This window comes from Motilimonas sp. E26, assembly GCF_021278025.1.
GTDB lineage: Bacteria > Pseudomonadota > Gammaproteobacteria > Enterobacterales > CBDFNC01 > Motilimonas.
This window is the reverse complement of the sequence record NZ_JAIBHJ010000011.1, coordinates 57,672-115,342: the sequence shown is the minus strand read 5'-3', so window position 1 is coordinate 115,342 and position 57,671 is coordinate 57,672. Positions and strand designations below refer to the sequence as shown.

General features: G+C 43.2%; 48 protein-coding genes (1 of these 48 only partly in view). 36 read left to right on the top strand and 12 right to left on the bottom strand.

All coding sequences use genetic code 11. The features are described 5' to 3' along the window. Nucleotides 1-203: 203 nt before the first annotated feature. Nucleotides 204-929, bottom strand: a complete 726-nt coding sequence (locus K1M91_RS11405) for a methyltransferase (protein ID WP_232801886.1) — start codon at nucleotides 927-929, stop codon at nucleotides 204-206. Between the two features lie 130 nt (nucleotides 930-1,059). Here K1M91_RS11405 and srmB point away from each other — a divergent pair, with 130 nt between their 5' ends. The 4 genes from srmB (at nucleotide 1,060) to K1M91_RS11385 (ending at nucleotide 7,684) form a co-directional block, all read left to right on the top strand. Continuing rightward, nucleotides 1,060-2,337, top strand: a complete 1,278-nt coding sequence (gene srmB, locus K1M91_RS11400) for an ATP-dependent RNA helicase SrmB (RefSeq protein WP_232801885.1) — start codon at nucleotides 1,060-1,062, stop codon at nucleotides 2,335-2,337. 165 nt (nucleotides 2,338-2,502) lie between these two features. After that, nucleotides 2,503-5,631: a bifunctional proline dehydrogenase/L-glutamate gamma-semialdehyde dehydrogenase PutA gene (putA, locus tag K1M91_RS11395; RefSeq protein ID WP_232801884.1), complete on the top strand. Its 3,129-nt coding sequence runs from the start codon at nucleotides 2,503-2,505 to the stop codon at nucleotides 5,629-5,631. Then, complete coding sequence (locus tag K1M91_RS11390; protein WP_232801883.1) at nucleotides 5,631-6,362, top strand: hypothetical protein; 732 nt, start codon at nucleotides 5,631-5,633, stop codon at nucleotides 6,360-6,362. The genes putA and K1M91_RS11390 overlap by 1 nt, the downstream gene beginning before the upstream one ends. A 305-nt stretch (nucleotides 6,363-6,667) precedes the next feature. Beyond that, entirely contained in the window at nucleotides 6,668-7,684 is a 1,017-nt protein-coding gene (locus K1M91_RS11385; RefSeq protein WP_232801882.1) for a DUF2860 domain-containing protein, read from the top strand. A 39-nt stretch (nucleotides 7,685-7,723) separates the two neighbouring features. On the opposite strand, the gene K1M91_RS11380 is transcribed toward K1M91_RS11385, so the two are convergent. The 4 genes from K1M91_RS11380 to K1M91_RS11365 are packed head-to-tail and all read right to left on the bottom strand — an operon-like array spanning nucleotide 7,724 to nucleotide 11,010. Next, the gene (locus tag K1M91_RS11380) at nucleotides 7,724-9,019 is read right to left on the bottom strand and encodes an ATP-binding protein (RefSeq protein ID WP_232801881.1); all 1,296 of its coding nucleotides are present in this window, start codon (nucleotides 9,017-9,019) and stop codon (nucleotides 7,724-7,726) included. A gap of 2 nt (nucleotides 9,020-9,021) precedes the next feature. Continuing rightward, nucleotides 9,022-9,735, bottom strand: a complete 714-nt coding sequence (locus tag K1M91_RS11375) for a response regulator (RefSeq protein WP_232801880.1) — start codon at nucleotides 9,733-9,735, stop codon at nucleotides 9,022-9,024. A 35-nt stretch (nucleotides 9,736-9,770) separates the two neighbouring features. After that, on the bottom strand, nucleotides 9,771-10,175 hold the full coding sequence (locus K1M91_RS11370; protein WP_232801879.1) for a DUF3019 domain-containing protein: 405 nt from the start codon (nucleotides 10,173-10,175) through the stop codon (nucleotides 9,771-9,773). Beyond that, entirely contained in the window at nucleotides 10,165-11,010 is an 846-nt protein-coding gene (locus K1M91_RS11365) for a MipA/OmpV family protein (protein ID WP_232801878.1), read from the bottom strand. The genes K1M91_RS11370 and K1M91_RS11365 overlap by 11 nt, the downstream gene beginning before the upstream one ends. Before the next feature lie 251 nt (nucleotides 11,011-11,261). Between K1M91_RS11365 and K1M91_RS11360 the strand changes: the two genes are divergently transcribed. Then, nucleotides 11,262-12,269: a DUF2860 family protein gene (locus tag K1M91_RS11360; protein ID WP_232801877.1), complete on the top strand. Its 1,008-nt coding sequence runs from the start codon at nucleotides 11,262-11,264 to the stop codon at nucleotides 12,267-12,269. Between the two features lie 3 nt (nucleotides 12,270-12,272). On the opposite strand, the gene K1M91_RS11355 is transcribed toward K1M91_RS11360, so the two are convergent. Continuing rightward, nucleotides 12,273-13,829 (bottom strand): hypothetical protein, encoded by a 1,557-nt coding sequence (locus tag K1M91_RS11355; protein ID WP_232801876.1) that lies wholly within the window; start codon nucleotides 13,827-13,829, stop codon nucleotides 12,273-12,275. Between the two features lie 493 nt (nucleotides 13,830-14,322). Here K1M91_RS11355 and tssI point away from each other — a divergent pair, with 493 nt between their 5' ends. The 26 genes from tssI (at nucleotide 14,323) to K1M91_RS11225 (ending at nucleotide 47,560) form a co-directional block, all read left to right on the top strand. Then, a complete protein-coding gene (tssI, locus tag K1M91_RS11350; protein WP_232801875.1) occupies nucleotides 14,323-16,305 on the top strand; it encodes a type VI secretion system tip protein TssI/VgrG in 1,983 nt (660 codons plus the stop codon). Between the two features lie 47 nt (nucleotides 16,306-16,352). Continuing rightward, the gene (locus tag K1M91_RS11345) at nucleotides 16,353-16,928 is read left to right on the top strand and encodes a Twin-arginine translocation pathway signal (protein WP_232801874.1); all 576 of its coding nucleotides are present in this window, start codon (nucleotides 16,353-16,355) and stop codon (nucleotides 16,926-16,928) included. Between the two features lie 16 nt (nucleotides 16,929-16,944). Continuing rightward, entirely contained in the window at nucleotides 16,945-17,247 is a 303-nt protein-coding gene (locus tag K1M91_RS11340; protein ID WP_232801873.1) for a PAAR domain-containing protein, read from the top strand. Nucleotides 17,248-17,491: 244 nt separating this feature from the next. Beyond that, a complete protein-coding gene (locus K1M91_RS11335) occupies nucleotides 17,492-18,943 on the top strand; it encodes a type VI secretion system ImpA family N-terminal domain-containing protein (RefSeq protein WP_232801872.1) in 1,452 nt (483 codons plus the stop codon). 43 nt (nucleotides 18,944-18,986) lie between these two features. Next, a complete protein-coding gene (locus tag K1M91_RS11330) occupies nucleotides 18,987-19,508 on the top strand; it encodes a type VI secretion system tube protein Hcp (protein WP_232801871.1) in 522 nt (173 codons plus the stop codon). Nucleotides 19,509-19,523: 15 nt separating this feature from the next. Beyond that, nucleotides 19,524-20,024: a type VI secretion system contractile sheath small subunit gene (tssB, locus tag K1M91_RS11325; protein ID WP_232801870.1), complete on the top strand. Its 501-nt coding sequence runs from the start codon at nucleotides 19,524-19,526 to the stop codon at nucleotides 20,022-20,024. A gap of 2 nt (nucleotides 20,025-20,026) precedes the next feature. After that, entirely contained in the window at nucleotides 20,027-21,505 is a 1,479-nt protein-coding gene (tssC, locus tag K1M91_RS11320) for a type VI secretion system contractile sheath large subunit (RefSeq protein ID WP_232801869.1), read from the top strand. A gap of 36 nt (nucleotides 21,506-21,541) precedes the next feature. Next, the gene (locus tag K1M91_RS11315) at nucleotides 21,542-22,936 is read left to right on the top strand and encodes a type VI secretion system contractile sheath large subunit (protein ID WP_232801868.1); all 1,395 of its coding nucleotides are present in this window, start codon (nucleotides 21,542-21,544) and stop codon (nucleotides 22,934-22,936) included. Continuing rightward, a complete protein-coding gene (tssE, locus tag K1M91_RS11310; RefSeq protein WP_232801867.1) occupies nucleotides 22,936-23,364 on the top strand; it encodes a type VI secretion system baseplate subunit TssE in 429 nt (142 codons plus the stop codon). Before K1M91_RS11315 ends, tssE begins: the two co-directional genes overlap by 1 nt. After that, the gene (gene tssF, locus K1M91_RS11305; RefSeq protein WP_232801866.1) at nucleotides 23,357-25,111 is read left to right on the top strand and encodes a type VI secretion system baseplate subunit TssF; all 1,755 of its coding nucleotides are present in this window, start codon (nucleotides 23,357-23,359) and stop codon (nucleotides 25,109-25,111) included. The genes tssE and tssF overlap by 8 nt, the downstream gene beginning before the upstream one ends. Beyond that, nucleotides 25,102-26,037 (top strand): type VI secretion system baseplate subunit TssG, encoded by a 936-nt coding sequence (locus tag K1M91_RS11300; RefSeq protein ID WP_232801865.1) that lies wholly within the window; start codon nucleotides 25,102-25,104, stop codon nucleotides 26,035-26,037. The genes tssF and K1M91_RS11300 overlap by 10 nt, the downstream gene beginning before the upstream one ends. A gap of 49 nt (nucleotides 26,038-26,086) precedes the next feature. Beyond that, nucleotides 26,087-28,714 carry a type VI secretion system ATPase TssH gene (gene tssH, locus K1M91_RS11295; RefSeq protein WP_232801864.1) on the top strand — a complete coding sequence of 876 codons (2,628 nt, stop codon included), beginning with the start codon at nucleotides 26,087-26,089 and terminating at the stop codon, nucleotides 28,712-28,714. 37 nt (nucleotides 28,715-28,751) lie between these two features. Further along, nucleotides 28,752-31,316, top strand: coding sequence for an MFS transporter (locus tag K1M91_RS11290; RefSeq protein WP_232801863.1), 2,565 nt, complete (start codon nucleotides 28,752-28,754; stop codon nucleotides 31,314-31,316). Continuing rightward, nucleotides 31,313-32,299: an ABC transporter substrate binding protein gene (locus K1M91_RS11285; RefSeq protein WP_232801862.1), complete on the top strand. Its 987-nt coding sequence runs from the start codon at nucleotides 31,313-31,315 to the stop codon at nucleotides 32,297-32,299. The genes K1M91_RS11290 and K1M91_RS11285 overlap by 4 nt, the downstream gene beginning before the upstream one ends. A gap of 49 nt (nucleotides 32,300-32,348) precedes the next feature. Further along, complete coding sequence (locus K1M91_RS11280) at nucleotides 32,349-33,035, top strand: transporter substrate-binding domain-containing protein (protein WP_232801861.1); 687 nt, start codon at nucleotides 32,349-32,351, stop codon at nucleotides 33,033-33,035. A gap of 3 nt (nucleotides 33,036-33,038) precedes the next feature. Then, nucleotides 33,039-34,016 carry an FHA domain-containing protein gene (locus tag K1M91_RS11275; protein ID WP_232801860.1) on the top strand — a complete coding sequence of 326 codons (978 nt, stop codon included), beginning with the start codon at nucleotides 33,039-33,041 and terminating at the stop codon, nucleotides 34,014-34,016. Continuing rightward, entirely contained in the window at nucleotides 34,016-34,501 is a 486-nt protein-coding gene (gene tssJ / locus K1M91_RS11270) for a type VI secretion system lipoprotein TssJ (protein WP_232801859.1), read from the top strand. The genes K1M91_RS11275 and tssJ overlap by 1 nt, the downstream gene beginning before the upstream one ends. 22 nt (nucleotides 34,502-34,523) lie before the next feature. Then, nucleotides 34,524-35,855: a type VI secretion system baseplate subunit TssK gene (gene tssK, locus K1M91_RS11265; protein ID WP_232801858.1), complete on the top strand. Its 1,332-nt coding sequence runs from the start codon at nucleotides 34,524-34,526 to the stop codon at nucleotides 35,853-35,855. 12 nt (nucleotides 35,856-35,867) lie between these two features. Continuing rightward, the gene (gene icmH / locus K1M91_RS11260) at nucleotides 35,868-37,022 is read left to right on the top strand and encodes a type IVB secretion system protein IcmH/DotU (protein WP_232801857.1); all 1,155 of its coding nucleotides are present in this window, start codon (nucleotides 35,868-35,870) and stop codon (nucleotides 37,020-37,022) included. A 22-nt stretch (nucleotides 37,023-37,044) separates the two neighbouring features. Next, the gene (gene tssM, locus K1M91_RS11255) at nucleotides 37,045-40,443 is read left to right on the top strand and encodes a type VI secretion system membrane subunit TssM (RefSeq protein ID WP_232801856.1); all 3,399 of its coding nucleotides are present in this window, start codon (nucleotides 37,045-37,047) and stop codon (nucleotides 40,441-40,443) included. Beyond that, nucleotides 40,444-41,232, top strand: a complete 789-nt coding sequence (locus K1M91_RS11250) for a protein kinase (RefSeq protein WP_232801855.1) — start codon at nucleotides 40,444-40,446, stop codon at nucleotides 41,230-41,232. After that, nucleotides 41,219-42,697 carry a protein adenylyltransferase SelO gene (locus K1M91_RS11245; protein ID WP_232801854.1) on the top strand — a complete coding sequence of 493 codons (1,479 nt, stop codon included), beginning with the start codon at nucleotides 41,219-41,221 and terminating at the stop codon, nucleotides 42,695-42,697. Before K1M91_RS11250 ends, K1M91_RS11245 begins: the two co-directional genes overlap by 14 nt. Nucleotides 42,698-42,853: 156 nt before the next feature. Then, complete coding sequence (locus K1M91_RS11240) at nucleotides 42,854-43,051, top strand: hypothetical protein (protein WP_232801853.1); 198 nt, start codon at nucleotides 42,854-42,856, stop codon at nucleotides 43,049-43,051. 523 nt (nucleotides 43,052-43,574) lie between these two features. Then, on the top strand, nucleotides 43,575-45,059 hold the full coding sequence (locus K1M91_RS11235; protein WP_232801852.1) for a DUF3360 family protein: 1,485 nt from the start codon (nucleotides 43,575-43,577) through the stop codon (nucleotides 45,057-45,059). 281 nt (nucleotides 45,060-45,340) lie between these two features. Then, entirely contained in the window at nucleotides 45,341-47,005 is a 1,665-nt protein-coding gene (gene ettA, locus K1M91_RS11230) for an energy-dependent translational throttle protein EttA (protein ID WP_232801851.1), read from the top strand. A 189-nt stretch (nucleotides 47,006-47,194) separates the two neighbouring features. Continuing rightward, a complete protein-coding gene (locus K1M91_RS11225) occupies nucleotides 47,195-47,560 on the top strand; it encodes a PilZ domain-containing protein (RefSeq protein ID WP_232801850.1) in 366 nt (121 codons plus the stop codon). Nucleotides 47,561-47,711: 151 nt separating this feature from the next. On the opposite strand, the gene K1M91_RS21290 is transcribed toward K1M91_RS11225, so the two are convergent. Continuing rightward, entirely contained in the window at nucleotides 47,712-47,936 is a 225-nt protein-coding gene (locus K1M91_RS21290; RefSeq protein WP_251073232.1) for a gamma-glutamylcyclotransferase, read from the bottom strand. 14 nt (nucleotides 47,937-47,950) lie between these two features. Beyond that, the gene (locus K1M91_RS21285; RefSeq protein WP_251073231.1) at nucleotides 47,951-48,130 is read right to left on the bottom strand and encodes a gamma-glutamylcyclotransferase; all 180 of its coding nucleotides are present in this window, start codon (nucleotides 48,128-48,130) and stop codon (nucleotides 47,951-47,953) included. A 153-nt stretch (nucleotides 48,131-48,283) separates the two neighbouring features. On the opposite strand from K1M91_RS21285, the gene K1M91_RS11215 reads away from it, so the two are divergent. After that, complete coding sequence (locus tag K1M91_RS11215) at nucleotides 48,284-50,257, top strand: sodium:proton antiporter (RefSeq protein ID WP_232801849.1); 1,974 nt, start codon at nucleotides 48,284-48,286, stop codon at nucleotides 50,255-50,257. A gap of 114 nt (nucleotides 50,258-50,371) precedes the next feature. Here the strand turns inward: K1M91_RS11215 and K1M91_RS11210 are convergent, their stop codons facing one another. Continuing rightward, nucleotides 50,372-50,971, bottom strand: a complete 600-nt coding sequence (locus K1M91_RS11210) for a LysE/ArgO family amino acid transporter (protein WP_232801848.1) — start codon at nucleotides 50,969-50,971, stop codon at nucleotides 50,372-50,374. A gap of 274 nt (nucleotides 50,972-51,245) precedes the next feature. On the opposite strand from K1M91_RS11210, the gene K1M91_RS11205 reads away from it, so the two are divergent. From K1M91_RS11205 to K1M91_RS11195, 3 genes are read left to right on the top strand one after another with little or no spacing between them, the layout of a single operon-like run. Next, a complete protein-coding gene (locus K1M91_RS11205) occupies nucleotides 51,246-51,668 on the top strand; it encodes a DUF393 domain-containing protein (protein ID WP_232801847.1) in 423 nt (140 codons plus the stop codon). Then, nucleotides 51,637-52,008 (top strand): hypothetical protein, encoded by a 372-nt coding sequence (locus tag K1M91_RS11200; RefSeq protein WP_232801846.1) that lies wholly within the window; start codon nucleotides 51,637-51,639, stop codon nucleotides 52,006-52,008. Before K1M91_RS11205 ends, K1M91_RS11200 begins: the two co-directional genes overlap by 32 nt. Continuing rightward, on the top strand, nucleotides 51,942-52,691 hold the full coding sequence (locus tag K1M91_RS11195) for an SDR family NAD(P)-dependent oxidoreductase (RefSeq protein ID WP_232801845.1): 750 nt from the start codon (nucleotides 51,942-51,944) through the stop codon (nucleotides 52,689-52,691). Before K1M91_RS11200 ends, K1M91_RS11195 begins: the two co-directional genes overlap by 67 nt. Nucleotides 52,692-52,694: 3 nt before the next feature. Here K1M91_RS11195 and K1M91_RS11190 read toward each other — a convergent pair whose 3' ends face one another. Together K1M91_RS11190 and radA are read right to left on the bottom strand one after the other, a co-directional pair. Then, nucleotides 52,695-53,111 (bottom strand): GFA family protein, encoded by a 417-nt coding sequence (locus tag K1M91_RS11190; protein ID WP_232801844.1) that lies wholly within the window; start codon nucleotides 53,109-53,111, stop codon nucleotides 52,695-52,697. A 45-nt stretch (nucleotides 53,112-53,156) separates the two neighbouring features. Then, a complete protein-coding gene (gene radA / locus K1M91_RS11185; protein ID WP_232801843.1) occupies nucleotides 53,157-54,521 on the bottom strand; it encodes a DNA repair protein RadA in 1,365 nt (454 codons plus the stop codon). A 159-nt stretch (nucleotides 54,522-54,680) separates the two neighbouring features. On the opposite strand from radA, the gene K1M91_RS11180 reads away from it, so the two are divergent. Next, nucleotides 54,681-57,026 (top strand): PilZ domain-containing protein, encoded by a 2,346-nt coding sequence (locus tag K1M91_RS11180; RefSeq protein WP_232801842.1) that lies wholly within the window; start codon nucleotides 54,681-54,683, stop codon nucleotides 57,024-57,026. A gap of 47 nt (nucleotides 57,027-57,073) precedes the next feature. On the opposite strand, the gene serB is transcribed toward K1M91_RS11180, so the two are convergent. Continuing rightward, on the bottom strand, nucleotides 57,074-57,671 hold the 3' portion of the coding sequence (serB, locus tag K1M91_RS11175; RefSeq protein ID WP_232801841.1) for a phosphoserine phosphatase SerB. 446 nt of this gene lie beyond the right edge of the window; 598 of the gene's 1,044 nt are visible here — the last part of the coding sequence; its start codon lies off the right edge, out of view; the stop codon is at nucleotides 57,074-57,076.

The window sequence follows — 57,671 nt, the reverse complement described above, 5'->3', positions numbered from 1 at the left end:
TGTTCCTGTTTATTATAATAAGTTAGTCAATTACAAGCTAATACGCATAAAAACCAAACAATAAGGTTAATGCAGCCATAAAAACCAATATTGATACTAGCTACAGGATAAAGAAAGAAACCACAGGTTCAAGTATGCAGATACATATAGATGAAATAAAATATAACCAAGATCAAACTTTGCCAACATAAAGTCTAATAGTGCTACATTTTAAGGTAGTACTCCCTAGTTAAATTGATGAAATCAGCAGAATAACCACCACCATCACTATGGATAAATAACTGAGATAAGCATAACGTTTGAGCTTGCTTACTTAAACTGAATAACATGCGATGAGGCTGGCTGCGTTTCTTAGTCATCACATCGACACGATGGACTAAATGCAAGCCCACCTCACTTGCCATGTCGATATACTCTAGCGCGACATCAAATGGCAACACCAAATCACAGCGCCCACTAGGCGATAACAGCAGTAAAATTGCCTGCATCAAATCTCGCTTGTTTAAGCTGCCGTTATGGCGCGCTTTTGCTCTGGCTTGGTCGACAAAATCTTGTCCAGCCGGAAAATACGGAGGGTTAGAAACAATCAGATCAAACTGCTGCTGATATTGAGCTTGGGCAGCAAATCCCTGAAGCGTTTCACACCTCACTTTAACTTTGTCAGGCCAAGGGCTATTTGCTACATTTTGTTCTGCCTGTGCGGCCGCATTAGGATCAATTTCGATGGCCACAATGTGGCTATCAGGCTGCGCTTTCTGTGCCAGTTGTAAGGCAATCAGTCCACTACCGGTGCCAATATCTAAGATTCGACCCGCCAGCCCAACCTTTGCCCATGCGCCTAACAAAATGCCATCCGTTCCTACTTTCATCGCACATAAGTCATGTTCAATATGAAATTGTTTGAAAGTGAATCCACGGCTTTTGACCATTTAGCTTGCTCCGATAAAAATTTCGCTACAATCTAGCAAAGCTATTCAACAACAACCACTAACTTGTCATACCCAAGTAGAGCGAGATCCTCTATAATCCCCCTCCAATTTAGTTACACTGGAAATCACTATGTCTTTTGCCGATCTTGAGTTAGATCCCCTACTCGTCGATGCCTTAACCAGCATGGGGCTCGACAAGCCAACAACTATCCAACAAGAAGCCATTCCTCATGCGTTGGATGGCCGCGATCTAATGGCAAGCTCACCCACTGGAACCGGCAAAACGTTAGCGTTTTTATTACCCGCTATCGAGCACATGCTAAATTTCCCAAGACGCAAACCCGGTTCACCTCGGGTGCTCATTCTCACGCCAACGCGCGAATTAGCAGTACAAATTCAAGTTGAAGCCACTAAGCTGTGTAAAGATACTCCACTTAAAGTCGGTGCTATTATCGGCGGTATTAGCTACCAAACCCAAGAAGAAGTGTTAACTAAAAACATGGATCTAGTGGTCGCTACACCTGGGCGCTTAATGGAATACATTGAGCAAGAAGCTTTTGACTGTCGCGAAATAGAGATTCTTACCTTAGATGAAGCAGATCGCATGCTAGACATGGGCTTTATTAGCACCATGGAACGCATCGCTGAAGAGGCGCGTTGGCGCAAACAAACCTTCTTGTTCTCTGCAACATTAGAAGGAAAAGGGCTGCGTCAATTTGCTGAAAAAATCCTAAAAGAGCCTATCAGTATTGAATCTGCCGCGCCGCGTAGCGAGCGCGCCAAAATTATTCAATGGGTTCACTTAGCTGACAACATTAACCATAAGTTTGAACTGCTAAAAGCAACCTTAAAAAAAGAAGAAGTACAGCACGCTATTGTATTTGTTAAAACCCGCGATCGCTTAACTGAACTAGTGACAAAATTAGAAGAAGCTGGCATTAAATGTTGTTTCTTGCGTGGTGAAATGGAGCAGTCAAAACGCACCACCGCCATCATGCGCTTTAAAACCGGTAAGGTGAATGTACTGGTTGCTACCGATGTTGCCGCCCGCGGTATTGACGTGCCTGAAATTAGTCACGTGATTAATTATGACATGCCGCGCACTGCCGATATTTACTTACACCGAATTGGTCGAACCGCGCGTGGTGGTCGCAAGGGCACGGCAATTTCATTAATTGAAGCTCATGATGTAGAAATGCTCGCAAAAGTTGAGCGTTACATGAAAGAGCCAATTAAACGTCGCATTATTGAAGGGTTGCGACCTAATAATAAAGAAGCCGCTGTGCCTGCGAAGAAAAAGCGCGCCCCACTGAAAACCGATACCAAAAAAGCCACAGTTAAAATAAAAAGCAAGTCGAAAAAAGATAAAGGTAAACCGAGCTGGGCTAAAAAAGCAGCCAAATCATAAAAAATAGCTTTTAGTGCTCACTCTTACAGCAAGCAATGATGTAAGGGTGAGTTATATTTACTATAAAGGTACTGTTTTTTAAACAAAAATAAATCCGATATCAAGCCAACTTTAACTATTTAGTACTAAACTATGGATTAACCTTGGTCATATTCGGAGCACTGTATGCTATCAGTGGATGATTACTTTTCCCCGACATCTGTCGACCTTGATCTCGCATTTCTTTGGCAGAACATTGCTGAATATTACCTAACTGAAGAACACAATTTAGTAAAACAACTGCAATATTATGCCAGTATCAGTAGTTGGGAAATGTCTAAAACGACCCATCTAGCCGCTACCATAGTGGGTAAAATAAGAGCCGATCATCGCCACACCAATCTAACAGAAGCGTTTTTACAGGAGTACCACCTGAGTAGCCAAGAGGGAGTTATGCTAATGTGCTTAGCTGAAGCCTTGATGCGCATTCCCGACTCAGAAACTGCAGATGCCTTAATCAGAGATAGACTAACCCAATCTGATTGGTCGTCACATTTACAACATTCCGATTCTTTTTTAGTTAACGCTTCCACTTGGGGATTATTACTGACGGGCCGGATCACACCACTAGACAATCCAACACAGAGCATAAAACAAACCATTAAGTCTTTGGTTAGCAGTCTCACTGAGCCCATCGTTCGCAAAGCCCTAAACCATGCAATGCGCCTAATGGCACACCAATTCGTTATGGGGAAAAACATTACCAATGCCCTGCAACAGGGTCTTAAATATACGAATGACCCACGTTTTGGCAATAAACCACATTTAAATTTCGATATGCTCGGTGAGACAACCATCACCAGTGAAACTGCACAACATAATTTGGCCGCACAAATTCAAAACCTCCACCAGATCGCAAAGCATAACCAGCAAAATCAACGTCAGGATTCAATTTCGATAAAGCTTTCAGCATTGCACCCCAGATTTGCGCCAAGCCAATCTCAACGGGTATTAACTGAGCTAAAAGATAATTTATTACAACTACTTACTCTGGCAAAAAGTCTCAATGTGGCGGTGACTATCAATGCTGAAGAATCTGAACGCCTTGATTTGTCACTGCAGGTATTTAGGGAAGTATTCCAAACCACAAGTTTAATGGGCTGGGGCCGATTTGGGCTCGCTGTGCAAGCTTATTCAAAACGCGCACTGAGCGAACTAGCCTGGTTGACAGCGCTGGCCAAAAAGCACCACACTCCGATTCAAGTTAGGCTGGTAAAAGGGGCTTATTGGGATACCGAAATTAAAAACAGCCAACACTTAGGACTGGCGAACTATCCCGTTTTTACGAGTAAGGCCGCGACTGATATTAACTACCTCTGCTGCGTAAGGTATTTGCTATCGAGTCATGTTCGACCCTATTTGCAGGCCCAATTTGCCACTCATAACGCTCATACAGTTGCCGCCATCGAAGTGATGGCCAATGGCCAAACGGTAGCGTTTCAAAAACTACTGGGTATGGGCGAAGCTCTTTACCACCACCACCCGCAACCTAACTTGCGCGTTTACGCTCCCGTCGGTCATTATCAAAGTCTGCTGCCCTATTTGATTCGCCGCTTATTGGAAAATAGCGCTAATAATTCATTTTTAAGTGCCATCACCAATAAAAACGTCCCCATAAGTGAACTGATTAAACACCCGGTTGACCAATATTTTGACTCCCACCATACCAGTAACGCTCATTTCCCCCTGCCATCTGACCTATTTGGTCCAGCGCGAAAGAACAGTGCTGGCATTAACTTTGCCTGTAATCGCACTCTGGATTATTGGCAAAAACGTGTCACACCATACTTTAATGAACAATACATTAGTGGCCCTATTATTGACGGTGAAGCAATATTTCTTGACACGGATGGAAACATTCACCTCGCAGATCGAAACCAAAAGGAAATGACCAAGCCCTATCAACTTGATGAAGTAATGGGTAAACAAATTGAGGCGTCACAGGAAGATATACATCGAGCCTATAAGGTCGCTTTAAATGGTTTTATTCCTTGGTCACAGACTAACATTGAAATGCGCGCGAGTTTACTCAACAAACTAGCGGATAAACTTGAGCTACAGACTCCGAAATTGACGGCTCTGTGCATGATGGAAGCTGGAAAAACACTATTTGATGCCCATTGCGAGCTACGAAAATCGATCGATTATTGCCGCTATTATGCTGATCAAGGCTTGTCGTTATTTCAGCAATCACCATTATCTATGCCCTCTTTAACGCCCACAAACTGGCGTAGAAAAGGCCAAGGCGTTTGGCTATGCATTAGCCCATGTAGTGAACCGCTGGCTGTGTTTGTTGGCCAAGTCTGCGCAGCCTTGATCTGTGGCAATACCGTTATCGCCAAACCCGCCCCACAATCAAGTCTAATTGCCTATCAAGTGATTAAACTCATGCTGAGTGTTGGTTTTCCTCCTTATACTATTCAGTTCTTGCCTGGCACAGACAAGGTCGCGAAGCAGCTTTCAACGCAGCCTAACCTAGCCGGTATCGCCGTGACAGGTCGTCTCACAACAGCACAACAGATTCAACAAGCTTGCTACCAAAGCAAACCTCCCTTTCCAAAACTAATAGCTGAAACTTCGGGAGTAAACTGCATGCTAGTGGACAGCTCAGCGCTCCATGAACAAGTGGTTCAAGACGCTCTCAAGTCTGCTTTTTCTGCCGCAGGTCAGCACAGTTCAGCATTAAGGGTTTTATGTTTACAAGATGATGTAGCCGATGCCATTATCAAGCAGCTATCCGATGCTATGATAGAGCTTGCAGTCGGCAACCCCGAGCAAATCTACCAAGATTTAGGCCCCATTATAGATAAGGAAACGTGGTTGCACTTGCAACAATATTTGGTGCACTTAAATAACAGTGCTCGTTTAATACGACAAACGCCACTGCACCATGACTTAAACGGCTATTTCATCGCACCATGCCTGTTCGAAATAGAACAAATAAACGACGTTAATGGCGGAGCTTTTGGCCCAATTCTACATGTATTACGTTATGAGAAGCACCAGTTACCTCATTTAATACAGCAGATTAACCAGATGGGATACGGTTTAAATTGTGCCATCCATAGCCGTAATCAAACCAGCATTGATCAGTTGGCGAATCAATTACAAATGGGCACTATTTATGTTAACAGCCGCCAAACAGATACCACCATTGGTGCAAAACCGACTGGCGGTTGGGGCTTATCAGGAACAGGGCCAAAATCCGGCGGACCGACTTACTTAACCGCATTTAGTCAATTGGAGCCATATTAATGTCTAACCCTTGGCAAGCCGCACATACGCAATTTCAAGTTTGGGGGAAGTTACCCCAATCCCATAGAGACCATGTCTTGCGTCATTGGATCAGCGAAGTACCAAGCCATGTTGAACATGGCAAGCTATCTAATGAAGCGCAGCAAACCATAGATGAAATATGTCTGTGTGGTGAGTATTTTTGCACCTTAGCTGAGCGAAATTTCAATCCGCAAACCTTAACTGGCGTTACTGGCGAGCGAAATGAGCTGCATTTTCACGGCAGAGGCATCTTCATAGTGGGCGAACTCGATCAAACTAAACCGACACTGTTTAACTTTACTCGTTTAATCAGCTTAACCGTTGCAGCTTTGTTATGTGGCAACAGCGTACTTTTACACTACATACACCCACTTGAAAAATGGCAAAAATGCTTACTTATTTCACTGTCTAAATCACTGCCCAATGAGTTATTTCAACTCACCCATCACTTAGATTGGTTACAAATGAACCAACACAGCAATATAGCCGGTGTCGCCTATCTTGAGCACCCCAATCCGGATAAAACAGAGAGCTTTCACCGTTTACTCAACCAACGGCAAGGCCCATTTATCAGCCAAGTCGGTATCTCCCATCAAGCCAGCTTACAACAGGCGTTTCATCCAGAGTGTTTATTGCCCTTTATCGGTGAAACCTGCATTAGCCAAAATTGCACCTCGATAGGAGGCCATATAGAGCTGTTAAATCGTTAATCTTTGCATACCCAATCAACTTGAAGGCGCATATTTCAGGGCTAGTTTTACACACCTTTATACTAAATAGTTCATTTTGATAAGGGAACAGCCATGATCAACGCTCAATACCTTACCTAAATGTATGTAACCCCTTACTGACGTCAAGTATCTCTAGACCGATTGGGTATAGTCATTGATTTTGAACTAAAATAAGCCACTAAACGTAAACCGACACATAAGTATGTTTTATTTGCTCTAAGCAAGCTAAATTAAGCTTAATTACACCATTTTTAACCTGTCTCGAATCACAAGGAACGTACTCCATGTTTAGCGAAAAAATGCTTGCGACAAAAGCGACCATCACCTTGGCCATCTTGAGCGCATTTTATTTACCTCAAGCCATGGCTCGGCCCCTTGCCAATGAAGCAGGTTGGGGCTTAACGCTTAACATCAATGGCGGTTTTAGTCAGTCTCAGTCGCAAATGAAAACCGATGACGACAATGAGGTGACAGCCGATTTGAACAATTCAGGACAACAAATTAATTCAGGCATTATTTTCCCTCTGGCTCGGCTTTCTTATACCTTTGAAGATTTAAAAACGCAGTTGTTTGCAGGTAATAGTTTAGAGAACGTGTCTCAAGGTCAATTCCAATTGGAGCTAGGCGCCACTCATCAATTTTCCGATACCAGTAAACTCACCTTGGCTTGGTTTCCACGGTTGCCTAGTTTTAGTAAAACTTGGCAAGACCCCTATGTCGTGAATCAATCACGTCAAAAAACTGACCAAGACTCGCAAGGCGCGAGACTGGCGTGGGAGAACATCGGCGGCAGCTTATTCAGTTTTAAATACGGCTTTGCTAAAAATCAACTGGATAATGAAACCAGCGGCACTGCCCTTGCTTTAGCGAACGAGCAAAAGCGTTTACTCGATAGAAATGCTAACTATCACCGTACCACTTTAGAAATGCTCGTCCCCATGGGCAATGGCCTATTTTTTGAACCAGCACTCACTTACACCTTAGGGGATGCGACTGGCCAAGCGATGAGCTACGACGAATACGGTACTCGTTTAAGTTTGATTAAAATAATGGATAAACATCGTATTACAGGTAATGTGTTTTATAGCCAAGCAAGGTATGACGTCAGCAACCCGATTTTTAACCGCACCCGCCAAGATGATAAGTGGGGGCTTTTCGCTTTTTATAGCTATAAAGCTCCATTGGGTTGGCAAAATGCTAGCTTCACATTATTTGGAGCTTGGGCCAACACCGACTCTAATATTCAATTCTATGAATCAGACATGCTCAGTGTTGCTGCTGGTATGGCTTATACATTTTAATATTTAACCTCAGTTTTGCTTATCCACGATTCGGGCTAATTATTCAATGATTTTAAGACGGAGCCTAAAGCAACAGCCCGTTAAGTGAGTAGGTGTAATCAGCTGAATGTCGCCTTGATGCCACTGTGCAACCTTATGTGCAATCGCCAACCCTAAGCCATAATTACCTTGCTCTCGGCTGCGGCTGGCCTCTAATCGCACAAAGGGCTTAAACACACTTTGCCACTTTGCAACGGGGATCCCAGGGCCATCGTCTTCCACTTCAATCACCCAATACCCCTCTTCTACCATAACCCTAAACTCAAGTTGGTGTTTTGCAAATCGCACACCATTAGACAAAATATTTAATACCGCGCGACTTACCCATACTTTATCGGCATAAACCAACTGTTGATTGGCTTTATTAATAAAATGAATGTCCTTTCCTTGCTGCTCTGCCAGCATCTTTGCCTGCCGTTGAATATCGGTTAACAAAGCGCCTATCTGATGCTGCTCAATGGATAGCTTATCTCTTCGTTTGTCTAAACTAGAATAATCTAAAAAGGCACTGACCATTTGTTCCATTTGTTCAAGATCTCGCTCCATCCTTAAGATCATTTGATCCTTTTCATTCGCATCTTCGGCATCAAGTGTTGCTTCAACGCCAAAACGCAAACAAGCCAACGGCGTACGTAAATCATGGGATAAACCACTTGCTAGCATACGGTTTTCAGCAATAAGTGCTTCAATCTGCTGAGCCATTCTGTTAAAGCTTTCTTCAAGCCAATGGATATAAGAAAAGCGACTTGCCGGAATGCGGCTATCCAGCTTTCCTTTGCCGAACTCAGTCGCCATTCGGTGGATCAGGCTTAGTCGCCTTGTTAAAGGAAAAAGCCAAAGTGCCATTAAAAGCCCTGCGCCAAGGTAAAAAGCCAAAGTGAGCCATAAATCAAGTGGGGATGGACTATCAATTTCAGGTAAATCAAGATAGAGCTGATAATGTGGATGGGCTGCTAAAGACTTGACCAAATAAGGACGACTATCTGACTCTAACAGCAATCCACCCGGCGCGAGTAACTGCGCTTGTAGTTCTTGGGGCAAAGCCAGTTCGTCTGTATGATGCATAGACAGAGGTAAGTTAAAAGCGTTGCGCCACTCGGGTACTTTTAATTGTAACTGCGGTAAGGTTAGTACAGCACTTTGCTGAGCAAACCCTTCCATTAATTGAAAATAAAGCGCGTATTCGGTTTGTTTTACCTGAGAGTCATCGGCGGCTTCAAACTGATCTAACATCCAACCAAGAAAAAATAAGGATGCGAGGGCCATAACGACAATGCTGAGATATAAGCGACGCATGGTTATTCCCAAGCATCTGCAACAAATAAATAACCTTTACCCCAGACCGTTTTTATTCTTTTCGCCTTGCCTTGGCTATCACCAACTTTGCGCCGTAGCCCCGAAATCAAGACATCAATACGCCGATCTAGACCGTCGTATTCCCAACCTTTCATTTTTTTAAACACGGTGTCCCGATCCAGTACTTGGCCCGCAGAACTTGCTAACAACCACAATAACTCAAATTCGGTGGTGGTTAAGGCAAGATCGGTTTGGTTTAACTCAGCACGTTGCGATTGAGCGTCTAGCATCAAACCACCAAAAGTAAGCTGCGAAGATACTTTATTACCTTTTAACTGACATTGATCTTTATATTGCTGTAATTCGGTTTTAATTCGGGTTAACAAAGCACGCGGACGAACCGGCTTAAGTAGGTAATCATTAGCGCCTAGCTCTAAACCAAGAACTTCATCAAATTCATCATCGCGGGCGGTCAACATAATGATCGGCGCATCAAAAAAAGGCCTAAGTTGTTTGCAAACTTGATGACCATCTAAGCCCGGCAACATAAGATCAAGCAGTACCAAGTCTACCTGATGCTGACGAACATATGGCTCTACCTCGTCTCCGCGCATCAAATGAGCCGTCTGAAAACCTTTATTATCTAAATACTCGATGATCCACTGTGCTAAAGAGACGTCATCCTCAACCACCAAGATACGTGCTAATTTTTCCATTTACACCTCATTTAAAGCTTTCAATCTGAGCCAGTTTAAAACAGACGCCAACGACGTTTTTTATGTTTGGTTTTATAGACCCAACTGACTTCGACTTCCGTTTCTAGCACCACACGGTTGGTGTCTTTGACCACCAATAAAAATTGAGTGGTTTGCTGTTTTGAGAAAGCAAACTTATGTTGTCCTGAAGACGAGCCTTGCCAACAACGAGCAACCGTTAAGGCCTCTTTTTCAATCAGGCAATAGTCACCTGGGACAACCGTCTGCCAATGAAACACAACATCCGCTAAACATTGGCGACCTTCACGTAGCGCCACACACTTTTCAGGTGTCACACTAATCGAATCCGTATTTGGTAATGTCTTTGAATGAGCGAATAATGGCATCAAGGTTATAAAAGTTAACGTCGCAAACAGTAAATTCAGGGGTTTAAAAAACATATTTCACCCCTAAATAACCAATGACTCTGACATTACTGTTTGTTAATGGACTTTGTTTTATGTTATCTGAGGCAACCCCAATTAAGGCAGCAGAATAAAACACCCAGCTTTCACTAAGAGGATACTCAGCGACAAACATGCCATAACCGCCAAAGGATAATCCAGGCTGATAAGCAGGTCGAACGGCACTAACCTCATCGTCCGAAACCCCGTAATAATAATTAGCCATTTTAGCTGAGTAAATATCAAAACCTAGGCCGCCACGTAGATCCCAGTTACCTGCTGGAATGGGTCGGCTTAAAACCGAACGAACCATCCAAGATTGATGAGAGCGACCAAAGTCAGTGACAATTTCGGTACTAAAGTCAGCAAAATCATAATCACGAAAAAATTTAACACCAAGGTTAAAATCGTCATTGCGACTTTTAATCCCCTGCAGTGCTGGACCTCCATCTTTAGTGTAATAGTTGCCGTTTTCATCAAAACCAAGGGTATAAGTACCTGCAACTAAGTCGGCCTGCCACGTTTCACCCTGCCAAAGGTGGTAACCCATAACGGCCCCGCCAGGCAAATTACTACGCTGAATGTCTAGATAGAAATCTTTATACTCAATAGATAAATTAACATCAAAGAACCAAGAAATTTTTTGCTCATCTTTGACGTATAAAAAATCATCCGTTAAATCCAAACCAGCACCAACACTGGCGTCCCAGCGAAACTCATCCCAAAAACCGATCTCATCTACCGGTTTTTCAGCCGTTTTATCAGCATGCGCGAATGACATCGGCATACCTAATAAAAACAGGCCGGCGACCATCCATTGGTTTATATTCATTACGTCAAAATACCAAAACAAAATACCCTAGATACGGGATTATAAGGGAGAAGAATAATTAGTTCAGGGCTATTTAAATATAATTTTGTTAGAAATTGTAAAGAGATAAGCCCTTTACCCCCTTGGTTAAACTCAGTAAACATTATTTCTCTTACAAATTATCACTAAACCATAAAACACCCTGACAGAATAATTTTTCCAATGGCGTAATCTTTGGAACAGTCCAAGGTTATCAATCGAAGGAAAAAAACATGTCACGGATAATTCACTCACTACTCGCTTCAAGTTTGTTACTAGCGTCGCAGCAAAGTGTTGCCGACCTTGCTGAGCCTGGCTTTGATTTTGTTTTAAACATCAATGCCGGAGGGGGTCAAAGTCAATCTCAAAGCAACACAGACAAAGATAACGCCATCACTAAAGATTTGAATAATTCGGGAAAAAAGCAAAGTGCTGCAACAGCCTTTGCCCTCGGTCGCTTGTCTTACACCCTGTCAAATAAAAAAACACAGTTCTTCTTTGGTAATAGTGAAGATGATGTTGTACTTGGCGATTTCAAAGCCGAATTGGGCATTAGCCAAGAGTTTGATAACGGCACGGTGGTAACTTTAGCTTATGTCCCTTTACTCGCAGAGTCTGAAGCATGGAAGGATCCTTATCTGACTAATGTAAAACGCCAAAAAACTGATGTCAGCGCCCAAGGTGTACGCGTTCGGTTTGATAATATACTTAATATTTATGGTAACCCAATCAACATCCAATATACTTGGGCTGAGGCAGATTATGAACACGATCAAAGTGGCCAACAGACTAGCCTAGGATTATCAAAATCACAACAAGATCAATTAAAGCGAGATGGGGATTACCATCAAGCTATGATTGAATACAGTCATGCCCTATCGCAGCAATTTACACTGCAACCCGCCGTGACCTTAACTCGTGGGGCATTAGAGGGAGAAGCCATGGCTTTTGATAAAGCCGAGCTACAGCTGTCCCTTATCACTATGCTATCAGAGCGGAGCCAGCTAGCGACTAGCGTATTTTATGGCGCATCTCAATTTGATCAATCACATCCTATCTTCAATCAAAAACGAGAAGATAAAGAGATTGGTGCCTTTGTTTTTTACAGCTATAGCGCTCCCTTTAATTGGGAAAATGCTGCGTTTACCGCCATGACGGGCTACAGTAAAAAAGATTCCAACATTAATTTCTATGACGAACAAAATATCGCGGCCTCCATCGGCATGGTATACAACTTTTAACCACTAAAACTCGGTACGGGCATTAAAAGCGCGTACCGAGTCTTGATAGCAATGCCACAGCAGAAAGCATAATGCAGTCACATCTTGCTTTGCCTTGCACTGCTGCGCCAACTCTCGCGCTATCACTGCCAGTACAGGCAACGCAAGCCTCTCGCTTAATATAATAATTTTACTAGCATTCTCGTTAACCATTTGGCCATCAGCAACTTGCTCAGCTAACGATGCAAGATCGAATAAGGCTTCTGTCACCTTTGGTGAAAGTTGCTTTTTGTCATCCATCACTTGCTGCTTGACCATTACCTCCTGTGGCGCAAGTAAAGGCTCAACAACCTCGCTAGGCAGCTGCCCTTGTAACATTAACTCCAGTTGATGGACGGAATCACTAATGTCACCACGAGCCATGCCAGACAAGATACGTAATAAGTCTTGTCGCAAGAAAGGGGAAACCAACACCCCATCCGCCACCGCGCTATATTGCTGTATTTGCGCTTCAGACCAATGCTTATCAACTAAGACGATCAAGGCGTCAGCGCCAAATTCACTCTCTAACTGGGGCAAAGCGCCAGCTTGTGTGCCTAAATCAACCAAAATAACGTTATTTTTTGTTTTGCTCAGTACGCCGCCTATTTGCGTTGCATCACTTGCAACGCTAACACTTATCCCCCATTCAATCATACTCTCTAGTTGACTCGAATCTTGGTCATGACTAAACCAAACCAACGACCACGCCGATGCATCAACACTCAATACGTGCGGCCCTAAAGGTAAAATTTTATTCGCTAAGGTGGCCGGGCGCTCTTTTTCCAAACCGACAGTATCAAGCAGCCGTTGATATTCCCTTTCAAGATCATGCTGTAACGAACGTAGCACTGCGGCTTGATTGGCCGTTGCCGGTCGCCACTGTAAATAAGAGAGCTCGTCAATCACCTGAACGATACCGTCAACCAAAGGCTGAACCAACTGACTTTGCTTCGATTTGTATTGTTCAAACTCTTCTGTAAGCTCTTGTAGCTGTTTCGGGAAAAATTGATTTAAATGTGTAATTTGCTGAGTTAGCTGTTGATTTTTTTCCTTCAGCTCCAACATATTTAGTTTTAATTGCCGCTTTTCTTGCTCAAGTAATGATAGTTTTTTATTCTCTCGTTGCTTTTGTTGCTGTAAGACAGTCAACTTCTCACTCAACGCTTTTTGCTGCTGTTGCTGCCAATATAAGGCATCTTTGATCGGCTTTATTTCTGATGGGTCTAAATCACTTTCTATAAATGGTGAGCCCTCATAAACAGCGGCTTCTATGTCTTGATAGGTTGATATGCGCAGCTTCGCAGCTTTAGCTATCTGCAGCTTTAATTGGTTAATTCGACACAAACTAAGCCCTAAAGCCAACAGCAATAACATAACTAACCATGACAATTTACTGCCAATAGCTAACAACCCTGACTGTAGGTCAACCCCAAGCGGCCAGCCAAAATAAAGCCATGGCTCGGGATAAAGCAACAATAACGTTAGCAACAAAGCCAAACAGGCTAAGGTATAGCTTAGAGGACGGGTAATAAGGCGCATGAAGAGCTCCACCAATCAGCGATGGAATAAGTATAGATAGCAAGTCTAATTGTTGCATTTACCAGGCTCAGTCAGGGGAAAGCACATGAATGTTTTTCAAGCAATTAGTAATATTTTCTTAGGCGAACATCTGCCACAAGGAAGCGATGGTTAAGCCATCAACAGTTTTTGAGGAGCATGTTTCACCATTTCGGATAAGAAAAAGTGTTACTTTTTGCTAAATTGCTCACATTTTGTATGCCCATGCGCTCGCCCTGCAGACAAAATGAAGGTAAACCTTGTGGGGGGTTGACATAGCGTGACACAAACCATAATCGTGCCAATAAGCTAAGCTTTTAACAAATGTTACTTTTCTGTTTCCTTTTGAAAACCAAAGCGGTTCCGGATAAGCTAATTATTCATTAAACGCGTTAGACGACAAGCTAAAAAACTTCTAGTAAAAAATTGAGGTTTACCATAACGCTCACTATTACAGCAAGGATAGCCTGCACAAATGGCAGAACAATACACCGATGAAACGAGCTTGTTATCGGCAAGTGATTATAAGAACGACGTTTATAGCGTCATAAAACTCAGTGTCAACGAACAACTTTCGTCTCCGTTTGAAATAACACTTGAGCTAATCGCTAAAAACTTCAATGCTAAAGAGCAACTAGGCCAAGCCATGACAATCGAGCGCTTTAGCGCTATTTCAGGGATGCGTGAGCAACAGCGTGCATATCACGGTTATATTACACATATTCAACAAACCGGTTGGGATCACAAACAGCTGTTTGCCACTTATCGATTAACCTTGCGCCCTTGGCTTTGGTTATTGAGTCATACCCTGCATCACCGCGTGTATCAAAACAAAACCACGCAGGATATCGTGAGTGACATTTTCACCGAGGCGGGCTTTAAAGGCATGTTTAAATGTAATGCTATGCCTAGCACCAAACGTGAGTATTGTTTGCAATATAACGAATCAGATTTAGACTTTGTCAGCAGACTGTTAGCTGAAGAAGGCGTGCATTATTTTTTTGAACACAGCAAAGATAAGCACACATTAATTTTGCAGGACGCGCAGAAGCCATTTGTGAAAGCAAAGCAGTCCCTTTTTGATCACAGTGACACGCCCAGTGGTGAGCATCCACTGATTAATACTTGGTTGCCTCAGTATACATTCCATAGCGCGAGCTTAGAGCTAAACAACTATGACTATGAGCAAACAAAATTAGTTAGCAGCAAAGTAAAAAAATCCAGTAATAAGATAGCCAATAACACTAAATTAACAAAACAGCATTTTCCCGCAGCCAGTATTAGTGGAAAAATAGATGATTTAAGTAGCAACTTAATTAAACGACGAATTGAACAACTTGAACAAGATTATCAACAAATTACCGCAGAAAGCACATCAGATGACTTTGTTGTCGGGCAGTGGTTTAGCTTAAAAAACCATCCAGATAAATCGCAACAAGGGGATTATTTAGTCATATCAAGCCAGAGTGAATATCAAGCAGATGGGCAAACTCAGGTGCAACTTTTACTTTGTTCAAGTAATACTAATTACTATCCAACCCCAAAGCCGAAACCGCAAATTATAGGGCTACAAAGTGCGACTGTAGCAGGCAGTAGTAAAGGTCAACCTAGTCAAGATGACGAAGGCCGTGTTCGAATCTTGTTTCAATGGGACACTAAAACCAGTGGCGACAAAACCAGCTGCTATGTTCGCGTAGCTCAATCGATGGCAGGTAATGGCTACGGTTGCCAATTTATCCCACGTGCTGGACAAGAAGTATTAGTTAGCTTTATTAACGGTGATCCCGATTCCCCCGTGGTGACTGGTAGCGTTTATAACAGCAAACAAAAACCACCATACAAAGACACAGACAGTACCCAGTCTGGGATCAAAACTAAACTTAGTGGCCAGAGTAACGAATTACGTTTTGACGATAAAAAAGATAACGAAGAATTATACTTACACGCAGCTAAAGACAGTCTATTTGAAATAGAAAATAATCATACCCAAACGATTAAGGGTGAAGAAAAGCGTACCGTTACTAAGAAAATGACGATCAGTACCCAAGATGATTATGCGCTAACAGCTGATAAGGGCATTAGCGAAAAAGCAAAGACCATCACCCTTGAAGCAGATGATAAAATTGAGCTAAAAGTGGGCTCAAGTAAAATCACCATGACCACTTCATCAATTAAAATTGAGAGCTCAGATATCCAAGTTAAAGCCTCTAAGGGCTTAAAGTTACAGGGGATGACATTCGATGCCAAAGCGTCGACATCAGCCAAGTTAAGCGGCGCATCAGTAGATGTTAAAGCGAGCGGAGCTGGTTCATTCAAAGCCTTAAGCTTAACCTTAGATGCAAAAACAACGTTAACAGCACAAAGTAAATTAAGTACTGATGTAAAATCTAACCTTAAAACCTCCGTTGGCGGCGGCGTCATGACGGAAGTTAAAGGCGCAATTGTTAAAGTTAACTAAGATCAAGCAATATTTCTCACCTGCTGGTCTCACGAGCAACTAAAAATATGTCATTAAAAAAAATTCCGTATCAAACAGGACAACAGCTACTAGCTTGCTTTACTGCCAGCGATGAGGCTCACGCCTTAGTCACCGAGCCATTGGGAATTCTCGAAACAATAGAATTACTCGATAAAGAAGGACTGCACTTTGATTTGATGCAATTTATCGCCCATGGCTTACCGGTAAGAGAATCAATTTGGTGGGCGAGCTTGTGTCTCAACTTACGTAACAACGACTGGCACCCCAATCAAATACAAGCTATAGAGTTGTGTCAAAGCTGGGTAAAAAAACCAGATGAGGTACTTCGTCGCCGGATTGAATTAATGCTGAATAAAATGAGCTTGAATTGCGGCCCAAGCTGGTTGTTACAAGCCGTATTTTGGAATGGCAGTGGCAGTATCGTAGCGCCATCGTTACCCGCCGTGATGCCAGACCCTCACCTATATGCTAAAGCAACAGCAGGCGCTGTTAACATGGCAGCAGCGCTACCGGATTGGCAAGGCCAAGTAAATTATTATCAACAAGCCACTGCCACAGCCATTAATATTGCCAACGGCGGCAATGGCCAGCAGCCCAGCTAAATAAAAAGGATACTTTATGAGTTTACCGGCGGCACAACTTACCTCAATGCATGTTTGCCCTATGCTCACGCCAGCTGTTCCCCCCATTCCCCATGTTGGTGGACCGGTAGTCGGTCCAGGTGTACCCAATGTATTAATTGGCAATATACCGGCGGCAGTGATGGGTGATATGTGCGTTTGTGTTGGCCCTCCTGATTCAATCGTCAAAGGTAGTATGACAGTACTCGTCAGTAACCGTCCTGTTGCAAGAATGGGCGACACCACCGCTCATGGTGGAACAATAGTTGTGGGAATGCCAACGGTTTTAATTGGAGGCTAATAAGCAATAAAAAGATTGTAGATCGAAATATATACAGACTTAATGCTTTTTTAAGCATATGAGAGAAAAAGCACAAAAAATTAAACATCTTTGTCAAAGTTCTCTGCTAACATCTAATGTTAATGAAATGTGTAAACATTCCTACTACTCATAATAAAAACAATTAGATAACAGTATTAACATATCATCACGGCCAAAGGCCTTATCAATAGTGATTGAAAGTGTTTAAGGGAAATAAAACAGAATGGATGACTTGATTTTACCCCTATCGGAGCAAAATCCATGTGGTATCTATCTTAAAAGTGACCGCAGTGCATTTCGAGCTCTCAGAAATGCCTACAACAGCGCACTCTCAAGTTTCCGTCAGCTGGTTGAAGATCCCAGCGCCACGTTTGATGAAGCGAAAGTCGCAGCTAATCAACAAAGCTGGTCTGAATTAAGTGATATAACCCACCAAACTCTTAGCTCTCAGTCTAAAGATCTAGAGATTTTATGCTGGTTCATTAATGCACAAATTTTTTCTCGTGAACCACTGGCTAACACGGCTCAAGCCTTAGCTGTTTTACCACAATGGATTGAACATTATTGGCCTCATTTACACCCTATGCCACCAGTTGAAAAACTAAAGTCGACAGATCCTGCTGAACAAAAAAAAGAATGGGCCGAGCTAAGAACAAAACCGTTACTGCAGTTGATTGGAGAAAGCCAAGACAGCAGCTCTCTTTATATGCCACTGCTGATGCAACCACTGATCGGTGATATTAGCTACAGCCAATATCTTGCTGCCGAGCGCGCGGGAAACTTAGCTGAATTGAAAGAATCAGCCCATCAAGCCCTCGATCAACAGACCAATGAAAACTTAATCGCCCTCGGACAAGCCATGCAAGCACTGGAAAGTGCAGAAACATTACTGCATGAGAAATGCCAGCAAGACAGAGCAAAAGGACTTAGTTTTAAATTCATTAAGCAACTGTTTGAGCAATTGATTAACTGCATTAGATACCTAGTCGGCGATAAAATACAGCCTTGGCCCCTTGACGTACAAGTAGATGAACCACTTCCTGAAGCATCTATAAACACCACAGATATCGCCCCCCCCGCTGAAGCAAAAGACGTAGTATCAACACCAAGGCCTGTTGAAACGTCGTTTAATGAGGACAATACGCTCGATATCAAAGGGCTATTGGCACAAGGAAAGATCTTAAATCGCGATCATGCCTTTAGTGAATTACGTAAAATCGCTGATTACTTTCGTGCGACCGAGCCACATAGCCCAGTCGCATCATTACTAGAGCGTGCTATCCGTTGGGGTTACCTTAGCTTACCCGAGTTACTTGCTGAAATGGTCGGTGATAATAGTCACGTAACGGATCAAATTAACATGCTGACAGGGTTAGACAAAAATAAACCAATCCCACTCCCAAAGCTGAATATCACGCCTTCAGACGTAGAACGTACTATGACGACGCCTACGCAGCCCCCCACAATTGAAACGCCTAATCCAAGCAGGCGAGAAAGCCAGCAAGGGGTTGCACCTGTTCATCCGGTCCCGACTCCCCCTGCCGCAACGGAATTGGCTACAGGGCAGGCTTCTAATATTGAAGATTTAACTCACAATAATTTAGATAACGACGAGCAAGCAGAGCAAGAACCCCAAGCAAATAGCAACTCGGGCCTTTCCGATTTTGCTTGGTAGTAATTTGACAAATACAACAGCTAAATAAACCAAGGAGATTAAAATGGCTTCAATTTTCATGAGAATTGACGGTGTTACCCCTAAAGGTGCAGCAACCGTAGAAAAAATCGGCGGCAAAGACGGCTTCTTCGCGATTGATAGTGTGTCATGGGGCGCGGTTCGTGGTGTCGGTATCGACGTAGGTAATTCGAACAATGGCGACCAAGGTATGGTTGCGTTAGGTGAAGTCAGTGTTTCTCGCTCATGTGATGGCGCATCTGCGCACTTAACAAGCTTTTTATACGCCCCAGGTGCGGAAGGTAAAACCATTGAAATTGTAATGACCAAACCTAACCGTGAGGGCTCTGGCGCCGATCCTTACCTTATTTTAACCTTAAAAAAAGCTCGTATGGCTAGCTATAACATGTCTGGTAGCGATGGTTCATTACCTGCGGAATCTTTTTCTCTCACTTACACTCAGATTTCTAAAGCTTACTATATTGAATCTGATGGCGGTAAGATCGAGAAAGGTCCTGAAGTTGGCTTTGATGCACCAACAGCTAAAGTGACATCAACTGCTAAATAACAAAGGAGAAAGCCTGTGGCACTTAACTCACAGCATAAACGCGTTAGTAAAAATCGCGTAAGTATAACCTATGACGTTGAGACAAACGGCGCCGTTGAGACCAAAGAATTGCCGTTTGTAGTTGGTGTAATTGGTGATTATTCTGGCCATAAAGCCGATAAGGAAGATCTCGAAGATCGCACTTATTACAACATCGATAAAGACAACTTTGATACTGTTATGAAACGCGTAGGTCCGGAACTGAGTCTAAAAGTGGATAACGTGCTGGCAAACGATAACAGTCAATTTGAAGCAAGCTTAAAGTTCAACTCAATCAAAGACTTTGAGCCTGAAGCCATTATTGAACAAGTTGAGCCATTAAAGCAATTAGTTGAAACTCGTAACCAGTTAAAAGTATTACTTTCTAAAGCAGATCGCTCACGTGATTTAGAGAAATTGCTAAAGGAAGTGTTACAAAGTGCTGACACCATTAATGCCCTCTCTACAGAGCTAGGTGTTAACAAGGAGGGCGCGTAACCATGACAGAACAAAGCCAAACGCAAACACAAGCCGAAGCAGCAGAAGGCAGCTTAAGCTTTCTAGACCGCGCTATCGAAGCCACTACGCAAACACCAGCAGACACCACCAAAGAGCTGTTCTCTGTACTGGCCGAACAAGCACTCGCCGGAACAGTAACGTGGGACAAAAACGTTACTAAAACCATCGAAAATGCCATTGCCGAAATTGATAAACGCTTGTCGCATCAACTATCGGAAGTGATGCAAAAAGATGATTTTCAGAAACTAGAAGGTTCATGGCGTGGCCTGCAAAAATTGGTTAAAGAAAGTGACTTAGGCCGCTCGCTTAAAATTAAAATGGTTGATTACTCTCAAGAAGAGTTATTGGAGCAGTTTGAAGATGCCCCAGCTATCGACCGTAGCCCGCTTTTTAATTCCCTATATCAAGGCGAATTTGGTACTGCAGGTGGTGAGCCATACGGCACTTTTATTGGTGATTATGAATTTAGCGCCAAGGATGAAGATGTTGCCCTACTTCGTTACATGGGTGAAGTAGCCGCTGCATGTCATGCCCCATTTATTGCCGCAGCGAACGCTGAAATGTTTGAATTTAATAGTTTTTCAACATTTAATGAAGGTAAGCCTGTTGCTGCTGGTTTTGACTCACCAGCTTATGCTGCATGGAACTCATTTCGTGAAAGTGATGATGCTCGGTATGTAACGCTGACATTGCCACGAACTTTAGCGCGCTTACCTTATGGTGAAAAAGGCTTACCAACTAATGCTTTTGCATATGAAGAATTAGCTACTGACAGTGCCGGGAATCCAAAACCGAAAGATAATTCTCAACTAGTTTGGTCAAATGCCGCTTATGACTTAGGCCTGAAAATGACACAAGCTTACACCGCCTCTGGCTGGTGTACTTCAATTCGAGGTTTAGATAACGGTGGTAAAGTAGAAAATCTACCAAACCTTACCTATCTTTCCGATGCGGGCGACATTTTGCAGCAGTGCCCAACGGAAGTAAACTTAACCGATGAACGTGAAAAAGAACTGAGTGATTTAGGCTTTTTACCCCTAGTGCACTATAAAAACAGTAACTATGCTGTGTTTATTGGTGGCCAAACTACTCAAAAGCCAAAAACTTACACCGACCCTGATGCTACGGCAAACGCGGCTATTTCAGCACGCTTACCTTATATTATGGCCAGTGGTCGCATTGCCCATTACCTAAAAGTCATGGGTCGCGATAAACTAGGCTCTAACCTAGAAGCCCCTGACATTCAACGTGAACTACAACTTTGGATTGATCAATATACCAACTCAGGTGCTATTGGTAATGAGCAACGTGCTAAAACCCCGCTAGCGGAATCTCGTATCGAAGTAGTAGAGCAACCCGGCCGTCCAGGCGCTTACTCTGCTATCGCCCATTTACGCCCATGGCTACAACTTGAAGAGCTGACTACCTCAGTTCGAATGGTTGCTAAGATCCCAGGTTAATTAAGAGTATGGCCGGCTATGCTGGCCATTTTATATATGAAGTTAGCACCAGACTGGCAATATAAATTCAATCATTTAGATAGCAATGACCAAGGGTTTTTAACAGACGCTTTATCTTTGGTATCTGAGTTATTTCCTAGCGCCCTTAAAAATCAAAGCACCTTTATGAGCTTTTTAAGCCGCTTAATCACCACAATAGATCAACAACTATCGCAACAGCTTGATGCTATTTTAGCCGCGCCAGAGTATAAGGCGATGGCTGCAAATTGGTTAAGTCTACATAACTTAACGCATCTACCGGTTAACTATCGCCGTGCACAAGTAAAGCTTCTCGACATGAGTTGGGCTGAAACCTCTAGCGATCTAAATCAATCTTACTCAATTAAACTGAGTCAACTATACAATAAAATAGCGAATCAAGAACTTAACACCTTAGGGGGCCACCCTTTTGGGTGCATGGTTTTTGCTCACAGTATTAGTATGGACATCGATTTTGACAGCGATTTTGACGACATTTATACCTTAGAGTTACTCGCAAAATTAGGTGAATCCTGTTTATGCCCAATGATATTTTCACCCGCGCTGGACTTTTTCGCGGCACAGGGAGCCGATTGGTTATCAGATACCCAACGTATTGACAAGGTGCTCAATGGCCCTGATTACTTAGCGTGGCAAAAGCTACGCAAACACTCAAGTAGTCGCTTTATTTGCTTGGCAATGCCGCGCGTTAAACTTCGTCAGCGCTATAAAAACCATGGTCTTGGCTTTATTTACAACCAAGGTACCGCTAGCTTGTGGGGCAGTGCCGCCTTTACTTTTGCTGGCACCATTTTACGCGAATATCACCGCCTAAATTGGTTTGGTTTTTTAAAATCACGTTGGCCTGATAAATATCAAGGAGCGGTAATCAATTTACCCGAAGAAAGCATCGCAACAGCATTACTTAAACAGCCCGAGCCAGATGTACGTTTGTTCGGCGAACTAGCGAATTTCTATGCCCAGCAAGGCTTTATTCCAATGAGCTTAAGTCCTCTCACCAATAAGTTCTTTTTTAATGGTAACAATTCTATTTGGCAAGCAGGCGAATCGGACAACGACAAAGTACTCACGCAACTACAAACCACTTTAATTTCATGTCGTATTGCCCATTATCTCAAGGTGCAAGTGCGTGAAATGATTGGCAGTTTTAATAGTGCACAAGAGTGTGAAACCTACCTAACCAACTGGATTGAAAAGCTTTCTAGTAATGTTGATTATGCCGATGAAGCAACCTTAGCCAAATACCCACTACGCTATGCGAAAGTCACAGTAAGAGAAGCAGGCGATGAAGTTGGCGCGCTGTACTGTGATTTAAGGCTCATCCCGCAGTATCAGTTTGATCATTTCAGTGGTGAAGTTGTGCTAACCACTGATTTAGCAGAGGCCAGCTAATGTCTTTCTGGCAAACCTTCATCAACACCAAAGACGGTATTAGCCCAAGTCAACGCGAAGTGGAATCCGTGCGTTACCATTTAAGCCAATTATTAACCAGTGAAGCCCCACTCATGCTAATCGACGATAGCTTCCAACAAGTTAGCTCATCAAGTATGCGTTTTGGTATCGAAGATATGCAACTACTGCAAGCTAATTTGGATAACCAACAGTTCGCATATCAAGTCGAGCACTGGATCAAAACCTTTGAACCAAGGCTTGATAAAGTGAGTGTAGAGCTCAAACAGCGAGATGAATCTAAAAACGCAATTTGCTTTACCCTATTCGCCGAACTCAGAACCGAAGCCGGCTTACAAGAGTTAGTATTTGATTCCAAAATCAAGCTTAGCGATCTTAGCGCGACTTTAGAGGATGAAGATCTTGTCTGATACCCTATTACGTTATTATGAGCGAGAGCTCGCTTTTGTGCGTCGCTCATTAGGCCAATTTGCCCAGCAACATCCAAGTCATGGTGAACAGCTAGATATCAATCAAGGTCAAATTAATGATCCTAGCCTCGCCCGTTTAATGGATGGCGTGGCACTGTTGAATGCTAAAACCGAACAACAGATAAGTGCACAGCTGCCCGAGGTTATCGATGGTTTATTGAGTGTGCTTTACCCCAGCTACAATCAAATTATTCCCAGTGTCGCCTATTTAAACCTAAAAGCCGATCCTGCGCAGCTAACCCAGAGTGTTTTGCTACCGGCTGGCAGTGCGTTAGCCGCAAATGCAGAGGGACAAGAGTGCTTGTTTCGCACTGTGGCAGATTTAACCATTCACCCTATTAGCCTTAATAAAGTACAAGCTTTTAGCGCACCGTTTAACTTCGAGCGTCCAGAGGGAGCGGAAAAAGCCAATGCCGTAATTCAATTAACCTTAGAAACCACCGATGAAACCACTTTATTTAGTCAATTAGAATTGCCACAACTAGCACTTTTCGTCCAAGGGTTTGAACAACATGCTGACTCTTTAATTGAGCTACTACTCGGAAAAACGTTACTGATTTCAGCCTCCGATGAACAGCAACTTAAACATCAACAAGTGCCTGCAAGTAAGCTAGTCAATCGACTTACTGACAGTCATTTTTCTTTTTTACATAAAACAGGCAATGAATTTGAGGGGTTTCAGCAGCTTAGGGAGTTCTTTAGTTTTAAAGAGAAGGCGCAGTTTTTCCGCCTAGAAGACTTTAATCAACTGAGTCAAAGCGTACAAAGTTCGACCTTAGTCCTTAATTTTTTTATGAGTGCGATCCCAGCGGAATTTATTCGTCTGTTTGATAATAATGTATTCAAACTAAATGTAATCCCCGCCATTAACCTGTTTAGTCAACGTGGTGAACCGATCCCCTACGAGCATAAAACATTAAGTTTGCCGATTATGGCTGACGCCCATCACGACAGCCAAGTGGCAATTATTGATGTGGAACGAGTATTTGAAATTCATGCTCAAGGTGAAAAACCCCTAACACCACTCTTTGGTGAGCAATATCACCAGCCCAATACCACTACCTATTGGCAAGCGCGTCATAACGCTTTGCAACAAGTTGAGTTAGTCATTAGCGATACTTCCCCTACCAAATCCACCAACAAGAAAATCATTGGCAGTCAGTTGTTATGCAGTAACGGTAATTTAGCTTGTAGTGTAACAGGCGCTTTCGAATGTTTAGAAAACATAGATTTACCCGGAGAATTGCACTTATTGCAACCCCCTTCGTCACCCATTTTACCCGAGCTTGATACCAGTTTACATTGGCGCTTTGTTGGTTTACTGCACAGTAACTTTCATAGTTTATTACAAAGTAAACAGCCCACTGATAGCTTCAAAGAAATGCTCACCCTGTGCTGCCGAGCCAGTCAAGATGGCCAACGAATTGAAACAATTAAACAGGTGACATTCAAACCTCAAGTATCGAGCTTACGAGTGATGGGACAAAATATATTTGCAGCCGGTACAGAAATTGAAGTGACATTAGATGGTAGTGAGCATTACTTAGCTTTTGCACACTTATTAAATGGTTTTTTGCAACAATTTTGCAGCTTCGACCGCTATATTCAGTTAAAAATTAAGCTACACGGTCAAGATGGCGCGGTTAAGGTGTTTGATAAAGTGCACGGCAGTCAGTTATGTTTTTAAACTCACCTCTCGGCCAGCAACTCAGTCAGCACGCCAACCAGTATGACTTTGTACAAGTGATCCGCTTATTACAAAACATGGCCGAACAAGCTGGTCAAGCCGTGGACATTCATTACCACGCCGAAGTGATGCCAACGGGCTCGGCCCGTGAAGTACAAGCGCTAGAATGGCAATCAACAGGGGTGCATATTACTTTAGCGAAAACCGCCCTTTCTGGGGTCAAAGGCGTGCTCCCTGATTACCTTTACAGCGCCATGCTCAATGCCCTGCATCAAGATGATAATGCATTGAAAGACTTTCTCGACATTTTTAACCAACGCTATTTTGAAATTCGTCATCAGATTGAAACTCGCACTTGGTTGATCTTAGCTGCAGAGCAAAAAGCACAAGCAATACAAGACATTCATCAATTTGCTGGTTTGGCCAACAATACTTGGTTTCGTTACAGCCTATTGATGGGACAAAAGAGCCGCCATTTAGGCACTTTAAAGCAGCTACTCAATGACTACTTCCCGTACGATATCGACGTCAGGATCAACACCTTTGAGCGACGTAAATTGCCCAGTGATGCACTGTCCAAACTGAGTGCTCACTCGCCAAGAAATAATCTGTTAGGCCAAGGTTTTTTAATGGGCAAAACCTGTATTAGCCAATTTAACCACTTAAAAGTATTCATACAGCCTAATAGCCGCGCACAGTTTCTCGCAATCAAACAAGATCAGCAATTAACTCGTGCGATGGCAACCATGATCAGCCACTTTTTGCGGGATATGACGCCCGTTTCAATTTACCAAAGTGTAAAAAGGGCTTATCTAAATCGCCCTGTACTTTCAAGTAATCCAAACAAAGGTGCGAAATTAGGTGAGGTAGATTGCCTCGCGCCAGAACGAAACCCAGATAAAGTCGTCCATATTTTGATGCAGTAACGATTGACTTAAATAAACCGCGTTATACACCAGATAATAAGGGAATAGCATGACACAAGTGGCGTTAACAAAACTGATTAGTAAACTCGACAGTGACTTAAAACAAGCACTGGAAGCTGCCGCAGGCGCAGCCATGAACCAAGGTGTGCCAGCGATAGAAACCGAGCATTGGCTACTGCAATTAATTCAGCAAAACGATGCTAAGCTAAATAGCTTATTTACCAGTCAAAATATTAATCAAGACGCGGTTGTCAGTGAGCTATTGTCCTTGATCGAGCGCTTTGCTAAAGGCAATGAAGGGCAACCCACGTTAAGTCATGCCCTCACCGAACTGATTAAAGACAGTTGGATGATCGCATCAGTTAACTACGGCCATGGCCAAATTGTTAGCTTGCATTTAATTCAAGCCTTGCTACAACAAAATGTCATGGGCGTACAAAGCTGCAAACTGCAATCGTTAGCACAACTTTCCCTCGAGTCGCTGCAGGCTTTGATCAACAAAACCGCCATTACCCGTGCAAGCAATGCTACTGCGGGAACCCAAGGTGAAATGACGGATACCACGCCAGCAGGTAAAGAAGCACTCAGTAAATACACCATTAACTTAACGCAACAAGCCAAAGACGGTTTTATCGACCCTATATCAGGGCGCAACGCTGAAGTACGCAAAGCCATCGACATCTTGTGCCGTAAGCGACAAAACAACCCCATTTTAGTCGGTGAGCCTGGCGTAGGTAAAACGGCGGTAGTGGAAGGTTTAGCGTTGCGTATCGCCGCTAATGAAGTGCCAAGCGCGCTGCAAGATGTGCAGATTCACTCTCTTGATTTAGGCTTATTACAAGCTGGTGCAAGCGTAAAAGGTGAATTTGAAAACCGCTTAAAAGATGTTATCAATGAAGTAAAAAACTCCGCTGAGCCTATTATTGTCTTTATCGATGAAGCGCACACCCTAATCGGTGCGGGCGGTGCTGCGGGTCAAAATGATGCCGCTAACTTACTCAAACCGGCTTTAGCGCGCGGCGAGTTTAAAACCATTGCCGCCACCACTTGGGCGGAATACAAAAAATACTTTGAAAAAGACCCCGCTCTCACCCGTCGCTTTCAAGTGGTGAGTATTGAAGAGCCTAGCGCCGCCGATGCCATGCAAATGTTACGTGGCATCGCTCAATCGCTACAGAAGCACCATGGCGCTTTTATTGCCGAATCAGCCATCGATGCCGCAGTGAATCTATCCATTCGATATTTACCTAGCCGTCAATTGCCAGACAAAGCCATTAGCCTACTCGATACAGCCAGTGCCCGCATTGCACTCACCCAAGGTGCAAAACCTGAAGTGATTGAAACGTTAGAGCAAACCATTCGCTATCAACAAAATGAATTGGCTGCATTAGAAAAAGAGCACGCCCTCTTTAACCGAGGCCAAAATGAAATAGAAGCGCTGCAACAAAACATTGCAGAGCAACAAATAGCGCTAGAGAAATATCAAACTCGATGGCAGCAAGAAATTGAATTAGTTCAACAGATTAAAGATTTACAGCAAGCTATTGGTGACAATCATAATAATTCTGAATCGAATCAAGACAATTCTACCTTGCAGCAACAAATGGCTGAGTTAACTAATCAGCTACACGAGATTCAAGGTGATGAACCGTTAGTCAATGCCATGGTTGATGACAACACTATCGCTCAAGTGATCGCCAACTGGACGGGGATCCCTGCCGGGGCCATGATGAGCGATGAAATAGCCAAACTATTAAGTCTTGAAGCAGAGCTAGACAAACGTGTGATCGGGCAAGATGTGGCCAAAAGCGAGCTTGCCAAAAGCATTCGCATTTCCCGCGCGGGCTTAACCGATAATCGCAAGCCAATCGGTGTATTTTTAATGTGTGGTCCCAGTGGTGTAGGTAAAACCGAAACGGCCATGGCATTAGCAGAGCAATTATACGGCGGTAGTAATGATCTGACCGTTATCAACATGACCGAATTTAAAGAAGAGCATAAGATTTCAATGCTACTAGGCTCTCCTGCAGGCTATGTCGGATTTGGTGAAGGCGGCGTCTTAACTGAAGCCATTCGCCGGAATCCTTATTCGGTACTGTTACTGGATGAAATGGAAAAAGCGCACCCTGGTGTACATGATTTGTTCTACCAAATTTTCGACAAAGGCCATATCAAAGACAGCGAAGGACGCACCGTCGATTTTAAAAACACGATAATCATCATGACGTCAAATGCAGCCGACCAAGCCATTTGCGATGCCTGCGCCCAAGCTGAAAATCGCTTAGATAATGATGCCTTACTTGAACAAATTCGCCCAGATCTACAGCATTACTTTAAGCCGGCATTTTTAGGTCGAACCACAATTGTTCCTTATTACCCGCTTAATGATGAAGAGTTAGGCAAAATTACCGCCATAGCCTTAAATCGGATCAAGAAAAAACTGGCCAGCCAATACCAAGCTAGCTTTGTCTGGGATCAAGCATTTGTTGACTACATAGTAGCAAAAAATACAGACCCAACCACAGGAGGGCGCGCAGTAGAGCAAATTATTAATCGCTCATTAATGCCAAGACTAGCCGAACAGTGCATTACCCGCTTGAGTCAGGCCCTAGGTATCGATCATGTACAAGTTTCGGTAGCCAGTGATGGCTCTGACTTCGCATTAACGATTAATTAATTGGGAGCCGCCGGCCAACACCGGCGGATAAGCAACTTTGTTACAATCATTGTTTTTTAAGCTGTCAAAGCTGTCGTTAAGAAGCAAATTAGCCTTTGCCATTTTTATGGTACTACTGTTCTCGGTTAGTCTAAATAGCACGTTAAGCTACATTAATTTTGAGAAGCGCCTGACGCAAACATCAGACTCTGTTTATCAAATTATTCTGGCTGAGACCCATCACACCATCAATAATACCGTTGGCTTAGGGCTTCCCCTTGCCAGCATCAACAATATTGAGACTTTACTCATCAAACAGCAACAACAAGTGCCGGGCATCACCTCTATTCAAGTGAGGGATACCCAAGGCAATGCATTGTTTCAAGGAGGTAACCCACCTAAAGCACAAGACCGATTACTCAGCCTGCCCATTCATAATGCTTTCAACCAACTAGAGGGTCAGCTAGCGCTTTATTACGATAGTCAGCGCCTCAATGACAAACAAGCAGCTCTGCGTACGCAACAATTTTACTATGGGGCGATTTGGGTACTGGGATGCACCTTGTTTGGCTTTATATGTTTAAAGTTTATCTTGTCAGGTATTTTACGTCGCGTGAAACGCGCAGCTGCAGCATTAGGAGATGTAGAACAGCTTTCCAGTGACGAAATAAAACAGCATCTATTTGACGCTAATAAAAACCTTAACATTTTGTCGAAAGAAGAAACGACTAAATTTGCTCGCTTTAAAGTTAAACGCTTTCCTTGGTTAATTTTAGGCCTTGCGTTTATCTTAACGGTACTTAGTAATCTTGGTTCCTCCTATCAATCAATGGCCTATTTTGCAAAGCAATATCAGCCTGAACTCGAATATAAATCTCAGGTTATCGCCAATACCCTCAGTCAAACAATCAACCAAGTTTTAAGCTACGGCGTACCACTGACTAAATTAAAAGGCCTAGAGCAAGAATTCGCCTTTTACACCGATAACCATCCTGAGATTCTCGGCGTACAATTAACGGCTCAAAATACAGTATGGTTGCAATACCCAAGTCTACCCATTGAGCAAAAAAATATTTTAGCTCACCAAGTACCACTGCAAAATAACCAAGCGTCGATAAAAATAATCAGTGATGGCAATACCATTACTAACATGCTCAAAGAAAGCCTGTTAGATATGGTCACAATTCTGATTGCTTCTTGTTTAGTGGTCACCGAAATTTTGCTATTTCTGTGCGCGTTCACCATTATTTCACCATGGCGACAACTGCAAAGAATGCTCAACAAAGCCATTAGAGAGCAATTCTCTAGCCGCGGTTACATCAGTGCCAATGACGAAATTGGCCGCTTACAACACGGCATTAACCAAGCAATGGATAAAATATCCCAAGACCAAAAGGCTGAAGTCCTCAGCAAGCAACAGTTGAGTTTTGTACGTCTTCCTCTGTTTCTATTAGTGTTTGCTGAGGCTAGTTCACTGTCATTTTTCCCGAGTTTTGTAAATTCGTTCGAATTTCAAAGTAGTTGGATATCACCGTCGCTCATCACCAGTTTGCCTATTTCACTATTTATGTTGGTATGGGCGATATCCTTGCCATTTGCAGGTTATTGGTCTGATAAAGTTGGTCGTCGCAAAGCCTTTATCGTTGGCGGCGTGATTACCGCACTGGGATTAATATTTACCGCACTGGCACAAAGTTTACCGCAATTGATCATCATTCGCGCCTTCACTGCCGTCGGTTACGGTATCGTGTTTATCTCTGCCCAGGGGTATGTCTCCGATACTACAGATGATAATAACCGTACTAAGGGGATGGCCACTTTCTTGTCGGCGTTTTTCTCAGGCTCATTATGCGGTGCTGCCATTGGTGGCATTTTAGCGGAAAAACTTGGCTTTTCTGCCACCTTTTTACTATCGGCATTAATGGCCATTGCCAGCGTGATACTGGTAACTGTGTTCTTTGAAAAACAAAAGCAGCTTAATTTAAGCCAAAAGCCCCTCGCACTTAACGACTTTAAATATTTATTTAGCAATAAATATTTTGCTCTAATTTCGCTCTTTAGCGCTATTCCGGCAAAAATTGTGCTCACGGGTTTTTTATATTACATCTGCCCAGTTTACCTTAAACATCTAGGCGAAAGCAGCGCGGCATCAGGCCGTATTATGATGGCTTATGGACTAGCCATCATCATTATTTCGCCGCTTAGTGCAATATTAGTCGATAAGCTCAAAAGCAAATTAACCTTTGTTTTTATTGGTGGACTCCTCTCCGCCATTGCTTTACTTAGCATCGATTACATGCCTGGACCTCTGGGGCTATTAGCGATAGTCATCGCTATCGGCATTGCCCACGGCATCGGCGTCTCACCGCAAATTCCTTTAATTGTAGAACGCTCACTTTCTAGCCAAGTAGATAAGGGAAAAATCATCGGTATCTTTCGTTTAACCGAACGCATAGGCAATGTATCTGGTCCACTGTTGGCCGGTTTATGCTTAAGTCTATTTGGCTTTAACGAAACGATCATCGCATTTGGCCTAGTGTTGCTGGCCAGCTCGTTAGCTCTGATCAGTTTATTCATGATATTTGATAGCTTTGATAAAAGAAAACTGGAGCAAGGTAAATGAAGCGTATTCTCGTATTAACCAGCTTTATTTTTGGTCTCGTCTTAAGCCCTGTGACTTGGGCTCAGCCTAGTCATGTCGTGATGTTACTGTGGCGTGGCACAACTGACGCCGAACGCGGCTTCATGGATTATTTGAAAAGCCAGCGCGACGTGCGCTTTACCTTGCTTAATGCCAATGGCGACAAAGCAAGTTTACAACAAAATATTGCGCAGTTAACTCAGTTAAAACCAGATCTAGTCTACTCGTTTGGCACTACTATCACCTTAGCACTGCTAGGTACCCATTTTGCTCCAAGTGAATTTACACAGCAAAAAATTGCTCCTGTGGTATTTAGCGTGGTAACGGATCCTGTGGGCTCACAATTAACAGAAAAGCTCGATCAAGGTCATGAGCTGTTCACAGGAGTCACCCACATTGTTCCCCTTTCCACTCAACTCAATACCATTAACATGCTTGGTGATATCAATCGTATCGGCGTTATCTTTAACCCATTGGAAAGTAACTCATCTTTAGTAACCGAAAACATGGTGGAAATGGGCGCGCAATATAAAAAATCAATTTTTTCCTATTCACTGAGTGTCGTAGACGGTAAACCGGATCCCAATTCAGTTGCACATATTGCTAAACTAATGAAAAAACACCGGATCCAGATGGCATATTTACCGCCTGATTCTTTTATTATTACTCAAGGGAAATCTGTGATTGAACAACTTCATCAAGCTGGGATCCCTACCTTTTCTGCAACCGAGACCCCTATTCGTGATCATCAAGCTTTATTAGGCGTGGTGGGACGCTATTATAGTGTTGGTCAATTTGCCGGATTTAAAGCCGAACAAATTTTAAGCAAGCGCTACCAACCAACAGAGATAGCCATTGAAGGGCTCAGCCAATATAGCTATATCGTTAATTTAAGTGCCGCAGAATCATTAGATTACTATCCGCCTATTTCAGTACTAAAAATTGCGGAAGTAATAGGAAAATAAGATGAATGGAGTACTCGCTATATCAACCCTGAGCAAAACTATACTCCACATGAGTGGATTAACATTAATACTAAGCTTACCGACGACTGCTTGGGCTGCGACTGGGCCCAGCCGTTTGATGCTCACCACACAGGATTGGCCGCCATACCAAGTGTATCAAGATGGTGAAATGCGTGGTACGGCACTCAACAAGGTAAAATGCGCCTTAGGCAAGCTAGGTCAACCTTACCAACTCACCATGACCAGCTGGCAGAAAGCTCAGCTTGCAGTACAAAGTGCAAAACAAGATGGTTTTTTTGTTGCTGCTCAAACCCAAGAGCGCGATGAATACGCAACATTATCGACTCCCATCGCCCAGCAACGTATCAGTTGGTATTTTGCCACCGGCGTTAAACCTTTGCCTAGCTCCTTAATCAAATTAGATTTACGGGTATCAGCCAAATTTGGCAGCAACAAATGGTTTGAATTAAAACGAGGTGGCTACAACGTAGTGAAAAAGCCAAGGGATGCGAAAACCTTATTAAAACTATTAAAAAATAGAGAAATAGATGCCATTTTGGAAGATGAGCTAGTATTCAAACATACTTTAAAAGACGCCGGACTAAAGGCGGATTATTTTCAATCGGAATTAGTCGAAACCCTCTCTATGGGCGTGTACTTTTCAAATCACTTTATAAAGCAGTATCCTGACTTTTTAGGGCATTTCAATGCTGCCGTGTCGTCTTGTGAGAAATAAGTTATGACCTTAAGTATTCACCTAATTAAAGTTCCAGCAGAAGAAACCTTATCTGCCCGAGTCGTGCACCTGCCCGCCAATGGCGGCACCATCGGACGCTCTCCCGACGCCAATGTATTTTTACCAGACCATAGCCAGATGATATCGCGACTACATGCTGAAATATCACTACACAACGGGGGGTACCAGCTTATCGATAAAAGCACGAATGCAACCCTCATCAATGATAAAAAGATATTAAAGGGTCGGCCTTACCTATTAAATGATGGCGACGTAATACAAGTAGTTAATTACACTATGCTAGTCAGCACGCTTAATAGTGCCCCAACGGTAGCCCCCACTCAAGCGGAAGAAAGTGACCCATTTAGTCATCCTTTTGCATTAGATTTGGCTGATGATGACATCGATTTTCTAGAACAAGTGGACGCTAACCCAGATGCCAGTAACAACACGGAACAACATCTATTTTCAGCTCAAGGCGTATTTAGCGACGATCCCTTTAACTCAGACCCTTTTGCAGACTTTAGTCAAGATGAAATGCCTGATGAAGCTTACTTAGCTCCGGACACAGCGTCTGACAATATCACCAGTAGTCAAAAAGAGAATAATGCAGAGCCAGCCAGTCAGCAATATTTCCCAATTCAAGGTGCAGAGCAAGACAATTTATCCGAGCGCGTGGATCAACTGCTGTCGCTGACCGAAGAAAATCAACGCTTTTTGCAAAATCCTCAGTTACAGCATCAAATGCTATTTGAAGTGCTTGAAGAAACGCTCGATCAATTTCTCGATGAGTTTTCACCTAGCCATCTTGAAAGCTTATTTGCCGATTTTGTTAGTGGTGGCCTGTTTAGTAACAAAGAAAAAAAGTATTGGCGGATCTACCGTTCTCATTTTAATAAACGCCAAAACAAAGGGGATTATCGCCGTCAGTTTAAAGCCCTGTTTATGGAAAATATGCAAAAACAAGGAATGAAAAAATAATGCGGCTATTACTCATTAGTATAGGTATCTGGTTGCTTAGCGCATGCTCATCAGCCCCAGAGCCAATTGCAACCCCCTTTCAATTAACGCTATCAAGTGATGGACTTATCAATCCTTATCAAGATAACGATGCCAACCCTGTGGTACTGCGACTTTATCAACTGCGAGACGAACAAGCGTTTAAACAAGCCAGTTATATCGAGCTGTATCACAATGATAATCAAGTGTTGGCCAAAGATTTAGTAAGTAAACAGCTGCTTGCTCCCTTTCTACCGGCGAGGGAATTGAGTATGACCTTAGACATTCACCGTGACAGCCGCTTTATTGCGGTGTTTGCCGAATTTGCTAACTATCAAGATAGCCAAGCCAGCACTGTCATAGCCTTACCGGAAACCGCTGAGCAACGTCTGTTTCTAAATATTTCAGGCAATACCGTCTTACTCACTAGCCAAGAAAAGAAAAAGCCTTGGTGGTCAGTGTTTTAATTTTATTACAAGGAATTTGGCCGTGGATGCTTACAAAAAAGTAATTTGGCAAGAAGGGATGTTTATTTCTCCCCAGCACTTTCAGCAGCAAGACCGATATTTGCAGCATTACATCCGTCAAAACGTGGAGACCTTAGCCGGTTACGCCCCGTTTTATGGCATCACTCAGCTGACAATTAATCATGACCTATTGAAAATGGGTAAACTTTCCGTCACCAGTTGTGCCGGTATATTTCCAGATGGCACACCATTTCAACTTAATCACGAAATCGTGATCGATATTGCACCCAACACTATCGACAAAGGTATTTTGCTTGCGCTTCCCATGTCGCTACAGGGGAATAATGATTATGGCCACAGTGAGGGCGATCAGAGTCGTTACTTAAGCCAAGGAGTCAATGTATTTGATAACTCCACCGATGAAAATGCCAGCATTGAAATTGATGTCGCTCAGCTTAATCTGCGTTTAAAAATGGCAGGCGAAGATCTTTCTGGCTTTACCACTTTACCCCTCACCAAGGTTTTAGAATGTCGTGAAACAGGCGAAGTCATATTAGACCGCAGCTTTATTCCAGCGGCACTGCATTATGGCGCAGCCTTATTTCTTATCGAGCGGGTAAAAGAGATAAATGCCTTACTAAACCATCGCGTAAAAACCTTATTGCAACGTATCGAAGCAGGCCAAGAACAAAAGAGTGGCCAAGCCCTGATGCAAGATTACCTTTGGTTACAAACCCTAAACAGCTGGACACCTTGGTTTGAATTAACCTTGAATAATCCAAACCTGAGTACTTACGAGCTGTACGCACAATTGCGACGTTTTCAAGCTGAACTACTGGCCTTGCAACCCGCCGCCGCGCCAGCTTGTCCGCCGCTTCAGCTTGATGCCCTATATGGTAGCTTTAACCCACTGTTTGCTAGCCTGCGCGAAATGCTCACTTTAGTTCAACAAGATTCGGTCATAGAGTTTACTTGGGATCAAAGCTTGTTTGAAAAACGTCGTTTACTGCGCACCTTAATAAAAGATCCACAAGCACTGCAAAACCGACGCTTTATACTGACTGTAAAATCGAGTTTAAATGCAAACCAGCTGAACGAGCTATTCCCTGTTGCCGCTAAACTTAGTGGTAATGGCCGCATTGTCGAACTCGTGCGCAATGCTCTTTCGGGCATTGATCTACACCCGCTTCCAGTGGCGCCGAGTGAGTTAAGGCCAAGCCCAGGTTTGGCTTATTTTGAAATAAACGACCAGCATCCATTATGGTTAGAAATGCTCAACAATCGTGATGCCCTAGCGCTTCATGTTGATGCTCGCATTCCTACTCTTGATGTTGTGCTATACGCATTAAAATAATCAGGTATGGCGATGGATTTTTTAGATCAAGTTACGCAAGTTAAAAATAAACAATCGACTCAAACAGAGTCGGCGGAACAAGGCATTGACGAGATCGGCCATTCATTGATTTTGGTTCAAGACGATATTGGCCAAATAGAATTTTTGCGCCATTTTGATAAATCAGAAAATCAGCTGTTAAATATTAGTAGTGAGCTGCTGGGACTAGTACTAAAACTGTCACAACTGCCTGCACCTGATAATATTGCTGAATTTCGCCGTCATCTTATTGAGCAAATAAATGAGTTAAAGCAACGCGGCGCGCAGCTTACCTACCCCGTTGCCGTTATCGACAAACTGTGCTTTTTATTTGCAGTGGTACTGGATGAATTCATTCAATACAGCCCATGGGGAGAAGAAAGCAAATGGGAGAACAAGACCTTACTCAGTGAGTTGTTTGGCATGCGAAATGGCGGCGAGCTATTTTATTCCGTAGCAGATAAGGCCTTGCGTCAACCTAGTAAATTAATTGATTTAATTGAAATCATTTATTTATTTTTAAGTATTGGCTTTAAAGGTCAATATCGCGATGCCAATGCCGATCAATTAGCCATTTTTATGCATGAAATTGAGCTGCAAATGCATCAACATCGCCCAGTCACAGGGTTACGTTGTCAACTCAACGCAACCTTACCGAAAGTGCGTAACCCTAGTCGACGTAAGCGCTATTTTCTAACGACTTTATTCTTTAGTGGCTTAATCATAACCAGCATCGGCTTAGCGCATTTTTGGTACAAAAACACCACCGAGCAGCGAGCGCGTGATTTCATAGGACTAACCAATTATAGTCCACGCTACATTGTATCGGGTCAGCAAAATGACATTATATATATTAGTACCGACCAAGATTTAACCAGTGCCCCAAAACGTGGCTCTTCAAACACCCTGTTAGACACTGACTGGCTAGTACAGCTTGCCACCTTCTCAAGGCGAAAAAGTGCCTTAGCATTTACTAAGTCTCTCTCTCCATCGAGTTACCAGCCTTATGTGCAACCCTATAAGCAATACTATCGCGTTGTGCTTCGTGCCGATAGCAAGCAGCAAGCCAACCAAATAAAGGATTGGTATCAACAACATGACGGGGTGAATGCGATGATCATTCAAGCTCAGAATAGCAATAATCAATAGTATGTTAGGTAACCAATAAGCCATGACTAATCGCCAAAAACTCCTCATCAGCCTTATTACTAGCACCGTGTTAAGTGTGCTGCTTTGCCTGCTTATTTGGCTAATTCCTTTAACTGAGCAACCTCTAATTTGGAGTGGTATCAGTATCTTATTTATTGTGAGTAGCGCTTATGGTGGCTACATGTGGTGGCGCACCACGCCAGAAACTGCCCAAAAGAAACAACAAAAACAAGCTGTGCTTAAACGTCAAAGTCAGTTATTGGCAAAACATTTTGATCGCATGCTCACTCAGCAAAAACAAAAAAAGCGCCTAACCAGTCGCTACGATCAGCCCATTTATTTATACCTTTCAGAGCAACCCAAACACGAAAAAAATGTGATCAGTCAAATGGGCTTTGAAGCCTATAAATTGGATGAGTTTGGCAATGACATCGATTTCCCAATCCTCTTTTGGTTAAGTGAAAGTGCAATATTGATCAGCATTAGCTTAGGCGATGATCAGCAGGCCGAATTTTTGGATGTTATCACTAAAAAGCTAAATCAATGGCGACCAAGCCAAGCGGCTAATGGCATATTGCTGTCTACCCCTATTTCTCAACTACTCGCTAGCAAAGAAGTGATCCAACAAGCGGCAGATCAACAACGCAGCCATATTCAATTTTTCAATCAAAAATTTGGCTTAAACCTTCCCATCTATAACTTAATCAGCGATATCGGTGAGTTAGCAGATTTCTGTCAATATTTCTCCGCGTTTGAGGAAACCAAACGTGACGACGCATTTGGTGCCACCATGCCTGTTAACCGTAATGGTGGCATTGACGCAACCTGGTTTGACCAATCATTTAACCACCTAATTGAACAATTAATGGCGAATATGTCACGCGCGATTGCTGGTCAGCTCAACCCACTTTATCGCAACGCCATTGCCAGCGCCCCTTACCAACTGGGCTTACTAAAGCAAAACTTGTGGCTATTTTTCAAACGCCTTTATCGCCAGGAGCAACTTAATCGTTCGTTGCACTTTCGCGGTTATTATCTCATTCATGGCGGTAATGATAAAAAGCAACATGATTTACTCGCCGCGACATTGGCCCATGAGCTCGGCCACGAAGTGATTAATCAATCGCCCTTAGAAGCCATTAAGCAAACCCTGTTTGCACAACACCTTATGGGCAATGTTATCTTGCCTGAGCAGGCATTAGTGGGTGTCAATAAGCAAAAAGAAAATACCCGGATGTTAACCCAAGGCGCATACATAACGTGCTGCGCCTTACTATTTATCGGGTTATTGACTGTACTGAAATTCAATTTTGACTTCCAAAGCATGAGGGAAGAACGAGCTGATTTGTTGCTTGAACGCTATAAGGAAGCCATCGCGGCGGCTCCTTATGATTTAGAAAACATGGCGGAAAACTTGCCTAACCTCTATTCCCTATATCAAATTTACGATTTATACCAACAACCTGAACCTTGGTATAGCAAACTGCCGTTACCGAGCCCAAGTATCAAACAACAAGTAGAAGACGCCTATTATGCAGAGCTTGAAGCAGTCCTGTTACCGTCAATGGTAAAAACCATAGAAAAAGATTTATTTGTTTACGTTAATTTGGAAGATCAACCAAATACATTAAATATAATGAATAACTACAAGTTGCTATTCAGTAAAGACAAGCCATCAAGCCGAGAGTTAATCGACTATTATGAGGAAACATTAAAAGCGCAAAGTGAAAATAACAGTATTAATACAGCGCAACTAAATGTGTTACTCCAAGACGTGTTTGAGCAGAAGCTGGTCCCACAGTCCCCCAACCAAGACTTACAACTATTAGCGGCGAAAGTGATCAATCAATCTGGTTTAGAAGCACTTATTTACCAGCACATTCGCCATTTGCCGCAATTTTCTCGACGTATCGATTTAAGTAAAGAGTTAGGCAGCGCCTTTTTTAGCAGCTTTCGTTTTGACCAAGATTTTGTTGGTTACCTCGTCCCTAATATTTTCACTCCAAATGGATTTCAGGCTCTTGATTTATCCGTCACCTCTCCATTATTAAAAGAAGCACTAGCAGATTATGCAGGGGTCGCGGGTAAGTCACCAAGCCCATTAGAGGTTTACCGCATCAGTCGTAACCTTAATATCATTTATCAAAATGAATATATTCAGTTTTGGCGCGAATTTATTAGCCAAGTTAAAGTGGTACCATTTGCAGGTGATGTCGGCTTGAAAAACAGCTTTGAACGGTTGGCCAGCACCACACAAAACCCGTTACAACAGCTCTATCAGACCTTACATCGCTATACCTATATCGACGTAAGCCAAAACAATACTGAGATGCAAGCCAGTGGGGCCTTAAGTACGCTGACAAGTAAATTGCCTGGCGATAAATTATCTGCAGATTTGCTAGCAATGGATAAGGATAAAGCAGAAATTGCCCGTCAAATTGCACTAAGCTTCCAAAACTATCATCAATTACTGGCACCCGATCCACAAGGGATCACGCCATTGGATCAGTTACAACAACGGGTCGCAATGACTAACGACTGGCTCAGTGCTTATTACAACAGTGCGACACCTGACTCCCTTGCTTTTGAAACATTAGCTAAACCGTTACAAGGTGCAAATCCCTTAGCTGCACTTTATACCTTATCTAGCTCTCATAATGATCTAATTAAAAAGGTGGTTCAGCGCATGTGCCAGCAAGGCAACAGCATGTTACTCAGTCTTGCAGGGCAACACATTAACAAACAGTGGCAACAGCTGGTTTACAGTGAATATCAACAAAAAATTGCGGCCTATTACCCTTTTAATCCAAATGCAAAGCAGCAAGCTGGACTTAAAAATGTGCAGCAATTTTTCTCTAGCAAAGGCACGTTAGAGCAATTCATTAGCGAAAAGCTAAGTGCATTTTCGTCTCTTGCTAATGGTGAGCCGGCGATTGTTGGTTTTTTACCACGTACCCAACTGACCTTAAATGCTGAGGTTTGGCCGATGATTATGATTGCCAGAGAAATTCAAAACGCTTTATACCAAGGTGGACCGGATACTTTTGGTCTTAGCTTCACCCTAAAAGCCCATACCATGTCATCTGAACTCACGCGCTTTGATATTAGTGCCGAGCAAAGTTTATTTCGTTACCGCCACGGCCCAGCCTTATGGCAGCAAATTACTTGGCCCGATCCAAAACAACTGGAATATGACCTAACGGTAACAATGAATACTCCGCAAGCTCAAGTACTTAAAAAAGAAGTAGCAGGGCCTTGGAGTTGGTTTAAATTGCTCAGTTTACCGGCAGACAGTGACTCTCGCTTGGTAGAGATCAGGAATGAGCAATATAAGATGGTGCTTGAATTACATTCCGACCAGCAAACAAACCCATTTTTGGCAGACTTTTTCACTCGCTTGCACTTACCCGCTAGCTTATAAATGTTAAAAGTAGCAATCACAGATCCGCTACCGACAGCGCTTGCAACCATGACATGGCTGCAAGCGCCGACCCCATTAACACCGAATATTTATGTCGGTGAGCATGCGCAACATGGCTGGGTAAAAATAAAACTAGCCCGTAGCCAAACTGAGAAACAATTACTACAGCGAGAAATTCAAGCTCTGAAGCATTTATCCAATGCTCCCCTACCCTACATAGCTCGATATATCAGCAGCTTTGAACAAAACAACAGCTATTATTTGCTCACGCCTTGGCTCAAAGGCGAGCCTCTGTCAAACTTGATTAGGCAAAATCGAGCCCCTTTATTTGATTGGCAGCCCCAGCTGGCTACAGCACTCAGTCATTGCCATCAACTCGGTTTTAATCACGGTGATATTAAACCAAGTAATATTTTAGTAATGCGAAAGCAAATTGTGTTGCTGGACTTTGGCGCTAGCTTGCCCCATGGCGAGTCATTATCTCGCGTCATGCAATACGGCTTCAGCCCGCATTTTTGTCATCCTGAATTATTAACCGGACAAGGTATTATTCGGCCCTGTCACGATTGGTATGCCTTCGCTGTCACTGTGTTATCAGCGCAAGGCATGCACCCATTTAACGGCTTAGATATTCTATCTGCCGCTCAGCAAAGGCGACATCCCCATTACCCAAGCAATAGTCGAACGTGTTATCAATTATTGGTTAATCAAGCATATGCTCTATCCTTACATCATTCGGGTCGATTTAACTCACCACTGAGTTATGATAAGGGCAATGAACGTTGCTAGTGATGTGCCCATGAATAACACCTTAGAACAGCTCAACTACGTCACCTTATTTAGTCAACTACCCGATAGCTTCTATCAACAAGTCATACCAACGCCATTGTTACGCCCGAAGTTAGTACACGCTAACACCGATGTCGCCAGATTATTAAATTTAGATATCAATGAACTACAGCGAGACAAGTTTACTCAACTGTTTTCAGGCAATACACTGCTCAACAACATGGCTCCTTTAGCGATGAAATACGCAGGCCATCAATTTGGCATTTACAACCCCGCTTTAGGCGATGGTCGCGGTTTATTATTGGCACAAGTGAAAAGTGATAATGGCGTTATTTGGGACTTACATTTAAAAGGCGCAGGAAAAACGCCTTATTCACGTCAGGGCGACGGCCGAGCGGTATTACGCTCAAGTATTCGAGAGTACTTGTGCAGTGAAGCGATGCACCATCTGGGCATTGCTACAACCCGCGCCCTTTGCTTAGTTGACAGCGAAGAGCCAGTTTGGCGTGAACGACTAGAAACAGGTGCCGCCCTAGTTCGAGTCAGTGAAAGCCATATCCGCTTTGGCCATTTTGAATATCTGTACCACAGTAATCAACATCACCTATTGCCAGTGTTGGCCGACGCGGTGATCGCACAACATTACCCTCACCTAGTGAACGAACCAGAGCCTTATTTGGCCTTATTTAAACAAGTAATAAGCACCACTGCCACGTTAATCGCACAGTGGCAAGGGATTGGCTTTTGTCATGGGGTAATGAACACAGATAATATGTCGATACTCGGGCAAACCTTTGATTATGGTCCATTCGCCTTCCTTGATAGCTACCAAGCCGACTATGTTTGTAATCATTCTGATTACGAAGGACGTTATGCCTTTAATCGCCAAGCCGACATAGCACAGTGGAACTTATCTGCTTTGGGCTATGCGCTAACACCGCTCATTTCAAACCAAAGCTTAAATGATGCGCTGGCTGAGTTTGAACCGCAACTCGTCCACCAATACCGCAGCCTACTGCAAAGCAAGCTTGGGTTTAGTGAACACCAAGAGCAAGATGGCGATTTAATTCGAACCCTGTTTAATTTACTGGCCGCTAATCAAGTAGATTACACTTGTTTCTTTCGCCGCCTCGCTAACACTGTAGGGCCGGAACAAATGTATGATCTATTTGAAGACCAACGGGGCTTTAGTGAGTGGTTTGATCGCTATATGCTAAGACTTAGCCAAGACAGTATGCCAGCTTCAACGCGCAAGCTCAGTATGTTAAGTCACAACCCTAAGTATATTTTGCGTAACCATTTGGCCCAAGCCGCCATTGAACAAGCAGAGCAAGGTGACTATAACGAAATTGCGCGGCTATTTGCCTTACTGCAACACCCTTTTGATGAGCAAATGGAACATCATCAATATAGCCAGCCACCAGCCAAAGGCACACAACAACGCCCTCTAAGTTGTTCTTCTTAATACTATATGATGAATAAAATGATATAAGACAAGTAACTAAACACTAAGTTTGTTTAACTACACAATTGTGAACATGCTTAAACATTTGTTTTGCTTTGGTTGAATCATCACTAATAAATCGGCAAGGTTTATCAAAATGATTCAAAGGAGTGGAACATGTTTTTTTCTTTCTTCGTTATCATCAAAGTGATAGCCATCATGATATTACTTCACAAATTCTGGGTGTTTGATCAGCGTTTAAAACCATTAAGTTTATTTCAATTTTGGCTAGTCGCTATTATCAATTTCATTTACGTATTATGTTTACAAGACACCGTCTCTTTTACGCAAGCTTACCCAAGTCGGCTTCATTAACCTTCACCACTGTTTAAAAAGGCCTATTTTTTAATAGGCCTTTTTTATATCACTAGCTACCCCATTAATAGCAAATCTATTAATTAAATCAGCTCTATTCACTTTAACTACAACAAGCGCAAGTTCTCAATTTTATTCAATTGCAGCGCGAGATAAAATATCGTTTTCAAGAAAGCAAAAGTAAAAATAAAAAATATAAAATCTTCATATTTACTAAATAACAGCAATCGGTTACGAAAAAACCGGTCAAAATACACACAACAAACACCTACAAAAACACCACAAAACATTAACAGAAATAAAACAAAGTGTGAGCCAACTAGATTTTTAAGCCAAAAAACAATAGCTACCAAGCAGTTTCATCTAGATAAAATTAAAAACGCTGATATCGTTCATCAGGAAAATATATACATGAACCTGATTTAGATCAGTAAACACAAAGGCAAAGCCATTTTTAATGCTCCCCAAAGGATGCCAAAACATCAATGCATTGAACCTTTTTGTTTTTATTTAGAGGGATATTATGAATTCACAACAAGACCCAGTCGAAACTAAACCGCCGGCAGAGCAAAATAACTATCAGCAAAAACATAAACCTGCCAGCGAGTTTAATAGTCGCACCGAATATTTAGAGCACGAGCTCGAAATTATGGAGCTAAAGCGCTGGAAACTGAATCTACCGTTTCGTGATTTTAGAATTGAGGTAGAAGATTGGGTGCCCGCATTTGCCGCTACTATAGGTAAAATTGTGATGGTAACAGCCATGGTCGCGGCTTTTGCCAGTCAATTTAATTTATCGCCAGAGTTTATTGTTGAAAACGTCCGTTATGAGTTATTAATTGCTGGCGTACTGTTTGTGGTTTTATTTTCTGCATTAATTAACCCACTCACCAACCTTGCCGGTACACACGGCCCGATGATCCCATTAATTCCCTTAATTGCTGCAGCAGGGGGACATCCTTTAGCGTTAGGTATTATGGTGGGCATATTTGGTTTACTACTCAGTGCCAGTAAGGGCGGCTCAAAACTGGTTACATTAACAGGTGAAGGCGTGCGCGGCGGCTTGCTGATTTACCTTGGTGCAATGGGCTTAGTGGGGCAAATTAAAAAGTTTGATGAATGGTCGGTCAGTATTGATCAAGAGCCGGTATTTTTTGTGGTGATCTTTGCCACTATTGTTATTTATGCTTATTTAGCAAAAATTCAAAAACGTTGGCTTGCCATTCCATTATGCTCGGCCATGGCCGGTATTATCGCTTACGCGATGGGCACGCCTTTTAGCTTTGTCACTGAGCCAGGTCTGCCCAACATGAGCCCATTTTATTGGTGGGGAGAAAATACTGGCTGGCAGATGGGCTGGCCTGAATTGCATCATTACATTGCCGTTATTCCCTTTGCCATTTTAGCGGTGGCAATGTGGTCACCCGATTTCTTAGGACACCGTGTATTCCAAGAGCTAAATTACCCACGCAAGGCCCACAAGGTATTAATGAATGTGGATGACACCATGGCGGTATGTTCTGTTCGTCAAATTATCGGTGCGGGCTTAGGTGGTGGTAACTTAGCGTCATCTTGGGGTACTTATATGATCCCTGCCGCTATCGCCAAGCGCCCTATTCCAGGTGGCGCGGTGTTAACCGGTCTGGTTTGTGTGCTGGCCTCGGTGATTGGCTATCCAATGGACTTAGCCATGTGGGAGCCGGTATTACGTGTAGCACTATTAGTGGGCGTGTTCTTACCACTACTTGAAGCGGGCATGCAAATGGTACGCAGCGCGCAAAACTCGCAAAGTGCGGGTATCTGTATGTTCTCTTGCGCCTTAGTTAACCCAGTATTTGGTTGGGCACTGGCCATGCTGCTGGATAACCTTGGCTTAACCGGCGACAAAGAGCGTGCGGAATCCCTATCTTGGACTGATAAGCTAACTATCCCGCTTATCACTTTCATTATCTGTGTTGGCTCACTGGCACTAGTGGGTCAGCTGCCGGGCTTTCCTGCACTGCTCTAAAACAACAAACTTAACCACAATTTGATAACCCATTAATCCGAGGCGCAACGTCTCGGATTTTTTTATCTGCTTAAGCAGTATTACTTTCCAGCCAACGCCAACAAAATTAGCCATACTTTTACGCCTTTACGGTTGTCAAATGCCTTAAATCCTGTTTTCATTGCTGCATTATTGTAGTGGGTCAGCACGCTGCGAGCTTATCGCATTTTCTAGCGTTATCACCAAGCTGACAAATACCACTACGAGAGCAATTCAATATACTGTTATTAAAGGAAATATTAATGGCACAGTTTATCTATACCATGAACCGCGTGGGCAAAGTCGTTCCCCCCAAACGCACTATTTTAAAGGATATCTCACTTAGCTTTTTCCCGGGCGCTAAAATTGGCGTATTAGGTCTAAACGGTGCGGGTAAATCTACTCTTTTGCGCATTATGGCAGGTGTAGACACTGAAATTGAGGGCGAAGCACGGCCCATGCCGGGCATTAAGATCGGTTACTTACCGCAAGAGCCTAAACTCGATTTAGATAAAACCGTGCGTGAAGTGGTAGAAGAAGCCGTTGCCGAAGTGAAAAATGCACTGGTGCGTTTAGATGAAGTGTACAACGAATACGCCCTTGAAAACGCTGATTTTGACGCCCTAGCTAAAGAACAAGGCGAGCTAGAAGCCATTATTCAAGCTCATGACGGCCATAATCTAGACAACCAACTAGAGCGCGCTGCAGATGCACTGCGCTTGCCTGAATGGGACGCGCAAGTTAAGCACTTATCAGGTGGTGAGCGTCGCCGTGTTGCTATTTGTCGCTTGTTACTCGAAAAACCAGACATGCTGCTACTTGATGAGCCAACTAACCACTTGGATGCCGAGTCAGTGGCTTGGTTAGAGCGCTTCTTACACGATTACGAAGGCACTGTTGTGGCCATTACCCATGACCGTTACTTCTTGGATAACGTAGCGGGTTGGATCTTAGAGCTAGACCGTGGTTACGGCATTCCTTGGGAAGGTAACTACTCATCTTGGCTTGAGCAAAAAGATGCACGTTTGCAACAAGAAGCGTCACAAGAAAAAGCGCGTCAAAAATCCATTGAAAAAGAATTGGAATGGGTACGCTCTAACGCCAAAGGTCGTCAATCTAAAAGCAAGGCACGTATGGCGCGTTTTGAAGAGCTTAATAACCAAGATTACGCTAAACGTAATGAAACCAATGAACTGTTTATCCCAACAGGTCAGCGCTTAGGCGATCAAGTTATTGACGTCACTAACCTGAAAAAATCCTTCAATGGCCGCGTATTAATTGACGATTTGTCTTTCAGCATTCCTAAAGGCGCTATCGTGGGTATTATCGGCCCTAACGGCGCGGGTAAATCGACCCTGTTTAAGATGATCAGCGGTCAAGAACAACCCGACTCCGGTGAAGTAAAACTCGGTGAAACAGTTCAACTGGCCAGTGTTGACCAGTTCCGTGACCACATGGATAACAATAAAACGGTATTCCAAGAAGTCACCGGTGGCGGCGACATGATGATGGTAGGCAATATCCAAATTCCTAGCCGCGCCTATGTAAGCCGTTTTAACTTTAAAGGCACCGACCAACAAAAGCGTGTAGGCGATTTGTCTGGTGGTGAACGCGGTCGTTTACACTTAGCCAAACTATTGCAAACTGGCGGTAACGTATTGCTACTGGATGAGCCAACCAACGACTTGGACATCGAGACCCTACGTGCGCTTGAAGATGCGCTATTAGAATTTGCTGGCTGTGCCATGGTTATTTCCCATGACCGTTGGTTCTTAGACCGTATTGCCACACACATTCTTGATTACCGAGATGAAGGCCAAATCAACTTCTATGAAGGTAACTACACCGACTACGAAGCTTGGCTGAAAAAAACCTACGGTGCAGCAGCGGCAGAGCCACACCGCATTAAATACAAACGAATTTCATAAGCTAAGTTTGAACCTAGCAAATACGCCCAGCCTTGCTGGGCGTTTCTTTTTCGGCAAAGTCGCACAAAGCTCACATCTTAGTTATGCTTAAAAGCGCAGAGGATGATCTTGGGTAAAAAAAGCGCTAATCTGCCAGATATCGCTTGGGGAAGCATCCCTAACAGCCATATTAACTACAGGAACAGATGTATGTCAGAGCGTAGAAAGTTTTCCCGCGTGGTATATGAAGCCAGCGCATCAATTGAAGCGAATGGGCAACAATGGTCTACTCAATTATTAGATTTGTCGTTAAAAGGTGCACTTGTTGCCACTCCTGACAATTGGACCGAAGCCGTCGGCACTGAGTTAGTCTTGCATTTTACGTTAGTCGATACCAACATCGAACTCAGTATGAATGTCTCCTTATGCCATCAACATGACGATCATTTAGGCTTAAAAACTACCAGTATTGACATTGAAAGTGCGACTCATTTGAAACGTTTAGTACAGTTGAATGTTGGCGATGATGAGTTGCTCCATCGAGAGTTAGAGCAGCTGGTGAAAGAGCAAGACTAAACGCGATTTATCTTTCATTGCTACATTTAGGCTCGACTGATTACACCACCACTTAAAGCAAAACTAATCGGGATAGCGCTTGTTGATTATTTCTTATGTGTTATCCCATCATAGCGCCATTAAGAATCAAAATGACGAGTGCTCACGACCTCTACTTGGCTAGCTCTTGCATAAAATCACCAGAAGGTATTAACTTACTTGGCTCTACTGGCCAGCAATAGCGATACAACCAGGCCCTAATAAAGCGATTGCTAGGCGCGTGGGTGATCAACTCAACTTCTTTAAGCTCTCTAATATATTCGTGAGGTTGCGGATAGGCTAATGTACACTCCTCGTATTCATCAAGCAGGCGTAATAACTTACCGGGGTCATTCATCTTGTACACTTCACCTAACACCCAATCGTTGTCAGACTGGGGGGCACTAAACCGGGATAACTCGCAACCAAAAATAAACGACCGGAAACACGCGCATCACTCACATATTGGCTTTGCTGCTTAATTAAATCATGACGCGTCCCTGCTCGACGTAACGAACCATAGACAAAAACAAACTGACTTTGGTGATCCATTATGGCGACTCCAAACTAAACTCACCGTAAATGTAACAAACTTATGATGCTATTGAAGGCAACACCACAATTATTAACAAAGCTATCAAATATACTGGTAACTTGTTTTTAGCCTGATCATTTTAATCTTTCAAATACCACAAAGGAATAAACATGGTAGAACACATAACCGGTATGCTGGCACTTATAGGGGTACTGTCTCTGTTATGTCAATGGGTGGGATGGAAACTACGACTTCCAGCCATCTTACCTTTATTATTGTGTGGCCTATTACTTGGCCCCGGTTTAGGCTGGCTTCAGCCAGATGCTATTTTTGGTGACTTACTGTTCCCCATTATTTCATTAGGAGTGGCCGTTATCTTATTTGAAGGGGCGCTCACCCTTAATTTTAAAGAAATTAAAGAGCACGGCCGGATGGTGACCCATTTAGTCTCAATTGGCGTGCTGATCACTTGGGCTTGTGTCACTCCTGCGGCCTACTTTTTGCTCGGCTTTGACTGGCCTATCGCCTTGTTGTTTGGCACCCTAGTAGTGGTAACTGGACCGACTGTGATTGTGCCCATGCTGCGCTCAGTGCGGCCAAAATCAAACCTAGCCAGCATCTTGCGCTGGGAAGGCATAGTGATCGATCCCATTGGGGCACTACTTGCCGTATTAGTATTTGAGTACATTACTGTCACTGCCGATCCCACGACTCATGTCATGGTCTCTTTAGGATTAACTTTATTGATTGGCCTTGGTCTCGGTGCATTGGGTGGATATGGCATAGGCATGGCCATCAGAAAAAACATCTTTCCACATTACTTACGCAATACCGCAGTACTGACCATTATGCTCGGTATTTTCGTTGGCTCCAATATTCTGCAAGAAGAGTCCGGTTTATTAACGGTCACGGTAATGGGTATTTGGCTTGCCAATATGCGCGCAGTAGATATTGCGGATATATTGGAGTTCAAAGAAACACTAACTGTTTTGTTGATCTCTGCGTTGTTTATTCTATTAGCTGCGCGATTAAACTCCGACGCCATGCTCAGCCTAGGTTGGGCTGGCTTAGGTGTATTACTGGTGGTTATGCTTGTCGCCAGACCACTGAGTGTTTGGATCTCTGGTATTGGTACTTCTCTCACCAGAGCCGACAAATGGTTCTTAAGTTGGCTGGCTCCCCGCGGTATCGTTGCGGCAGCAATATCTTCTTTATTTGCCATCAAACTAGAGCAGCTTAATGTCGCGGGCTCAGAATTAATTGTTCCCTTGGTATTTTTGATCATCATCGGCACAGTTGTGGTGCAAAGTTTAACCGCAGGAAGTTGGGCTCAGTTTCTCGGTGTTCAAGCTGGCTCACCACAAGGTTTGCTGATGTTCGGCGCTTCTAAATTTTCTAGAGAACTGGCCCTTATTTTACAAAGTAAAAACATTCCCGTTGTGCTCACAGATACCAACTACGACAATATTCGTTTGGCGCGAATGCAAAACTTACCAGTGTATTTTGGTAACCCAGCTTCCGAGCACGCAAGTAACTACCTTGATTTAAATGGCATTGGCCGCGTATTGGTGATGTCGCCCTATCGCCAACTTAATCCTTTAGTGAGTTTTCATTTTCAGGATTTATTCGGCATTAATAAAGTGTATGGCCTTAATAGCCGTGATAGCAGCAGTGCTCGGCATCAGTTATCCGAGTCTTACCTAAAGCGCCTATGCTTGTTTGGTGAGAATGTAACCTACGCCAAGCTAGCCAGCTTAATGGCAAAGGGGGCCATATTAAAAATCACCAGTATTACTGATAACTTTACCCACGAGCATTTCCGCCTGCGCTACGGTGAAACAGCGATCCCTTTGGTATATATCACGAAAGAAAATAAAGTTAAGATCATTTCAGAAACAGAAAATAACCAACAGCAAAATGATATTGAGCTGATCAGTTTACTGCCCCTTGATGCCCAAGAGCACGCTATTCTACAACGTGCAAAAGAAGAAGCGGCTGAGCGAGAGGCCAAAGCAAAAGCGAAAGAAGAAGCTGAGCGAGCCAGTGAAGCGGTCAAGGAGCAAGCGCGCCTAAGTTCCACCGCTGAGCCTGAACTGCAGGCCACCGCTAACAACAAAGAAGTAAAAACAAACCACAACGAGTAGTGTTAAAAAGGTATCCAAGCAAAATTTAGATGCTTGGATACCTTTTTAACCAAACAAACTCTCGCAGAGCAAACAGGTTGATATTGCTTACGCAAGGCGAAAAAGTGCTCTTCTTTATAGAATTAATGATGCGGCAATAAACCACATGATGCCCGCAATGACAAAATCAAGCAATCGCCATGATAAAGGATTCGCGAATAGCGGCACCAATAAACGAGAACCAAAACCTAAGGCAAAAAAGAACAATAAAGAAGCCAACATGGCACCAAAGCCAAATAACCATTTTTGCGCGCCGTACTGAGTCGAAATAGAGCCCAATAAAATAACGGTATCTAAATAAACATGAGGATTAAGCCAAGTAAACGCAAGGCACGTAAGCACAACCTTACCAATGGAAAAGAAAGTATCAGATGCAGGGGCTAATGAATCGGCCTTATGGTTAATGGCCGCCCACAAGCTCCGAGCACCATAAACAATTAAAAACAGCGCACCGGCATAACGTGCAAACTGTTCTATCCAAGGCGCTTGTTTCACCAGCACTCCAAAACCAGCAACACCAAGAGCAATCAAAGCCGCATCAGATAGTGCACAAATGGTACACACTAAGAGCACATGCTGCCCTTTAAGGCCTTGGCGCAATACAAACGCGTTTTGTGAGCCGATAGCAATAATTAAACTGAAACCCAACAATAACCCTGTAACAAAAATATCCACTTTTACCTCTAGATCATGAAAAAACCTACCTGATGTAACCAGTTACAACAGCAATAAACACAAAGTTGCTCATGGTATACATTAAAAGACATGTAACAAAACAGCTGATCCTTTGAAACATGTACATACCGAGCTCAGATAAAAACAAGCGGCAATATGTACCACAATATGCCTTAACCGAGTTAAAGTTAAATAAGATCTAATTGACCAATTAATACGTTATCTAGTGTGAGACTCATTAATTTACATTAAGACAACTTATCAAGGAGCTGAGATGACTTCCCCCTATGAGCTGACGATCTATTTTGATGGACTTTGTCCGCTATGTCATCGCGAAATGCAACAGATTAAGCGTCGTGATCGGCATAACCTCATTGCTTTAGTCGATATCAACCGCATCGATTTTGAACAAAACTATCCACATATAGACAGAAAACACGCCAATGATATTTTACATGGCGAGCTAGCAAATGGCGCTATTCTGCTTGGTTTAGACGTCACACATAAAGCTTGGTCATTGGTTGGTTGTAACAAGCTAACATCGCTACTACGAGCCCCCGTAGTCAGGCCCTTTGCCGACCGAGCCTACTTAGTATTCGCCAAACACAGATATAACATTTCACTGCTGCTAACGGGTAAAAAGCGTTTAGCTCACAGCGCCTGTGATGACGGCCACTGCATCACAAAAATTCGTTAGTTATTTGGAGGAAAACATACCAAATAAACCGCAATATTATTGCGCCATCATCATTGATGAGAACATTGCATCACAAAAATTCGTTAGTTATTTGGGGGAAAACACGCCAAATAAACCGCAATATTATTGCGCCATCATCATTGATGAGAACATTGCATCACAAAAATTCGTTAGTTATTTGGGGGAAAACACGCCAAATAAACCGCAATATTATTGCGCCATCATCATTGATGAGAACATTGCATCACAAAAATTCGTTAGTTGGAGTAAAATATGCCAAGTAGACGGGAATATTGCGCGTTGGTTATTGGTGCGAGTAGCGCCATTGCTCAGCAGTTAATTAAGCAACTTAGCAGCGATGAGCAGATCAAAACTATTTACGCCATCAGTCGTCAGCATACCAACTCGCCTACGGGCATCAAAGTTGTACCGCTAACTTGCAACAACACTGAAACAGAAATTTTAGCTAACTTAGAGCAAATTGATACACTCTTACCTGTACGTTATGTATTTATATGCAATGGATTTCTCCATGGCCAGCAGCCAATAACCCAAGCTGAGATAACACCCGAAAAGCGCTTGGAAGATATAAGCCCTGAGAATATGCTGGCGCTTATGCAAAGTAACATGCTCGTGCCACTAATGTGGCTAAAGCATTTGGTGCATCAACTACCCACTAAACTGGAATCACATATCGTCATTTTCAGCGCACGAGTCGGCAGTATTAACGATAACCGTTTAGGCGGCTGGTACAGTTATCGCGCCTCAAAAGCAGCCCTTAATATGATGATAAAAAATGCCGCGATTGAATACGGGCGACGACTCAAACAGGCGAAAATCATTGCATTTCACCCAGGGACAACCGACACCCCGTTGTCTAAACCTTTTCAAGCCAAGGTGGCTAAAGAAAAGTTATTCACCGCTGAATTTGTTGCCGCGCAGTTACTAAGCTTGTTACCAAACTACCCGCCTAATGGCCAAGCAAGTTTTATTGATTGGCAAGGACAAGCCATTGACTGGTAGCCATTAACCAACCCCTTGAGCAAAACATTGGGTTGAACTATCAACCATTAATTGGCCAACCCAATCTAATTGGTCATCACAATACACGTTTAATTGCGGTTTTAAACCCGCTTTTTGAAGCCCATGCACGCAACCTAAATACACCATACTCAAGCCGGGTAATTTAAGGTTTCGATTAAACAACGGCGTAGCACAAACACGACAAGTATATCGGGTAGCATTATCAGTAACAGCGTAGGTATTGAGTAATGCCATATCGACCACTAACTGCTCGGTATCTACAATCACATAAGTTGAAAAAGCCGAGCCATTCATCGCGCGACAAAGATGACAGTGACAACTAACGACGGTTCGCGCAGGGGCACCGCTCGTAAACGTCACAGCACCGCAGTGGCATTGTCCATTTAACAATTCATTCATCCTTCATTCCTTTTATCATAGCCCTACGATTTTTCATCGTTAGGATTACAACACTTCTAATGCATCACTCAGTTTTTTAACGCCAATCACTTCCATGCCTTCTATTGGCTTTTTCGGCACGTTGGCTATGGGTACAATAGCACGTTTAAAACCGTGTTTAGCCGCCTCAATAATCCGCTCCTGACCACTGGGTACAGGGCGGATCTCACCCGATAAGCCAACCTCACCAAACACCACTAATTCTTGCGATAAAGGTTGATCACGAAAACTCGAAACCAATGCCACTAATAAGGCCAAATCGGCACTGGTTTCAGCGACCTTAACCCCACCGACAACATTCACAAACACATCTTGATCGGCCATTTGTAAACCGCCATGACGATGCAATACCGCTAATAAAATAGCCAACCGGTTTTGCTCAGTTCCCACCGCCACACGGCGCGGGTTACCTTGTTGGGAATAATCCACTAAGGCTTGAATTTCCACCAGCAGCGGCCGAGTGCCTTCCCATATCACCATCACCACCGAGCCAGAGGTATTTTCTTCCCCGCGAGACAAAAAAATCGCCGATGGGTTACTAACCTCACGCATACCGCGATCGGTCATGGCAAATACACCTAATTCATTCACCGCACCAAAACGGTTTTTATGACCGCGCAGTGTGCGATAGCGAGAGTCTGCATCACCATCAAGCATCACCGAACAGTCAATACAATGCTCAAGTACTTTTGGCCCAGCCAAAGAGCCATCTTTCGTGACATGGCCGACCATAAAAATAGCAACACCAGTCTGTTTAGCAAAACGCGTTAAATAAGCGGCGGCTTCACGGACCTGCGATACACTGCCCGGCGAGCTTTGCACATCAGCCACATGCATCACTTGAATCGAATCAATCACCATGATTTGCGGTTTTACTTGCTCAGCTAAATGACAAATTGTTTCAACACTAGTTTCAGAGAGCATTTTTAACTTGTCATTTGGCAACCCTAAACGGTTCGCACGCATGGCAACCTGTTGCAATGACTCTTCACCTGTAACATACAGCGCCCCCATGGTTTGCGCTAAATGACACATGGTTTGCAGTAACACAGTACTTTTACCGGCACCTGGGTTACCACCAATCAAAATAGCACTGCCGGGAACAATGCCACCGCCAAGCACGCGATCAAGCTCCTTAAAACCACTACTAAAACGTGGCAAGTCCGCCAGCGAAATATCATTTAACACCTGAACTTTTGCTTGAGTGGCCCCACTGTAACCTTGATGGCTGGCATTACGACTGCCTTTGGCCGGCGCTAAACGTACTTCTGTGATGGTATTCCACGCCTTACAGTCATTACATTGGCCTTGCCAACGTGAAAATTCTGAACCACATTCATTACATACATAAGCGGTTTTTGCTTTAGCCATAAGCCCTCTAAACGTTATTAAACCCGTTTTGCCGATTGTTCGGCACAATTTTTGTATCATACTACGCAATAATAAAAAAAAGCGACTGCCCCCCGTTGTCATTACGGGTAAAGTAAATACGCAGTTTTCTCTTTGACTCTATTGGCTAATCATACTTTCATGGATTTAAAAGACTACCAAGGACAAATCGAACAGCTATTGCCATTAATGCGCGAGTCTGATTTTAATGATCTGCTCGATAGGATTTTATTTGGTGAAAGTACCAATGTGAAATTCTTAGTTAAGATGGAACTCAATCGCCTTAACGCCCCCTGCCAACGCATCATAGATTTGCGTGACAAATACCCTGATACCAAAGAGTTTACCTTTGGTGAAAAGCGTCACTTTCTTGACGACACGGCGATCAAAGCCTTTGAAAAATCCCTCAAGAGGTTCAATAGCATCTATACCATGGGGGTGTTTGAAGATGTTGTTAATCAAAAACGCGAGCCTAAAAATACCGAGAAAACAGAAAAAGTTAAAGCCCTACTCCAAGCTGAGCACCTAAACCTGCAGCGCTCTAATGCCCGAGGCGCTGAGCGAATGCACTTTGCCATTCCAGTGCAATTTCTGACTCAAGATGGCCAAGAGATAGCAGCAACCACTTCAGATATTTCAACCACAGGCTTAAGAGTCAAAGTAAGCCTTGAACATCGCGTACAAACGGGTACCGATGTCGGCATTATTTTTACTGGCTTACAAAAAGAATTTAGCGGCCCTGAACTTAGAGCCCCAGTGCCTTACACGCTAGTTGGACAAGATAAAACAAAAGACATCATTTGGCTTCGCCTAGCACGAACTCAAGACCCTACTCGATTTGATAACTTTCTTGATGGCTTTATTAAAGGCAATAAGCATCGCTACAAAATTAATACTGACAATTTATTGCACTCGGTCACAACCAAAGGTTACGAGCAATATTACCTGCCTTTAATGAAAGGGTTACCGCTTTTTTTCAGTCATCACAGCGAGCCCAAACTTGAGAGTGTGCTGTGTAATAGCCAAAACCTGCCTATCTTAGAATACTGGCGTGATGAAAAAGGTGAAAACAGCCTTTCTCAATTACTTAATCCAGAGCGGATAGCGCTGATTTTAAAGCAACCAGGTGAAATTAAAGAAACCCTGATATTTAGCTTTATTCACCATACCGAAAGTAAAGCCTTCTTTATTGCTGCGAGTAAAGAAGAGCTGCAACAAAGTGGACTTAAAACATTATTCCTTTCTTTTGCGTCTAGAAAAGCCAGTTGGCGAGTGTATAAGTTACAATTAACAGTCGCTGAGCCGACCATACTTAAGCGCCAGTTTAATGAGCATAGCCCGCAAAACGTATCGCGTATTGCCTTAGAGAAGGCCTTAGAGGTGCGTTATGTTGGCTGGTTAACCGATGTGACCTTAGAGCAACATAAACCTAGCTACCAAAGCCTTGCCAGTGAGATAAAAAGTGCAAACCAGCTCAACCGTTTTGTTAGTAAAAAACAAACCCATTTTGAGCAGTTGCCTTTCAAATTTGTACAGCAGCGCCAAGAGAAACGCTATAACTACAACACACTAGTAGAGCTCACCACTAAAGCGGGAGTGTTAGAAGGGAGCACACAAGATTTTTCACCAAGAGGATTAAAAATAGCCCTCACCCAAGCGGCCCAAGTCAAGAAGGGAGAAAAGGTACTGATTTCTCTACCCAAGTTACAGAGCTTGACTAAAACCATGAACCTTTCGCGCATGGTGTATCGAGTGGTTGGATTTAATCCTGCACGCACTATTGTTCACCTATGCGTCGGCAAACATGCGGAATCCCATACTGGTACAGAATTTTTTAATTTACTGATTGAAAGTAATCCGGGTAAGCTCAGTGAGGCAGTAGAAAAGTTACCTAAGCCTGGCTTAGAGCTCGCATTACGCCATTTATGCTGCCACCATTTATTATCTGCTGTAAACTTTGTCAGTCGTCATCATGGCCATTTTGATATTGGTAAGCTGGCAATTAACGCCCAGTCCCATAGCCTAGTACCACTACTTAAAGCATTCAATAAAGAAAAGGCTCAGTTCAATCTGTCGCCTATTTTTGGTGATAAACAATTAGAGCATTTAGTCGCCACACGATTGAAAAATTTACCCGGTAATGAAGCAAACCAGCGCATTGAAATGTATATACATATCGACGATAAAGACGAGCTTAAGGTAATACGCGGGTTAGATGAAGACTTTATTGATGATAGTGAACGCAAGGCCTTTATTAACCATGCACTACAACATGGCCATTTTTACTCCCTGATTATTGATTTAACCCGAGTAGGTAAACCAGATATAGAATCGATCCAAAAAGAACTCGATTACATTGCTCATTATGCAATTCATAAAGCAAAACAAGTTGAAAACGAGCTATGGGCGATTTGCGCCCTCGTTGAACTTTTTGATACAACTGAAGAAACGTTATATCGCTTTGGACTGCGCGATCCACAGTCGTAATGAGAAGGACAAGTAGCCAGCCAGCTATCAAACTGGCTGGCGTTTACTTATGACCAAGCCGTACTCTGACTGGTGCTTAAAATGCAGAGTGCCGCTTCCAAATCCAAATGATTAATGGATACCGCTGCCTGTTCTTGCACCACAGGCTTCGCATGAATAGCCACGCCCATTGCCGATGCAGCCATCATCACTAAGTCGTTTGCACCATCACCAATCGCGACGGTTTGCGCATGACTAACACCATACTGTTGGGCAAGCTCACCTAAAACGCGTGCTTTAACTTGGGCATTAACGATTTCGCCCAACACTTTACCCGTCAACTTGCCATCGACAATCTCTAAGGTATTGGCAAATACCTGATCAAAACCTAAGTTATCTTTTAACGCTTGAGCAAAATAAGTAAAGCCGCCAGAGGCAATACAAACTTTCCAGCCCGCTTGCTTTAGACCTCCAATTAAGCCTTCCAGGCCAGGCATCAGCGGCATATTATCAATCACCTGATTAAGAATACTTTCATCCGCGCCTTCGAGTAAGGCCACTCGACTGCGCAAGCTTTCATTGAAGTCTAACTTGCCATTCATGGCTTGAGCGGTCACCGCTGAGACTTGCTCGCCGACACCGTATAAGCGTGCAATTTCATCAATA

Excerpts from the sequence above, each read along its gene's own strand:
- K1M91_RS11205 (WP_232801847.1), top strand. The coding sequence starts at position 51,246 with ATGACTTCCCCCTATGAGCTGACGATCTATTTTGATGGACTTTGTCCG.
- tssJ (WP_232801859.1), top strand. The coding sequence starts at position 34,016 with ATGCGGCTATTACTCATTAGTATAGGTATCTGGTTGCTTAGCGCATGC.
- K1M91_RS11375 (WP_232801880.1), bottom strand. The coding sequence starts at position 9,735 with ATGGAAAAATTAGCACGTATCTTGGTGGTTGAGGATGACGTCTCTTTA.
- K1M91_RS11370 (WP_232801879.1), bottom strand. The coding sequence starts at position 10,175 with ATGTTTTTTAAACCCCTGAATTTACTGTTTGCGACGTTAACTTTTATA.
- putA (WP_232801884.1), top strand. The coding sequence starts at position 2,503 with ATGCTATCAGTGGATGATTACTTTTCCCCGACATCTGTCGACCTTGAT.
- K1M91_RS11250 (WP_232801855.1), top strand. The coding sequence starts at position 40,444 with ATGTTAAAAGTAGCAATCACAGATCCGCTACCGACAGCGCTTGCAACC.
- radA (WP_232801843.1), bottom strand. The coding sequence starts at position 54,521 with ATGGCTAAAGCAAAAACCGCTTATGTATGTAATGAATGTGGTTCAGAA.
- K1M91_RS11235 (WP_232801852.1), top strand. The coding sequence starts at position 43,575 with ATGAATTCACAACAAGACCCAGTCGAAACTAAACCGCCGGCAGAGCAA.
- K1M91_RS11365 (WP_232801878.1), bottom strand. The coding sequence starts at position 11,010 with ATGAATATAAACCAATGGATGGTCGCCGGCCTGTTTTTATTAGGTATG.
- K1M91_RS11340 (WP_232801873.1), top strand. The coding sequence starts at position 16,945 with ATGAGTTTACCGGCGGCACAACTTACCTCAATGCATGTTTGCCCTATG.
- K1M91_RS11240 (WP_232801853.1), top strand. The coding sequence starts at position 42,854 with ATGTTTTTTTCTTTCTTCGTTATCATCAAAGTGATAGCCATCATGATA.
- K1M91_RS21290 (WP_251073232.1), bottom strand. The coding sequence starts at position 47,936 with ATGAATGACCCCGGTAAGTTATTACGCCTGCTTGATGAATACGAGGAG.
- tssH (WP_232801864.1), top strand. The coding sequence starts at position 26,087 with ATGACACAAGTGGCGTTAACAAAACTGATTAGTAAACTCGACAGTGAC.
- K1M91_RS11195 (WP_232801845.1), top strand. The coding sequence starts at position 51,942 with ATGCCAAGTAGACGGGAATATTGCGCGTTGGTTATTGGTGCGAGTAGC.
- K1M91_RS11385 (WP_232801882.1), top strand. The coding sequence starts at position 6,668 with ATGTTTAGCGAAAAAATGCTTGCGACAAAAGCGACCATCACCTTGGCC.
- K1M91_RS11405 (WP_232801886.1), bottom strand. The coding sequence starts at position 929 with ATGGTCAAAAGCCGTGGATTCACTTTCAAACAATTTCATATTGAACAT.
- K1M91_RS11245 (WP_232801854.1), top strand. The coding sequence starts at position 41,219 with ATGAACGTTGCTAGTGATGTGCCCATGAATAACACCTTAGAACAGCTC.
- K1M91_RS11330 (WP_232801871.1), top strand. The coding sequence starts at position 18,987 with ATGGCTTCAATTTTCATGAGAATTGACGGTGTTACCCCTAAAGGTGCA.
- K1M91_RS11390 (WP_232801883.1), top strand. The coding sequence starts at position 5,631 with ATGTCTAACCCTTGGCAAGCCGCACATACGCAATTTCAAGTTTGGGGG.
- tssM (WP_232801856.1), top strand. The coding sequence starts at position 37,045 with ATGACTAATCGCCAAAAACTCCTCATCAGCCTTATTACTAGCACCGTG.
- K1M91_RS11280 (WP_232801861.1), top strand. The coding sequence starts at position 32,349 with ATGAGTGGATTAACATTAATACTAAGCTTACCGACGACTGCTTGGGCT.
- K1M91_RS11190 (WP_232801844.1), bottom strand. The coding sequence starts at position 53,111 with ATGAATGAATTGTTAAATGGACAATGCCACTGCGGTGCTGTGACGTTT.
- K1M91_RS11355 (WP_232801876.1), bottom strand. The coding sequence starts at position 13,829 with ATGCGCCTTATTACCCGTCCTCTAAGCTATACCTTAGCCTGTTTGGCT.
- K1M91_RS21285 (WP_251073231.1), bottom strand. The coding sequence starts at position 48,130 with ATGGATCACCAAAGTCAGTTTGTTTTTGTCTATGGTTCGTTACGTCGA.
- K1M91_RS11180 (WP_232801842.1), top strand. The coding sequence starts at position 54,681 with ATGGATTTAAAAGACTACCAAGGACAAATCGAACAGCTATTGCCATTA.
- K1M91_RS11215 (WP_232801849.1), top strand. The coding sequence starts at position 48,284 with ATGGTAGAACACATAACCGGTATGCTGGCACTTATAGGGGTACTGTCT.
- K1M91_RS11335 (WP_232801872.1), top strand. The coding sequence starts at position 17,492 with ATGGATGACTTGATTTTACCCCTATCGGAGCAAAATCCATGTGGTATC.
- tssI (WP_232801875.1), top strand. The coding sequence starts at position 14,323 with ATGGCAGAACAATACACCGATGAAACGAGCTTGTTATCGGCAAGTGAT.
- icmH (WP_232801857.1), top strand. The coding sequence starts at position 35,868 with ATGGATTTTTTAGATCAAGTTACGCAAGTTAAAAATAAACAATCGACT.
- K1M91_RS11380 (WP_232801881.1), bottom strand. The coding sequence starts at position 9,019 with ATGCGTCGCTTATATCTCAGCATTGTCGTTATGGCCCTCGCATCCTTA.
- tssE (WP_232801867.1), top strand. The coding sequence starts at position 22,936 with ATGTCTTTCTGGCAAACCTTCATCAACACCAAAGACGGTATTAGCCCA.
- K1M91_RS11315 (WP_232801868.1), top strand. The coding sequence starts at position 21,542 with ATGAAGTTAGCACCAGACTGGCAATATAAATTCAATCATTTAGATAGC.
- K1M91_RS11200 (WP_232801846.1), top strand. The coding sequence starts at position 51,637 with ATGACGGCCACTGCATCACAAAAATTCGTTAGTTATTTGGAGGAAAAC.
- srmB (WP_232801885.1), top strand. The coding sequence starts at position 1,060 with ATGTCTTTTGCCGATCTTGAGTTAGATCCCCTACTCGTCGATGCCTTA.
- K1M91_RS11225 (WP_232801850.1), top strand. The coding sequence starts at position 47,195 with ATGTCAGAGCGTAGAAAGTTTTCCCGCGTGGTATATGAAGCCAGCGCA.
- K1M91_RS11285 (WP_232801862.1), top strand. The coding sequence starts at position 31,313 with ATGAAGCGTATTCTCGTATTAACCAGCTTTATTTTTGGTCTCGTCTTA.
- K1M91_RS11275 (WP_232801860.1), top strand. The coding sequence starts at position 33,039 with ATGACCTTAAGTATTCACCTAATTAAAGTTCCAGCAGAAGAAACCTTA.
- K1M91_RS11360 (WP_232801877.1), top strand. The coding sequence starts at position 11,262 with ATGTCACGGATAATTCACTCACTACTCGCTTCAAGTTTGTTACTAGCG.
- tssC (WP_232801869.1), top strand. The coding sequence starts at position 20,027 with ATGACAGAACAAAGCCAAACGCAAACACAAGCCGAAGCAGCAGAAGGC.
- K1M91_RS11345 (WP_232801874.1), top strand. The coding sequence starts at position 16,353 with ATGTCATTAAAAAAAATTCCGTATCAAACAGGACAACAGCTACTAGCT.
- ettA (WP_232801851.1), top strand. The coding sequence starts at position 45,341 with ATGGCACAGTTTATCTATACCATGAACCGCGTGGGCAAAGTCGTTCCC.
- K1M91_RS11300 (WP_232801865.1), top strand. The coding sequence starts at position 25,102 with ATGTTTTTAAACTCACCTCTCGGCCAGCAACTCAGTCAGCACGCCAAC.